At 45.3% G+C, this 57,671-nt stretch carries 47 protein-coding genes, 1 tRNA gene and 2 pseudogenes (1 of these 50 cut by a window edge); 35 read left to right on the top strand and 15 right to left on the bottom strand.

Annotated features, from left to right (window positions below; genetic code table 11):
- Together fadI and fadJ are read left to right on the top strand one after the other, a co-directional pair.
- Positions 1 to 295, top strand: partial view of an acetyl-CoA C-acyltransferase FadI gene (gene fadI / locus AB4274_RS09445; protein ID WP_017060645.1) — the end only. It extends 1,013 nt beyond the left edge of the window; only the last 295 of its 1,308 coding nucleotides appear in the window; its start codon lies beyond the left edge, outside the window; the stop codon is at positions 293 to 295.
- A complete protein-coding gene (fadJ, locus tag AB4274_RS09440; RefSeq protein ID WP_102332825.1) occupies positions 295 to 2,511 on the top strand; it encodes a fatty acid oxidation complex subunit alpha FadJ in 2,217 nt (738 codons plus the stop codon). Before fadI ends, fadJ begins: the two co-directional genes overlap by 1 nt.
- Before the next feature lie 303 nt (positions 2,512 to 2,814).
- Here fadJ and AB4274_RS09435 read toward each other — a convergent pair whose 3' ends face one another.
- Positions 2,815 to 5,592, bottom strand: a complete 2,778-nt coding sequence (locus AB4274_RS09435; protein ID WP_017060643.1) for an insulinase family protein — start codon at positions 5,590 to 5,592, stop codon at positions 2,815 to 2,817.
- Between the two features lie 305 nt (positions 5,593 to 5,897).
- Here AB4274_RS09435 and sixA point away from each other — a divergent pair, with 305 nt between their 5' ends.
- A complete protein-coding gene (gene sixA / locus AB4274_RS09430; RefSeq protein ID WP_017064097.1) occupies positions 5,898 to 6,362 on the top strand; it encodes a phosphohistidine phosphatase SixA in 465 nt (154 codons plus the stop codon).
- Between the two features lie 111 nt (positions 6,363 to 6,473).
- On the opposite strand, the gene smrB is transcribed toward sixA, so the two are convergent.
- Positions 6,474 to 7,004 carry an endonuclease SmrB gene (smrB, locus tag AB4274_RS09425; protein WP_017060641.1) on the bottom strand — a complete coding sequence of 177 codons (531 nt, stop codon included), beginning with the start codon at positions 7,002 to 7,004 and terminating at the stop codon, positions 6,474 to 6,476.
- Positions 7,005 to 7,066: 62 nt separating this feature from the next.
- Here smrB and prmB point away from each other — a divergent pair, with 62 nt between their 5' ends.
- The 11 genes and pseudogenes from prmB to AB4274_RS09370 form a co-directional block, all read left to right on the top strand.
- Positions 7,067 to 7,999, top strand: a complete 933-nt coding sequence (gene prmB, locus AB4274_RS09420; protein WP_017060640.1) for a 50S ribosomal protein L3 N(5)-glutamine methyltransferase — start codon at positions 7,067 to 7,069, stop codon at positions 7,997 to 7,999.
- A gap of 253 nt (positions 8,000 to 8,252) precedes the next feature.
- On the top strand, positions 8,253 to 8,894 hold the full coding sequence (locus tag AB4274_RS09415) for a LysE family translocator (protein WP_017060639.1): 642 nt from the start codon (positions 8,253 to 8,255) through the stop codon (positions 8,892 to 8,894).
- Between the two features lie 535 nt (positions 8,895 to 9,429).
- Entirely contained in the window at positions 9,430 to 10,887 is a 1,458-nt protein-coding gene (locus tag AB4274_RS09410) for a protein adenylyltransferase SelO (protein WP_372111883.1), read from the top strand.
- 159 nt (positions 10,888 to 11,046) lie between these two features.
- Positions 11,047 to 11,775, top strand: a complete 729-nt coding sequence (locus tag AB4274_RS09405; RefSeq protein ID WP_372111880.1) for a response regulator — start codon at positions 11,047 to 11,049, stop codon at positions 11,773 to 11,775.
- Between the two features lie 45 nt (positions 11,776 to 11,820).
- A complete protein-coding gene (locus tag AB4274_RS09400) occupies positions 11,821 to 13,266 on the top strand; it encodes an ATP-binding protein (RefSeq protein WP_102429097.1) in 1,446 nt (481 codons plus the stop codon).
- A 111-nt stretch (positions 13,267 to 13,377) separates the two neighbouring features.
- Positions 13,378 to 14,625: an ABC transporter substrate-binding protein gene (locus AB4274_RS09395; RefSeq protein ID WP_019824814.1), complete on the top strand. Its 1,248-nt coding sequence runs from the start codon at positions 13,378 to 13,380 to the stop codon at positions 14,623 to 14,625.
- 181 nt (positions 14,626 to 14,806) lie between these two features.
- Positions 14,807 to 15,745 carry a carbohydrate ABC transporter permease gene (locus tag AB4274_RS09390; RefSeq protein ID WP_017060634.1) on the top strand — a complete coding sequence of 313 codons (939 nt, stop codon included), beginning with the start codon at positions 14,807 to 14,809 and terminating at the stop codon, positions 15,743 to 15,745.
- Complete coding sequence (locus AB4274_RS09385; RefSeq protein ID WP_009848502.1) at positions 15,742 to 16,599, top strand: carbohydrate ABC transporter permease; 858 nt, start codon at positions 15,742 to 15,744, stop codon at positions 16,597 to 16,599. Before AB4274_RS09390 ends, AB4274_RS09385 begins: the two co-directional genes overlap by 4 nt.
- A gap of 6 nt (positions 16,600 to 16,605) precedes the next feature.
- Positions 16,606 to 17,718: an ABC transporter ATP-binding protein gene (locus AB4274_RS09380; RefSeq protein ID WP_372111876.1), complete on the top strand. Its 1,113-nt coding sequence runs from the start codon at positions 16,606 to 16,608 to the stop codon at positions 17,716 to 17,718.
- Positions 17,719 to 17,988: 270 nt separating this feature from the next.
- Positions 17,989 to 19,356 carry a GTPase HflX gene (gene hflX, locus AB4274_RS09375; RefSeq protein ID WP_136974229.1) on the top strand — a complete coding sequence of 456 codons (1,368 nt, stop codon included), beginning with the start codon at positions 17,989 to 17,991 and terminating at the stop codon, positions 19,354 to 19,356.
- A 42-nt stretch (positions 19,357 to 19,398) separates the two neighbouring features.
- Positions 19,399 to 19,749: pseudogene (locus AB4274_RS09370) on the top strand (4'-phosphopantetheinyl transferase superfamily protein); the annotation flags it as partial.
- A gap of 75 nt (positions 19,750 to 19,824) precedes the next feature.
- Here AB4274_RS09370 and AB4274_RS09365 read toward each other — a convergent pair.
- Positions 19,825 to 20,232 carry a thioesterase family protein gene (locus AB4274_RS09365; RefSeq protein WP_004736070.1) on the bottom strand — a complete coding sequence of 136 codons (408 nt, stop codon included), beginning with the start codon at positions 20,230 to 20,232 and terminating at the stop codon, positions 19,825 to 19,827.
- 346 nt (positions 20,233 to 20,578) lie between these two features.
- On the opposite strand from AB4274_RS09365, the gene AB4274_RS09360 reads away from it, so the two are divergent.
- The 3 genes from AB4274_RS09360 (at position 20,579) to AB4274_RS09350 (ending at position 23,758) form a co-directional block, all read left to right on the top strand.
- Positions 20,579 to 21,574, top strand: coding sequence for a TRAP transporter substrate-binding protein (locus AB4274_RS09360; RefSeq protein ID WP_372111874.1), 996 nt, complete (start codon positions 20,579 to 20,581; stop codon positions 21,572 to 21,574).
- A 64-nt stretch (positions 21,575 to 21,638) separates the two neighbouring features.
- A complete protein-coding gene (locus AB4274_RS09355; protein ID WP_372111871.1) occupies positions 21,639 to 22,394 on the top strand; it encodes a TRAP transporter small permease in 756 nt (251 codons plus the stop codon).
- A 2-nt stretch (positions 22,395 to 22,396) separates the two neighbouring features.
- Positions 22,397 to 23,758, top strand: coding sequence for a TRAP transporter large permease (locus AB4274_RS09350; RefSeq protein WP_017060625.1), 1,362 nt, complete (start codon positions 22,397 to 22,399; stop codon positions 23,756 to 23,758).
- Between the two features lie 54 nt (positions 23,759 to 23,812).
- On the opposite strand, the gene AB4274_RS09345 is transcribed toward AB4274_RS09350, so the two are convergent.
- From AB4274_RS09345 to AB4274_RS09335, 3 genes are all read right to left on the bottom strand, one after another.
- The gene (locus tag AB4274_RS09345; RefSeq protein WP_017060624.1) at positions 23,813 to 23,986 is read right to left on the bottom strand and encodes a hypothetical protein; all 174 of its coding nucleotides are present in this window, start codon (positions 23,984 to 23,986) and stop codon (positions 23,813 to 23,815) included.
- Positions 23,987 to 24,064: 78 nt separating this feature from the next.
- Positions 24,065 to 25,414 carry a sigma-54-dependent transcriptional regulator gene (locus AB4274_RS09340; protein WP_372111869.1) on the bottom strand — a complete coding sequence of 450 codons (1,350 nt, stop codon included), beginning with the start codon at positions 25,412 to 25,414 and terminating at the stop codon, positions 24,065 to 24,067.
- 29 nt (positions 25,415 to 25,443) lie between these two features.
- Entirely contained in the window at positions 25,444 to 27,264 is a 1,821-nt protein-coding gene (locus AB4274_RS09335; RefSeq protein ID WP_372111867.1) for an ATP-binding protein, read from the bottom strand.
- Positions 27,265 to 27,427: 163 nt separating this feature from the next.
- On the opposite strand from AB4274_RS09335, the pseudogene AB4274_RS09330 reads away from it, so the two are divergent.
- The 8 genes and pseudogenes from AB4274_RS09330 to AB4274_RS09295 form a co-directional block, all read left to right on the top strand.
- Positions 27,428 to 27,610 (top strand): annotated as a pseudogene (locus tag AB4274_RS09330) (hypothetical protein); the annotation flags it as partial.
- A gap of 294 nt (positions 27,611 to 27,904) precedes the next feature.
- On the top strand, positions 27,905 to 29,203 hold the full coding sequence (gene tig, locus AB4274_RS09325) for a trigger factor (RefSeq protein ID WP_017065881.1): 1,299 nt from the start codon (positions 27,905 to 27,907) through the stop codon (positions 29,201 to 29,203).
- A gap of 105 nt (positions 29,204 to 29,308) precedes the next feature.
- Positions 29,309 to 29,935 carry an ATP-dependent Clp endopeptidase proteolytic subunit ClpP gene (gene clpP / locus AB4274_RS09320; RefSeq protein ID WP_372111865.1) on the top strand — a complete coding sequence of 209 codons (627 nt, stop codon included), beginning with the start codon at positions 29,309 to 29,311 and terminating at the stop codon, positions 29,933 to 29,935.
- An 81-nt stretch (positions 29,936 to 30,016) separates the two neighbouring features.
- The gene (clpX, locus tag AB4274_RS09315; protein ID WP_009847283.1) at positions 30,017 to 31,297 is read left to right on the top strand and encodes an ATP-dependent protease ATP-binding subunit ClpX; all 1,281 of its coding nucleotides are present in this window, start codon (positions 30,017 to 30,019) and stop codon (positions 31,295 to 31,297) included.
- A gap of 132 nt (positions 31,298 to 31,429) precedes the next feature.
- Positions 31,430 to 33,781, top strand: a complete 2,352-nt coding sequence (gene lon, locus AB4274_RS09310; protein WP_017060619.1) for an endopeptidase La — start codon at positions 31,430 to 31,432, stop codon at positions 33,779 to 33,781.
- A 168-nt stretch (positions 33,782 to 33,949) separates the two neighbouring features.
- A complete protein-coding gene (locus AB4274_RS09305) occupies positions 33,950 to 34,243 on the top strand; it encodes an HU family DNA-binding protein (protein WP_012604504.1) in 294 nt (97 codons plus the stop codon).
- A 218-nt stretch (positions 34,244 to 34,461) separates the two neighbouring features.
- Positions 34,462 to 36,327 carry a peptidylprolyl isomerase gene (gene ppiD, locus AB4274_RS09300; RefSeq protein WP_017060618.1) on the top strand — a complete coding sequence of 622 codons (1,866 nt, stop codon included), beginning with the start codon at positions 34,462 to 34,464 and terminating at the stop codon, positions 36,325 to 36,327.
- A gap of 224 nt (positions 36,328 to 36,551) precedes the next feature.
- Positions 36,552 to 36,851 carry a helix-hairpin-helix domain-containing protein gene (locus tag AB4274_RS09295; protein WP_017060617.1) on the top strand — a complete coding sequence of 100 codons (300 nt, stop codon included), beginning with the start codon at positions 36,552 to 36,554 and terminating at the stop codon, positions 36,849 to 36,851.
- Here AB4274_RS09295 and rrtA read toward each other — a convergent pair.
- Positions 36,842 to 37,390, bottom strand: a complete 549-nt coding sequence (gene rrtA, locus AB4274_RS09290; protein WP_017060616.1) for a rhombosortase — start codon at positions 37,388 to 37,390, stop codon at positions 36,842 to 36,844. The two genes, AB4274_RS09295 and rrtA, sit on opposite strands and share 10 nt — an antisense overlap.
- A gap of 9 nt (positions 37,391 to 37,399) precedes the next feature.
- On the opposite strand from rrtA, the gene AB4274_RS09285 reads away from it, so the two are divergent.
- Positions 37,400 to 37,999 (top strand): tRNA-uridine aminocarboxypropyltransferase, encoded by a 600-nt coding sequence (locus AB4274_RS09285; protein ID WP_017060615.1) that lies wholly within the window; start codon positions 37,400 to 37,402, stop codon positions 37,997 to 37,999.
- Between the two features lie 26 nt (positions 38,000 to 38,025).
- On the opposite strand, the gene AB4274_RS09280 is transcribed toward AB4274_RS09285, so the two are convergent.
- The 3 genes from AB4274_RS09280 to AB4274_RS09270 all read right to left on the bottom strand — a co-directional run bounded on the left by AB4274_RS09280 (position 38,026) and on the right by AB4274_RS09270 (position 41,587).
- Entirely contained in the window at positions 38,026 to 39,369 is a 1,344-nt protein-coding gene (locus AB4274_RS09280) for an anti-phage deoxyguanosine triphosphatase (RefSeq protein WP_017060614.1), read from the bottom strand.
- Positions 39,370 to 39,424: 55 nt separating this feature from the next.
- Positions 39,425 to 40,009, bottom strand: coding sequence for a 5'-deoxynucleotidase (gene yfbR, locus AB4274_RS09275; RefSeq protein WP_017060613.1), 585 nt, complete (start codon positions 40,007 to 40,009; stop codon positions 39,425 to 39,427).
- A gap of 345 nt (positions 40,010 to 40,354) precedes the next feature.
- On the bottom strand, positions 40,355 to 41,587 hold the full coding sequence (locus tag AB4274_RS09270) for a pyridoxal phosphate-dependent aminotransferase (RefSeq protein WP_017060166.1): 1,233 nt from the start codon (positions 41,585 to 41,587) through the stop codon (positions 40,355 to 40,357).
- A gap of 296 nt (positions 41,588 to 41,883) precedes the next feature.
- Between AB4274_RS09270 and AB4274_RS09265 the strand changes: the two genes are divergently transcribed.
- The 6 genes from AB4274_RS09265 to menE all read left to right on the top strand — a co-directional run bounded on the left by AB4274_RS09265 (position 41,884) and on the right by menE (position 49,275).
- Positions 41,884 to 43,191 carry an isochorismate synthase MenF gene (locus AB4274_RS09265; protein WP_017060167.1) on the top strand — a complete coding sequence of 436 codons (1,308 nt, stop codon included), beginning with the start codon at positions 41,884 to 41,886 and terminating at the stop codon, positions 43,189 to 43,191.
- Positions 43,188 to 44,912: a 2-succinyl-5-enolpyruvyl-6-hydroxy-3-cyclohexene-1-carboxylic-acid synthase gene (gene menD / locus AB4274_RS09260; RefSeq protein ID WP_372111862.1), complete on the top strand. Its 1,725-nt coding sequence runs from the start codon at positions 43,188 to 43,190 to the stop codon at positions 44,910 to 44,912. The genes AB4274_RS09265 and menD overlap by 4 nt, the downstream gene beginning before the upstream one ends.
- Before the next feature lie 9 nt (positions 44,913 to 44,921).
- Entirely contained in the window at positions 44,922 to 45,719 is a 798-nt protein-coding gene (gene menH, locus AB4274_RS09255) for a 2-succinyl-6-hydroxy-2,4-cyclohexadiene-1-carboxylate synthase (RefSeq protein WP_372111861.1), read from the top strand.
- Positions 45,720 to 45,824: 105 nt separating this feature from the next.
- The gene (menB, locus tag AB4274_RS09250; protein ID WP_017064079.1) at positions 45,825 to 46,691 is read left to right on the top strand and encodes a 1,4-dihydroxy-2-naphthoyl-CoA synthase; all 867 of its coding nucleotides are present in this window, start codon (positions 45,825 to 45,827) and stop codon (positions 46,689 to 46,691) included.
- 75 nt (positions 46,692 to 46,766) lie between these two features.
- Positions 46,767 to 47,774, top strand: a complete 1,008-nt coding sequence (gene menC, locus AB4274_RS09245; protein WP_017060171.1) for an o-succinylbenzoate synthase — start codon at positions 46,767 to 46,769, stop codon at positions 47,772 to 47,774.
- A 64-nt stretch (positions 47,775 to 47,838) separates the two neighbouring features.
- Positions 47,839 to 49,275, top strand: coding sequence for an o-succinylbenzoate--CoA ligase (gene menE / locus AB4274_RS09240; protein WP_017060172.1), 1,437 nt, complete (start codon positions 47,839 to 47,841; stop codon positions 49,273 to 49,275).
- A 124-nt stretch (positions 49,276 to 49,399) separates the two neighbouring features.
- On the opposite strand, the gene nagE is transcribed toward menE, so the two are convergent.
- A complete protein-coding gene (nagE, locus tag AB4274_RS09235) occupies positions 49,400 to 50,845 on the bottom strand; it encodes an N-acetylglucosamine-specific PTS transporter subunit IIBC (RefSeq protein WP_017064077.1) in 1,446 nt (481 codons plus the stop codon).
- Positions 50,846 to 51,038: 193 nt separating this feature from the next.
- Between nagE and AB4274_RS09230 the strand changes: the two genes are divergently transcribed.
- Both AB4274_RS09230 and AB4274_RS09225 read left to right on the top strand, forming a co-directional pair.
- Entirely contained in the window at positions 51,039 to 51,917 is an 879-nt protein-coding gene (locus AB4274_RS09230) for a LysR substrate-binding domain-containing protein (RefSeq protein WP_017064076.1), read from the top strand.
- A gap of 106 nt (positions 51,918 to 52,023) precedes the next feature.
- On the top strand, positions 52,024 to 52,191 hold the full coding sequence (locus AB4274_RS09225) for a hypothetical protein (protein ID WP_017060175.1): 168 nt from the start codon (positions 52,024 to 52,026) through the stop codon (positions 52,189 to 52,191).
- A 133-nt stretch (positions 52,192 to 52,324) separates the two neighbouring features.
- Here the strand turns inward: AB4274_RS09225 and AB4274_RS09220 are convergent, their stop codons facing one another.
- The 3 genes from AB4274_RS09220 to AB4274_RS09210 form a co-directional block, all read right to left on the bottom strand.
- A complete protein-coding gene (locus AB4274_RS09220; protein ID WP_017060176.1) occupies positions 52,325 to 53,245 on the bottom strand; it encodes a YeiH family protein in 921 nt (306 codons plus the stop codon).
- Positions 53,246 to 53,391: 146 nt separating this feature from the next.
- Positions 53,392 to 55,266 (bottom strand): MFS transporter, encoded by a 1,875-nt coding sequence (locus AB4274_RS09215; RefSeq protein ID WP_372111860.1) that lies wholly within the window; start codon positions 55,264 to 55,266, stop codon positions 53,392 to 53,394.
- Positions 55,267 to 55,283: 17 nt separating this feature from the next.
- The gene (locus AB4274_RS09210; RefSeq protein ID WP_004736110.1) at positions 55,284 to 55,874 is read right to left on the bottom strand and encodes a TetR/AcrR family transcriptional regulator; all 591 of its coding nucleotides are present in this window, start codon (positions 55,872 to 55,874) and stop codon (positions 55,284 to 55,286) included.
- 196 nt (positions 55,875 to 56,070) lie between these two features.
- Here AB4274_RS09210 and AB4274_RS09205 point away from each other — a divergent pair, with 196 nt between their 5' ends.
- Positions 56,071 to 56,979, top strand: coding sequence for a Tim44 domain-containing protein (locus tag AB4274_RS09205; protein WP_372111857.1), 909 nt, complete (start codon positions 56,071 to 56,073; stop codon positions 56,977 to 56,979).
- A 491-nt stretch (positions 56,980 to 57,470) separates the two neighbouring features.
- On the opposite strand, the gene AB4274_RS09200 is transcribed toward AB4274_RS09205, so the two are convergent.
- Positions 57,471 to 57,555: transfer RNA gene (locus tag AB4274_RS09200), tRNA-Tyr, on the bottom strand.
- Positions 57,556 to 57,671: the final 116 nt, after the last annotated feature.

Raw genomic sequence — 57,671 nt, 5'->3', positions numbered from 1 at the left:
GATCGAAATGCACGAAGCATTCGCTGCCCAAGTTTTGGCTAACGTGAAAATGTTCGCAAGCGATGAGTTTGCACAGAAGAATCTTGGCCGCGATAAAGCGATCGGTGAGATTGATATGGAGAAGTTCAACGTGCTGGGTAGCTCGATTGCTTACGGACATCCGTTTGCAGCGACTGGCGCACGCATGATGACTCAAACATTACGTGAACTGAAACGTCGCGGTGGCGGCTTGGCACTGAACACAGCGTGTGCGGCTGGTGGTTTAGGTGCAGCAATGATCTTGGAGGTAGAATAATGTCTACGACTCTTGATGCAACAACAGAAAAAGAAACAGTCGCTCAACCAGATTCAACCTCTGCGACTGAATCAACCAAAAAGAAAGCGACAGCATTTACTCTCAATATCGATGAGCAAGATATTGCTTGGTTAGCGATTGATGTACCAAACGAGAAAATGAACACGCTGCAAGCGGCTTTTGCTGAAGAAATGAAAGCCATCTTCGAGCAACTCAAAGAAAAGCAAAGCCGAGTTAAGGGCCTAATCGTTCATTCTCTTAAGCCAGATAACTTTATCGCTGGTGCTGATGTAAGAATGCTTGATGCGTGTAAAACGGCTGACGAAGCACAGTCTCTGGCTCGCCAAGGGCAGGAGATGTTCCAAACGCTTTCTGAACTACCGTACCCAGTAGTCGCAGCGATTCACGGCCCATGTTTAGGTGGTGGTTTAGAGCTTGCACTGGCGTGTGATTACCGTGTATGTACCGATTCAGATAAGACTCGCGTTGGTCTGCCAGAAGTACAGTTAGGTCTGTTACCAGGCTCTGGCGGTACACAGCGTCTACCTCGCCTTATTGGTTTGCTGCCATCTCTTGACCTAATCCTTACGGGTAAGCAACTGCGCGCTAAGAAAGCGAAATCGCTCGGTGTTGTCGATGCTTGTGTGCCTGAAACTATCCTGCTTGAAGTCGCTAAAAGCTTTGTTGAAAAGAATACGGGCAGTAAAAAAGGTAAGCGCCTTGCGTCGAAAAGCCAAGCGTCGACCAAAGAAAAGCTGATTTCACGTAACGGCCTTGGTCGTAAAGTGATTTTTGAACAAGCTTCTAAGAAGACCAATCAGAAAACACGCGGCAATTACCCAGCAGCGGATGCGATTTTAGACGTGATTCGTTATGGCCTTGAGAACGGCTTTGATAAAGGTCTTCAGTATGAAGCGAAGCGTTTCTCAGAACTGGTTATGACTTCAGAGTCTAAAGCCCTTCGTTCGATTTTCTTTGCAACCACGGAAATGAAAAAAGAACACGGCGCAGACGCAGAACCCAAAGCGGTTAAGCGTGTTGGTGTGCTAGGCGGTGGTCTTATGGGCGCAGGCATCAGCCATGTCAGTGTTGCTAAGGCGAAAGTGCCTGTACGCATTAAAGACGTATCAAATGAAGGTGTACTGAACGCGCTTAACTACAACTTCAAGTTGTTCGATAAGCAGCGTAAGCGTCGCATTCTGAGCCGAGCGGGCCTTGAAAGTAAGATGCTTCAACTGTCTGGTGGTATCGACTTTACGAGCTTTAATCACACCGATGTGGTGATTGAAGCGGTATTTGAAGACCTCGACCTTAAGCAGTCAATGGTTGCGGACATCGAAGCCAATGCCAAGCCAGAGACTATTTTCGCGACGAATACGTCTTCATTGCCGATCCATAAGATTGCGGAGAAGGCGCAGCGACCAGAAAACGTGGTCGGTCTTCACTACTTCAGCCCAGCCGAAAAAATGCCGCTAGTAGAAGTTATCCCTCATGAAACTACGTCAGAAGAGACGATTTCTACGGTTGTTGCATTAGCGAAGAAGCAAGGTAAAACGCCGATTGTTGTGAAAGACACGGCTGGTTTTTATGTGAACCGTATTCTTGCTCCGTACATGAACGAAGCAGCGCATTTACTGCTAGCGAACGAGCCGATTGAAAAGCTCGACAGCACGTTATTGGACTTCGGTTTCCCGGTTGGTCCTATCACTTTATTAGATGAGGTGGGTGTTGATATCGGTGCGAAGATCATTCCGATTTTAGTGAATGAGCTTGGCGATCGTTTCCAAGGTCCTGATGTGTTCGATATTCTTTTGAATGACAATCGTAAAGGCCGCAAGAGTGGTAAAGGTTTCTACACTTACAAAGGCAAGAAGAAGGAAGTGGATAAGTCAGTTTACAAGCTGCTTAAGCTGCAACCAGATCCTAAGTTGAGCGATAACGATATCGCGATGCGCTGTGTGTTACCTATGCTAAACGAAGCGGTTCGTTGTCTAGACGACGGCATTATCCGCAGCCCTCGTGATGGTGATATCGGTGCGATTTTCGGTATCGGTTTCCCGCCATTCCTAGGTGGTCCGTTCCGTTATATGGATCAAATCGGCATTAAGTCACTGGTTGAGATGATGAACGATTTCGCTAAGAAGTACGGTGATCGTTTCGCGCCATGTGATGGCCTACTGACACGTGCTGGATTGGGTGAGTCTTTTTACAAGTAACTCTCTAACTCATTGATTAAGAAGCCCGTATCAAGCAATTGATGCGGGCTTTTCTGTTTTATGAACGAGTGTGAAAGGAATGAGATTCCCGACTCAGTCGTTCCTCCTTCTCGGGAATGATGATTGAGAGATAAAAAGTAAGTTATTGCGTTGATTAGAAAGGTGGTCAAACACACGTCAATCAAAACTACCGTCATCTCCTAAAGCGACGAAGGAGCGTAATAGGAGATCTGCTTTTGGGCTGCATCCAATAAAAAAGGTTGATGCTTTCACATCAACCTTATGATTTTCATTCCAGCTTTATCAGCCTAGCTCAGTATCTTTCGGGCGTAACTGAAACTCATCAATAGAGCCAATTTCAACACCTGCTGACAGCTTCTCTTCCTCATTATGAGCATTACCGTGAGCATGCATAATCAGGCGATTTGCCGTGCGTGGTTTTAGCTGGCTAACCACAAAACGCATCATGTCTGAGCGAGTTAACCCCTTAAGGTCTTCCAATACGCGCTCTCTCTGGTTGAACTCAACATCCTTATTGCCTATCGCAACCCATAAGCGCTGAGCTCGCCCTCGCAAAGTCGTATCTGGTGTCGAAATCTGATTCCAGAGACCGCGCTTACTGCTGTGCCATTGATAGTCGTTAAGCTCCAACAGCACCATGTAAAAGGCATTGAGGAACTCATCTATTGAAGCTAACAAGTCAGCAGGGGCGGCATTCGGTGATTGCACATACAACACAATACCAGGGTGTCGGTTGAGCGGCATATTGCCAGTACCGACCATGTAACCTAGCTGCTGCTTGGTTCGTATCTCATGGAAGAAAGTGGCCGACATCAAATGGTTTGCCAATGAATACAGCGCGATATTTTTAGGTGAAATATCAGGGCATTGGTAATAAACCACAATTGCTGAATCATCTTGGTTACACACCACTTCACGTTGGAAGCTGCCGTTTTCACCGAGCATGATGAGCGGACGCAGTGATTCTTCGTAAGCCTGATCTTGAACACGCAGTGCATCTTTTAGCGTTTCAGCCATCTTGTGTGCATCGGCTTTTTTCCAGTCGCCATACACAAACATCTCAACATGAAGTTCCGCCAAGATTGCTTGAACAAAAGAGGAGAGCTCATCGACCTCTATCGTTTCTAGGGCTTCAATTAACACGGAATAAGGCGGGTTATTTGGTTGAAGTATCCCAGTCATTGCATTAAACAACTGCGAAATAGGGCGATCTTGCGACGCGTTGTTCCAGTTTCTGAGCAATTGATGCTTGATGGTTTCGAAGCGTGTTGGACTAAAGTCGCGTGCTTGGAAACGTTCAAGAATCATATTGAGCAGTTGTGGCTGTTTCTCGCTAAACCCGGACAGAGTGAGCGTTACACCGCCCTGATGGGTGTACATGTTGTAGCCCATTCCGGCGATTTCAGCCTGATACGTATCTTTTTCGAGTGAGTCTAAGAACATCTCTACGCACAAGCGTGTTTTAACGATATTTCTTGGGCTAGCAACTGAGTGCGGGCTATCGATAGCAACATACACCACACCTTTTGGCACCCGGAATTGATGGTCTTGCAGATGCCATAGCTTAAAGCCATCGAGCTCTTCTAACAGTTGTGGGAACTTAGCGTCACCTTCGAGTTCAGTCGGGTCTAGATCGTAGCAAATAAACGGGTTTTTGCTTGGGAGTTCAAACTGCCAACCGGGGTTAATGCACGTAAAGCATTGAACTTGTTCAGCGCTAAAAGGTGTGACCGAGTAGGGCGTAAAGTACCACTTCGCTTCCCTGTCATACTCGAATCCCTGAGCAACAATGGTTGCCCGCATGTTGTCGACGGTTAAGTAAGGCAGCAAAGCACGCTGTAATTCGTCATCGAAATGCGACATTTTGTAATCGCCATACACCACATCTTGCTCTTGGTAGTGCTGCATGTTGATGACGAGGTGGCTGACGACATCAAGCGGTCTTGCTGGCTCTTGAAAGCGGAAAGCAGACTCTAAAACGGCGCGTTTTTCTAGGTAGCGCCACTCTTCTATGCCTTGTTGTTCGACTAACTTGATGTACTGAAATATCGCTTGGATGATGTTATCGGTTTTGGTTAAACCTTCTATGGTCAATGAGCAACTGACTGTGAAATCACGGTAGTTACTGCCACTCGCGCCACCACCTGCAGAGAGAGATGTTATCCAGCCTTTCTCTTTGAGTTGCATCATCAAACTGCCTTCACCTTCGTAACCTAAAAGGTGGGCAAAGAACGACAAAGGCTTAACGCCGTAGTGTTCGTCCATGCTTGGCATCGGGAAGGTTAAGATCAGTTTGCGCACTTCTTTAATCGGCTCAACGCGGACTTGTACACCCGTACTTAACTCGCCGACAATCGGAACTTCAACCTTTTTGCCTTGTAGGTTGTGATTGGTGATTGAGCTAAAGCGATCCTCAACCCAGCTTTGCATCTCATCTAACGACTGATTGCCAGACAGTGTCAGTGTCATCAAGTCAGCAGAGTATTGTTGCTGGTGGAAAGCCAAGATCTCTTGTCGAATCGTCTCGCCGTTTCTGTCACCCAACGTATCGATATTACCGACAGAAAACTTCGAGAATGGGTGATTGTGATTCACTAGTTCTTTGGTAACTTGGTACAAGCGTCGTGAGTCGTCGTTGAGTTTCATCTTGTATTCGGAGTCAACGGCTTGGCGTTCTTTGTCTAACGCTTCTTCGTTGAAAAGGGGAGCGGTAAAAAATTGGCTGAAGCGATCGAGTGCGGTTTCAAAGGCATTCAATTCAACATCAAAAAAGAAGCAGGTGTGCTCGGTTCCTGTCCAAGCGTTGTTGCTACCGCCATGCTGGCTGATAAAACTTTGGAACTCTCCGACCTTTGGATACTTTTCAGTTCCCAAAAATAGCATATGCTCTAAGTAGTGAGCTAAACCCTCTCGGTCTGTAGGGTCATCAAAATGCCCCACATTGACGGCTAATGCGGCTGCTGCTTTTTGAGCATTTTGATCCTGAACTAACAGTACACGTAACCCGTTATTTAAGGTTATGTAGCGGTATTGATGTTCATCATTTGGGCTTAAGTGCACAGGAGCATCTCCAGAGAAGGTGGTTTTTAAATTATGTACCCGATGATTCGGCGTGCAAACCTTGTGATCATATTTTGGGATATGAAGTGCTTTTTGGCGATTTCTAAATCACTTTTATCGATTTTTATCAGTAATTTATTTTCTTTTAACAAGATTGTTAAGAAAGTCGAACTCTTTGGCAAGTGACTTGATATAATTATTTATATTGACTGCGGTTTCTCTGGATTGAGAGCCAAACCTAAGTAGCGTTTCGCTGATATATGGGATATATCGACTTTCGACATGTTACGAAGACAGGATTGAACATGAAAATATTCATTATGCGCCACGGTGAAGCAGAACATTTTGCCAACTCGGATGCAGAAAGAGCGTTGACCAAGCGCGGGAAAATGGCTTCTCTTGCCGTGGCACAAGCTGCAAATGAGCAGGGGATTAGTCAATTCGATAAAGTGCTGGTGAGCCCATATTTAAGGGCACAAGAAACGTGGTTAGAGATCTCTCAGGCGTTTTCTGGAAAGAAAGTAGAAACCTGTGATGATATTACGCCTTATGGAATGTCCGACGATGTGTTTGATTTGACCTTAGCAATGGCTGAAGTAGAAAAACTAGAGACCATTTTATTTGTTTCTCATTTACCTCTAGTTGGCTACCTAACTGCAGAGTTTGCAACAGGCATGGCGCCGCCTATGTTTCCCACTTCGGGCCTAGCGTGTATCGACTTCAACCTTGAGACACAAAAAGGTGAGTTGCTTTGGAACATCAATCCATAAGCTCGTTGAGCTCTGTTTGATGACAAAGTTGCAGACAATTAGAAAGGGCATCTCAATATGATTGGGATGCCCTTTGTTGTTTTTTGGTGAGAGAGAGTTTGTTAACCAGAATTACTTCTCAGGAACCGAAAGCAAGACTAACAGCGCGCCATTGCCGCCAAACTCTAACGGCGCTTGGTGGAAAGCCATCACGTCTGGGTGCTGTGCTAACCACAAAGGCACCTTCTGTTTAAGGATGTGTTTACCGATACCGTGTTGAACACAGGCACACGCCACGCTCTCTTTCACGCAGTGCACAATCATCGCGCCAAGCTCACGTTTGGCTTCTTGTTGAGTCATACCATGCATATCGAGATACACGTCAGGCACGTAGACACCACGACGGAGGCGCTTGACCTCATATTTAGAGACATCATCACGCGCATAACGCGTCGGACCGTCTTCGCTAAGATGCGGAATGAACTCATCCGAGAAATAAAACTCGCTATCACTGGCTTGTCTTGCCGTTCGAGTAATTTCTTTTTGCTTGGCATTTCTTTTTGGCTGCTGGACTATGGTATCCTGTTGCAACTTTTTAACGCCCTTTACTGCATCGTTGAACAGGGCGAAATCGTCATCGAAGTCGGTGTCTTTTTTGCTCATCAGGTTATGAATTCTAATTAGAAACGTAATTAGCAGTATTGTAGCGCTTTTCGGAGACAATTTTGGATAAGATTTTTGTAGAAGAAGCGGTATCAGAACTACACACGCTTCAAGATGTGATTCGTTGGACTGTTAGCCGCTTTAACGCAGCGGGCCTATTTTATGGTCACGGCACTGATAACGCGTGGGATGAGGCAGTACAACTTATCTTACCTACTCTTTATCTGCCGATTGATGTTCCTTCGCATGTGATGAACTCTCGTCTAACGAGCAGCGAACGTCTACGTATTGTTGAGCGCGTAATCAAGCGTATTAATGATCGTACACCAACGGCTTACCTAACCAACAAAGCTTGGTTCTGTGGTCTTGAGTTCTTCGTTGATGAGCGCGTTCTTGTGCCTCGTTCTCCAATTGGTGAGCTGATCGAAGCTCAATTCCAACCTTGGTTAACTGAAGAGCCAACTCGCATCATGGATATGTGTACGGGTAGTGGTTGTATCGCTATTGCTTGTGCTCACGCATTCCCAGACGCTGAAGTAGATGCGATTGATATCTCTACTGACGCATTGCAAGTTGCAGAGCAGAACGTTCAAGATCACGGCATGGAGCAGCAAGTGTTCCCAATCCGTTCAGATCTTTTCCGTGATTTGCCAAAAGAGAAATACAACCTGATCGTATCTAACCCACCTTACGTGGACGAAGAAGATATGAACAGCCTGCCAGATGAGTTTACTCACGAGCCAGAACTTGGCCTAGCAGCGGGTACAGACGGTCTGAAATTGGTTCGTCGCATCTTAGCTAATGCACCAGACTACCTAACTGACGACGGTATTCTTATCTGTGAAGTTGGTAACTCAATGGTTCATATGATGGATCAGTACCCAGAGATTCCATTCACTTGGATTGAATTCTCTAACGGTGGTCATGGCGTATTCATGATCACTCGTGAGCAGCTTGTTGCTTGCGCTGATGAGTTCTCTATCTACAAAGACTAGGTTTCAATTATTAGGTTAGTGCCCCTATCTTAGGGCTGTAAGCTTAGAACCTGACATCTAGTAAGACGTTCGATTTGAAACGTTTTTATTTAAACGCCATGCAGCAATGCATGGCGTTTTTTATTGCCTAGATTAAAGATGTTTGCATTTATATCGAAGACGTTAAGCGCAATATTTAGTTGATTAATATGAGGGCTTATTACATATTGGTGTTTAATATTTAGTCGTTTTAGTGAGTTAAGGAGGATTCACGATGAGCTTTGATACATGGATTTATTATTTATTAGCGGTGCTAATTTTAACGGCATCACCAGGCCCAAGTTCTTTATTGTGCATGACCAAAGGTGTGCAATCTGGCTTTAAATTATCGATATTTACTGCCTTGGGGAGCTTAACTGCGATTACTGGTATTTTAACTTTATCGTTTACCGGGCTAGGGGTAATTATTGCTTCGTCTGAAGTGGTATTTAATGTCATAAAATGGACTGGTGCAGCTTATCTGATCTTCCTCGGTTGGAAGTCTCTGCGCTCTAGCCAACAAGATTATGACAAGTTATCGGATCAACAAGGCGGTGCTCAATCTGTCAAAGAAAGCGCTGCGCAGCATTACTTAAGTGGCTTTATTGTTGGCGCGAGTAACCCCAAAGCTATCTTGTTTTTTACTGCACTTTTCCCACAGTTTATTGATCCCTCAATTGCGCTATTACCACAGTTTACCGTGTTTGCTTTTACCTTCGCAGTGATGGAATTGTCTTGGTTATTGGTGTATGCCTACTTGGGGGCGAAGTCGTCAAATTGGTTGTTTGCGAAAGGTCGAGCCAAGGTCTTTAATCGTGTCACTGGAGGTGTCTTTATTGGGGCTGGCGCACTGCTTTCGACGACCAGTCGAGCATAACTTTCTGTTTTATCAGAGAGGTGAATGGTTACAGAATATTCTTGATGCTGTCATAAAAGGTTAATATTAATGTGCTTGCTGCTTTTGGCGAAAAGCCGATATATTGTAGTTACACCATCACGTTCTCAAGGAGAGACATATGCAGCATCAAGAAATGATTCAACACAGTAACTTTGGCGTAATCAGTCGTACTTGGATTTTCTCTACCCTTTCTCTAGTGGGTATTCTTGCTCTAATGTAGTCAGCTTCATGGCTCTATAGTTTTAGTTTTTATTATGAAATCACTTGTTAAAAAGTCTTCAAAGTCAGAACTCTTTCTCTTATAAATGTGGCTTTTCTCATCAGGCTAGCCACTTAACTTTTTCTTAGTCATCTTCTTCTAGCAAGCATCCCCCAGTAATTTACTCCTAGTCACCACTTTCTTCTTGTGGAATGGTTTATCACCTTACCTCTATAAACAAGCGCCATCGCACTTCTGAAGTTGTTACGAAACTGTGATAATCTTAAGTTATCTTTTATCTACAGTGTATCTCTCATGTCTGTCTGGGATTCTATTTCATTTAACAATCGATTTACTGCATTACCTCGACTGTTCTATACCCCAATTCAACCTACACCGCTCAGCAATGTCCAATGGCTCGCATGGAATCATAAGCTTGCGGATGAACTCGGTTTTTTGTCATTTGATGATGCTTCCGAGGAATTGCTTGAAACGTTATCTGGCAATGTTGAACCTGAGCAGTTTTCGCCTGTAGCAATGAAATACGCAGGCCACCAGTTTGGTTCTTATAACCCGGATTTAGGTGATGGAAGAGGGCTGTTATTAGCTCAAATTGTCGCGAAAAGTGGCGAAACGTTCGATTTACACCTTAAAGGTGCCGGTAAAACGCCCTATTCACGTATGGGCGATGGACGCGCTGTTATTCGATCAACCGTTCGTGAGTACTTATGTAGCGAAGCGATGGCAGGGCTCAATATCCCAACCACTCGCGCGTTGGCTATGATGACCAGCGACACACCGGTATATCGAGAGAAGCAAGAGTGGGGCGCATTGTTGGTGCGTGCTGCCGAATCACACATCCGTTTCGGTCACTTTGAACATCTGTTTTATACCAATCAGTTGGCTGAGCATAAGTTGCTGGCCGATAAAGTCATTGAATGGCACTTCCCTGAGTGTCTCGATGAAGAGAAACCCTACGCTGCTATGTTTAATCAGATTGTTGACCGTACCGCGGAGATGATTGCGTTGTGGCAAGCGAATGGTTTTGCTCATGGCGTGATGAACACCGATAACATGTCGATCATCGGGCAAACTTTCGATTATGGTCCGTTCGCGTTTCTTGATGAATATGACCCAAGATTGATCTGTAATCACTCGGATTACCAAGGTCGTTATGCTTTTAACCAGCAGCCAAGAATAGGGCTTTGGAACCTGTCGGCACTGGCTCACTCACTTTCTCCGCTGGTGGATAAGGCCGACTTAGAGGCGGCTTTAGAGCAGTACGAACCGCAAATGAACGGTTACTTTAGTCAGATGATGCGTCGTAAGTTGGGGCTACTTTCGAAACAAGAAGGCGACAGTCGTTTGTTTGAATCTATGTTCGAGCTGATGTCGCAAAACAAAGTCGACTACCCAAGGTTCTTTAGAACGCTATCGAACCTAGACACCTTGTCGCCACAAGAAGTGATTGATCTGATAATTGATCGAGAGGCAGCAAAACTGTGGGTATATAACTACTTACAACGCTGCGAATTGGAAGATAGCTCAGTGGTCGAGCGCTGCGAAAATATGAGACAGGTAAACCCGAAATACATCCTCAGAAACTACCTAGCTCAGCTAGCGATAGACAAAGCAGAGCGCGGTGATAGCAGCGATATTGACGCTTTGATGGTGGTACTGGCAGACCCTTATGCGGAACACCCGGATTATGAATACCTTGCGGCTCTACCTCCTGAGTGGGGTAAAGCCATGGAGATCAGCTGCTCTTCATAACCAACCAATAGCGGATTAAGCCCTAAAGATTCAGATAGAGGTCACTAAGTTGTGATCTTTATCTGTTTGTTCTTCTAACTTTACAAACATGTCAATAATCAAACAATCGGCCAGCCTATACACTATGTGAATAAGTTGTAAATTTAATAGGTTTGGGCGATGCCAACAAATACTCGAATTCTCGTGGTGGATGATGATCAAGAAATCCGCGAGCTGCTGGAAGAGTACCTCACAAAATCTGGTTTCGATGTTTCTTCTGTGGGAGATGGTGTTGAACTAGAAGCTCATCTGCAAAACCAAGGTTATCCAGATCTGATTCTGCTTGATGTGATGCTACCCGGTGACGATGGTTTTACCTTGTGTCAACGCGTCCGTAAGCAATCGAATGTGCCTATCATCATGCTGACTGCCGTATCGGATGAAACCGACCAAATTATCGGCTTAGAAATTGGTGCTGATGATTACATTGCCAAGCCGTTTAGCCCTCGTCAGTTAATGGCGCGTATCAAAGCGTTGTTGCGCCGCGTTCAAGTGGTGGATGACAAGACAAGTGATGCATTGCCTAAACAGATCATCTTTGGTGATTGGACTCTCGATACACTTGCGCACCGAATCTCACACAATGAAAGCGCCGAAGAGATGGATTTGTCGGGCAGTGATTTCTCACTGTTAATGCTGTTCCTTACTCGCCCCAATGAGGTGTTAGACCGAGACACCATCTCTTTTGCGACCAGAGGCCGTGAAGCGTTGCCTTTTGAGCGAGGCATTGATGTGCAGCTTAGTCGTCTGAGAAGCCGATTGGGCGACAGTGGCAAGTATCCTCACTACATCAAAACCATGCGCGGTAATGGCTATATCCTCGCTGTGCCTGTTCAGTATGAACACTGATAATCAAGTGATGTTAATGAGCACCTCGGCAATGAAGTATTTCCTATGAACGGGTTGAGTCGGTTAAAGCCAAACTCTTTGGTTGCCAGAACATTGTTACTGACCTTGTTAGCTGTGGTGATAGCTCAAGGTATCGCAACGTCTATTTGGTATAGCGAATCCAAACACAAAGAACTGGAGGGGATTCGTTCTGCCTCTTCAAGCATGGCCAATATGTTTGCCTCGACGGTGACTTTCTTCCAGTCTCTGCCCGTTAAATATCGCCATATCGTGTTGGATCAAATCCGCAATATGGGCGGTACGCGCTTCTTCGTTTCTTTCAATAAAGAGGCGTTGATTGTCGAACCGATCCCTGATACCCGTTTAAAAACCGCCTCGATTGAAGCGATAGAAAGTGTTTTGAGTAGCAAGCTCAATAAAGTCGAATCAGTGCGGGTTGATTTCTCTCGCCCTGAACATCTTCGTTTGCTTAAAAATGACATCTACTTGAGCGATCTCCCACGATCGTGGGCACATCATACTTTAACCTTAGAACCTCTTAACCCTCCTATTCTGGTTGTTCAGATAGAATTAGCCAGTCATGAATGGGTGTATATCGCCGCGTTGTTGCCTGCGCCTTACGTCAAACTCGACGATACGATTCTCGGCAGAGAACAGGTGATCTTCTTAGTTTCCTCAACACTTATTCTTTTGGTTTTGACTTACTTGATGATTCGTCGCCAAGTACGCCCTCTTAAAAAGTTAGCAAGAGCCGCTAATGAGATGAGCATGGACATTCAGCAACCCCAACTGAAAGAAGAAGGGGCGACTGAACTGGTCACCGCAACCCGAGCCTTTAATCGCATGCAGCAACGGATTCGTCGCTATGTTGCCGACCGAGAGCACCTTTTTTCTGCGATCTCCCACGACTTAAAGACACCAATAACACGTCTAAGATTGCGTGCAGAGTTGTTGGAGAGTGAAGTAAAGAAAGACAAATTCAATAAAGATCTCGATGAGCTCGAGATGATGGTCAAAGGTGCTTTGCAAGCGGTAAGAGACACCGATCTACACGAGAATAATGCCATTATTGACCTCAATGAAATGGTGCTCTCTGTGATTGAATCTCATAACCAGTATCAGACAAAAGTTGAGTTCGAACCGGTTGTCATTGAGCCATTGGTCGCGAAACCACTGGCGATTAAGCGTGTACTGACCAACTTAATCGACAACGCAGTTAAGTATGGTTCATCTGCCGTAGTGGAAGTTAGTGGTGATGAGCTTTGGGTGGTCGTGACTATTCAAGACCGTGGCAATGGTATTCCAGAAGACAAGCTAGAGATGGTCTTTGAACCCTACTTTAGGCTTGCAACCGACGACCAAGGACACGGACTTGGCCTCGGGATCTGCCGAAATATCCTGCACGGACACGGCGGAGATCTCATTATTCGCAACTCCTCTCAAGGCGGCTTAGAAGCCAAAGTCTATATCCCCACAGGCTTAGAAGTGTAATGTAACAATTGTGTTACATGGGGCTTACCTTTTGTTTCAATCTTATCAATCAGAATAAGTAGACTCTTTATTGAACCGGACGTCGAGTCCGCTAAAACATGGAAGATAATAATGAAAATCAATAAAACCCTACTTACTCTATCTCTTCTTGCTGCCTCAACATTTTCTCAAGCTGGTGAAGTGGAAGTGCTTCACTGGTGGACTGCCGGTGGCGAAGCGAAATCCGCAGCTGTACTGAAAGAGATGATTGAAGAACAAGGCCATACTTGGAAAGATTTCGCTGTTGCTGGTGGCGGCGGTGAAAGTGCGATGACTGTTTTGAAAACTCGAGCAGTGTCGGGCAATCCTCCATCTGCGGCGCAGATTAAAGGTCATGATATTCAAGAGTGGGGTGGTTTAGGTTTTCTAACGTCTCTCGATGCAACTGCGAAACAAGAAAAATGGGATGAGCTACTGCCAGAAGTGGTCACTAAAGTGATGAAGTGGGATGGCGAATATGTCGCAGTTCCTGTCAACGTTCACCGTGTTAACTGGCTTTGGGCGAACCCTGTTGTTTTAGAAAAATCAGGCGTGACGGTTCCAACTACGTTAGATGAGTTCTTTGTTGCCGCAGACAAGATTAAAGCGGCTGGCTTCATTCCACTGGCTCACGGTGGTCAACCTTGGCAAGACGCGACGGTATTCGAAGCGGTGGCACTTGATGTGCTAGGCAGTGAAGACTACAACAAAGCGTTCGTTGACCTGGATATGGACGTGTTGTCTGGTGACAAAATGGTGGAAGTATTCACCAAGTTCAAAAAGATGCGTGATTACATCGACAGCAACTCTCCGGGTCGTGATTGGAACGTCGCAACTTCAATGGTTATCAATGGTGAAGCAGCGATGCAGATCATGGGTGACTGGGCGAAAGGTGAGTTTACTGCAGCAGGTAAAGTACCGGGTAAAGACTACATCTGTGCACCAGCTCCGGGTACTGACGGCCAATTTACCTTCAACATCGATAGCTTTGCATTCTTTGAACTAAGTGACAAAGAGAACCAAAAAGCGCAACAAGACCTAGCAAAAACCATTCTTACCAAAGATTTCCAAGAAGTCTTTAACCTAAACAAAGGTTCTATCCCTGTACGTCTCGATATGGATATGTCTAAGTTCGACCAATGTGCGTTGGACTCTATGGCAACCTTCAAAGCGAGTGCGGAATCTGGCGACCTTGTTCCGAGTATGGCTCACGGCCTAGCGACGACAAGTTACGCGCAAGGCGCGATTTACGACGTGGTAACCAACTTCTTCAATGAGAAAGATGCCGATCCAAAACAAGCGGCGGCTAAGTTAGCGAAAGCTGTGAAAGCGGCTATCTAATATAACTTGATAAGCGACACACAACGCACGTGAGTGACGGGTTGTGTTGCTTTACCAAACCCCCAGGGTGGGTAGGCTCGTAGGGAGCCTATCTACTCTTCACTCCCAATTCTGATATGCGTGATGCTGATGTGGTGCCGAAAGGTAAGCCATTGGCTCGATTGTGCAACAAGGATAAGTTATGGAGCATGTTTTGACTGAGTCGACTCCAAAACCCACAAGGAGCCAGCCTGCGCCCAAGCCTAGCTTTGCTGACAGGTTGCAACATTGGTTACCCAAGATTGTACTGGCGCCGACCGCGTTAGTGACCGTGGTGTGTATCTACGGCTATATATTCTGGACGGCGGCGCTGTCGTTTACGAATTCTCGATTTTTACCGAGCTTCAACTTTGTTGGTTTAGCTCAATATGAAAAGCTGATGGACAACGATCGCTGGATCACCTCAATCACCAACCTCGGTGTGTTTGGTTTTCTGTTCATGGCGATTGCTATCTTGTTGGGTGTGGGTTTGGCGGTATTGCTTGACCAGAACATCCGTCAAGAAGGCGCGATTCGTACCATTTATTTATACCCAATGGCCTTGTCATTCATCGTGACGGGTACCGCTTGGAAATGGATTCTCAATCCGGGTCTTGGCATTGAAAAACTGATGCAAGATTGGGGCTTTACCGACTTCAAATTCGATTGGTTAGTCGACTCTGAAATGTCGGTCTATACCTTGGTTATCGCAGCACTTTGGCAGTCGTCAGGCTTCGTGATGGCGATGTTCTTAGCCGGCCTTCGTGGCATTGATTCTTCAATCATCAAAGCCGCTCAAATTGATGGGGCAAGCTTACCCACTATTTATCTGAAAATCATTCTACCTTGCTTGCGCCCTGTGGTTTTCAGCGCGGTGATCATCACCTCACACATTGCGATTAAGAGTTTCGACCTTGTGACCGCGATGACAGCGGGTGGCCCAGGTTATTCATCGGATCTTCCTGCGCTATTCATGTACGCACACTCATTTACGCGTGGACAAATCGGCCTTGGTGCTGCCAGTGCCATGATGATGCTTGCTGGTATCTTAGCGATTCTCGTGCCTTATCTTTACTCTGAACTTAGGGAGAAAAAGTCATGATGAATAACATCAATTTTGCTCGAATCTTTATTTATTCAGCACTGCTTTTCTTCTGCTTGGTGTATCTAATGCCATTGTTTGTCATGGCGCTGACCTCATTCAAAACTCTGCCAGACATCAAGGCAGGTAACTTGATGAGCTTACCGAAAGAGTGGGTGTTTGATGCTTGGTATAAAGCGTGGGACACCGCCTGTACGGGCGTGAAATGTGAAGGCATCAAAGGCTACTTCTGGAACTCGTTCCAAATGGTGATTCCTGCGGTTGCGATTTCAACATTGCTCGGTGCATTCAATGGTTATGTAGTGACGAAATGGCAATTCCGAGGCTCGAATCTGTTCTTCAGCTTACTGTTGTTTGGTTGCTTCATTCCGTTCCAAGTGGTGCTACTACCAATGGCAACCATGCTCGGCAAGATGGGGCTAGCGAACACAACCATCGGCTTGGTGATTGTGCACGTTATCTACGGCATGGCGTTTACAACTCTGTTTTTCCGTAACTTCTACATCTCGATTCCGGATGAATTGATCAAAGCAGCAAAACTGGATGGTGCAGGCTTCTTTACGATTTTCTTCAAGATCTTATTACCGATCTCGACACCAATCATTATGGTGACGGTGATCTGGCAGTTCACCGCAATCTGGAACGATTTCTTGTTCGGGGTGGTGTATTCTGGCTCAGAGACTCAGCCAATCACCGTAGCATTAAACAACCTAGTCAACACCAGCACTGGCGTTAAAGAATACAACGTTGATATGGCTGCCGCGATCATCGCCGCGCTGCCAACGCTGTTGGTGTATGTCTTCGCAGGAAAATATTTTGTTCGTGGCCTAACGGCAGGATCAGTAAAAGGATAATTACCCATGGCAACATTAGATTTAAAACAGATCCGTAAAACCTATCGCAACGCGGACAACGAAACGTTAAAGGGCATCGACATCAGTATCGATTCGGGGGAGTTCTTGATACTTGTCGGCCCTTCGGGGTGTGGAAAATCCACCCTAATGAACACCATTGCTGGGCTAGAAAATATTAGCTCGGGTGAAATCGTGATTGATGGTGTTGACGTGGCCCAGGTTGAACCTAAAGACCGCGACATCGCGATGGTATTCCAGTCGTACGCACTTTACCCAAACATGACGGTACGCGGCAATATCGCCTTCGGCTTGAAGATCCGCAAGATGCCACAAGACGAAATCGACGCAGAAGTGAATCGCGTCGCTGAAATGCTGCAAATTGAGCAACTGCTTGATCGTAAACCATCACAGCTATCTGGTGGTCAGCGCCAGCGTGTCGCGATGGGACGTGCACTAGCGCGTCGTCCTAAGTTGTACCTGTTCGATGAACCGCTTTCTAACTTGGATGCCAAGCTGCGTGTTGAAATGCGTCATCAGATTAAACGTCTGCACCAAAAGCTGAACACCACCATTGTTTACGTCACCCATGACCAAATAGAGGCGATGACCTTGGCGGATCGTATTGCGGTGATGAAAGATGGTGAACTGCAGCAACTCGGTACGCCGCAAGAGATCTACACCAAGCCAAACAATATGTTTGTCGCGGGCTTTATGGGTTCACCATCAATGAACTTCATTAAGACCATGGTGGATTTGGATGATGATCAGAATCCGATCATCAAAGTAACGGGTACGTCTGAGCAAGAGCACCACATTCGTTTGCCAAAGAGTATGCGCGACCAAGATGGCAAAGAGTTGGTGATAGGGCTACGTCCTGAGCACATTACTGAGCAGCAGGGTGATGATGTTTCTGCCTCTACAAAGCTAGACTTACAACTAGAGGTATTGGAACCGACAGGGCCAGATACTATTGCGATGGTTAAAGTGAACGACCAAGAAGTCGCGTGTCGTTTATCGCCAGAATTTGAAGTGTCAGTTGGGCAAATGGCGCCGCTGCATTTTGACTTATCAAAGGCGGTATTCTTTGATGCTCAGACTGAAGCGAGAATTGATTTTTAGTTTTTGAGACAGTAGCTCAATGAGAGTCTAAGCTTAAGCAAAGGCAGTATCACTAATTACTAATAAGTAACGTGATGCTGTCTTTTTTGTTGTTTTAGCCTGTTTTATTTCCTCACGAAAACAGAGGGATAAACGAGATAAATGGATTAACTGCAATAATATCGCCAAATAGCCTCCGTTAGCTCTATAAAGCTGACCGAGAACAGCGTAGGATCGCGCTACTTTAGACCAAATACTAGGTTGCACATTAGTGCATAAACAGAAGAATACATGAAACTAACAGCAAAACCCTCAGCTAGTAACGCTTTACTTATTTCTATTACGACACCGGACTTCAAAGGTGACGAAGCAAAAGAGTCTCTTGCCGAACTTGCTCGCTTAGTAACAACCCTAGGGTTTAAAGTGGTCGGTACACAATCACAGCACCACAGTTCAACACAACGACAAAACGTGTTGGGCGCAGGTAAGCTTGCAGAAATTGCACACCTCACCGGTTACCAAGGTTCGATTGAAGAAGCAGAAGATGAAGATTTTATCGATGAATCTTTTGATTTTCGCGCTAGTATCGATGAATTAGATTTTGATGATCTTCCATCTGAAGATGTGGAGTTTGGTACTGCTGACGTAGTGGTATTCGACTGTGATTTGAGCCCATCTCAACTGCGTAATGTAGAAGCGCACTTGGGTGTCGAGGTATTTGACCGTACTGGTATCATCATCGAGATCTTTAGCCGCCATGCTCGTACTCGTACCGCACGTCTGCAAGTTGAAATCGCTCGCCTAAACTACTTAGTGCCTCGACTGCGTGAAACAGCCGACGGTGATAAAGAGCGTCAAATGGGTCAGGGTGCTGGTGAAACTTCATTAGAGCTAGACCGCCGTAAAGTACGTGACCAAATTGCTGCGCTTAAACGTGAGCTGGTTAGCGTACAGGACGAAATGAAGAACCGACGCACTCAGCGTTCGGAGCTTTTCACTGTTGCTCTGGTTGGCTACACCAACGCGGGTAAATCTTCGATGATGCGCGCTATGACCGCAACCGAAGTGAGCGGTGAAGATAAGCTATTCGCGACCTTAGATACCACGGTTCGTGCACTTCAGCCGATCACTCAGCCGCGTATCTTAGTGTCAGATACGGTGGGTTTCATCAAGAAACTGCCACACGATCTGGTTGCTTCATTCCACTCAACACTAGCAGAAGCGCATGATGCTTCATTACTGCTTTATGTGGTTGATGCTTCTGATGTTTCATTCCGCGCACAGCTTGATGTGGTACACGAAGTATTAGCGCAAGTGGGCGTTGAAGGCAGCGAAAAACTATTGGTACTGAACAAGTGCGATAGATTGAGCGAAGAAGAACAGTTAGAGCTGATTGAAGAATTCCCAGATGCAATGCTGACCTCGACTCGTGACCCGCTCGATATCACCAAACTGCACAAGTACATTGTGGGTGTGGCTGAACAAGGCATGATCGAAGAAGAGATCACGATTCCTTATTCTGGACAAGGCATTATCGGTGAGATTCGCTCAAACATGAGTGTGGTGAAGGAAGAATACGACTACGAATGCATCAAGCTTACTGTACGCTCAAGTGCAATTGATTTAGCGCGCTTGAAAAAGCGTATGCAGAAGTCTTGATCGTCTATCTAGTTTAGATAAGAACGTCAAAAGAAAAGTCGACTGCAGAGAGAGCGTTTTTTCGATCTTTGGGCGCTGAAGGAGTCGTATATCAAAGCGACAGGTAAGGGGTTGGCCACATCATTGAAAAGTTTTTCGTTCGATTTTTCCAATCTAACTCAACAAACGCTGCCAGTTCATTCGTCGGGTTTACGACCAGAGTTACATGGAGGAATCATTGTCCATAACGGTGTAGGGTTGGATGCTGCTGAAAATGACAATACTTCAACAGATTGGCAATGCAGTTTAGGAAGGCTGGATAACCAGTTTCGATTTGCCGTGACGCTTGGTGGTGCAACGCTTCCTATGCAATTAGAGATTAAGTGCTTCCCCAAATCGAAGCTACTTGGCTGAGTTTACGTTCGTTACACTAGAACCTTTAGCTTCTAATCTTGAACACGGCTCGCTCTCAGCCATTCGTAATATTGGTTAACTCGTTTCGCCAAGCATCGCTTTTAATACTTCTGCGGGTACAGGCTGAAGTTGTTTGTCTTTATCTAGGCAAACCATCTCGATATCACCAATCACGGCAGGTTTGGTTGCATCTTTACGCCATACCTCTTGTCGCCATAAGGTTTTGTATTTGCCATCGAGCTCAAAAGAGGTTCGGATATCGCAGATCTCTGCGAACTCAACGCCGTCTTGAAAGGTCATATTGGCTTTATACACCGCAAACCCCAGTCCATGTTCATTCCACAACTCTGCCAGTTTATCGCTGCCCAACACATGCTCGCGCGCACGCTCAAAGTATTTAAGAAAGTTAGGGTGATAAACCACACCTGAGTGATCGGTATCTTCGTAGTAAATCTGTACTGGGTGATGGTAGATCTGACTCATGGGTAGCAACTCTTGGTAAGTAGTGGATCAGTAAATCTGACTAAGTTGTGCAGCACTCTACAGGATAGGTTGAAATTACTTCAAGGCATCATCGTGAAAGGGGCTTTTGGTCAGACCTCATTTATCTCTGATGCTTTGGTCAACTCCCACCCATTTACAAATATTCTATGTGTCATTTTCCACCCATTAATTTTTGTAGCGAGTTAGCGACAACTGCAGGCAGATCTTATGAAGCCTTGCGGTTAAAGGCTTGTTAATGAATTGTGTCAATATGGCGCGCTAATTGCATTAGTGAAAGCACGCAGTTCCCATTGAAGGGCTGCTTTGTTTACTAAGGAGAATAATAATGTTTAAGCCTCTTACCCTGCTGTCTGTATCAGCTCTGGCGCTCACAAGTTTTAATGCTGCTGCAAACTGTGACCCTGGTGAAATCGTGATTAAATTCAGTCATGTAACCAATACCGATAAGCACCCGAAAGGCATCGCCGCTTCTTTACTGGAAGAGCGAGTAAACACAGAAATGAATGGAAAAGCTTGTATGCAAGTTTTCCCTAACTCAACACTTTACGATGATAATAAGGTACTGGAAGCCCTGTTAAATGGTGATGTTCAAATGGCGGCGCCATCGCTGTCAAAATTTGAGAAGTTCACTAAGAAATACCGCATTTTTGACCTTCCTTTCCTATTTGAAGACGTAGAAGCCGTTGACCGTTTCCAAAACTCAGAATCTGGTGAAAAGCTGAAGAACGCGATGAAGCGTCGTGGCCTGCAAGGTCTTGCGTTTTGGCACAATGGCATGAAACAGATGTCGGCGAACAAACCTCTTATCAGCCCTGAAGATGCAAAAGGTTTGAAATTCCGTGTTCAAGCATCGGATGTATTGGTGGCTCAGTTTGAACAACTAGGCGCTAACCCACAGAAGATGTCTTTCAAAGAAGTGTACGGTGGCTTGCAAACTAAAGTTATCGATGGTCAAGAGAACACATGGTCAAACATCTACGGTAAGAAGTTCTTTGAAGTACAAGACGGCGTGACCGAAACTAATCACGGTATCTTGGATTACCTAGTTGTAACGTCAAACGACTTCTGGAAAGACCTACCTGAAGATGTACGCACACAGCTTGGCACTATCGTTCAAGAAGTGTCTGAGACGCGTAACGCAGAATCTTCAAAAGTTAACCTAGCGAACAAAAACAACATCATCGAAGCGGGTGGTGAGGTTCGTATACTTACGCCTGAACAGCGTGAAGCATGGGTAGCTGCACTTCAACCAGTATGGAAGAAGTTTGAAAAAGACATCGGTTCAGACCTTATCGATGCAGCGTTAGCTTCAAACCAATAACACCGCTAAGGGAGTGGCGAGTATTCGTCACTCCTTATTAAAACAATTATAAGCGGAGTCAATTATGGAAAAGCCTCAAATGGAACAACCAAATTCTAGCGAATCAGCACTGGAAACCTCTCTTTTTTCCAAAGTCGGAAGAGTTACGGATGTGATTGAAGAGTCACTAATCGCATTTTTCCTTGGCGCAATGACGCTACTTACTTTTGCCAACGTGGTATTTCGATACGCATTCAATGACAACATCTTATGGGCACTGGAACTGACCGTGTTCATGTTTGCTTGGATGGTGTTAGTGGGCGCATCTTATGGCGTTAAAAAACACTTCCACATTGGTGTTGATGTGATCATCAACCTTGCCCCAGAAAAGCTACGCAAAGTGTATGCGCTCATCGCCGTGACAAGCTGCCTAGCATTTTCAATCTTACTTCTTATCGGTTCTTGGAATTATTGGTACCCATTCGCGACCGATCGCGCATGGTACGAGACCGACGATATTCCAATGCCAGAGATGCTTCAGTTTCTTGCTGACTGGCTGAATGAAGGCGAGCGATACGAGAAACTGCCACGTTTTATTCCTTATATGGCGCTGCCGATTGGTATGGCAATGCTGACGTTCCGATTTATCCAAATCGCTTATCAAGTGGCGACGGGAAAGCTTGACCGCATGATTGCAGGCCATGAAGCCGAAGAAGAGCTGGATGCGTTGAAAGCAGACGTGCTAGCGGGCTCTGACGAAGATGCGACAGCGGTATTGAATTCGACTCCGCAGAACAAAGCGAATGAGTCGAGTACAAAATCTAACGGTAAGGAAGACTAATCATGGCAATGTTATTTCTATTTTTAATGGTAATTGCTTTCATGTTGGTCGGTGTACCAATTGCAATTTCCCTCGGTTTATCGAGCGTAATATTCTTATTGATGCACTCAGATGCGTCATTAGCTTCAGTCGCACAAACGCTGTTTAATGCATTTGCAGGCCACTACACACTCTTAGCGATTCCTTTCTTTATTTTGGCCTCTAGCTTCATGTCTACTGGTGGCGTGGCGAAACGTATTATCCGTTTTGCTATCGCGATGGTAGGTTGGTTCCGCGGCGGCTTGGCGATGGCGTCGGTTGTGGCATGTATGATGTTCGCAGCCCTTTCTGGTTCATCTCCTGCAACGGTAGTGGCGATCGGTAGTATCGTTATCGCAGGTATGATCAAAAACGGTTACTCAAAAGAGTTCGCGGCAGGGGTTATCTGTAACGCGGGTACTTTGGGTATCTTGATTCCGCCGTCCATCGTGATGGTGGTTTACGCGGCTGCGACCGATGTATCGGTAGGTCGTATGTTCTTAGGTGGCGTTATTCCTGGTTTGCTGGCGGGTGTGATGTTGATGATTGCTATCTACATCGCAGCACGTATTAAGAAGATTCCGGCACAGCCATTTGTGGGCTGGGGCGAGATGTTCGCAGCTGCGAAAGATGCGAGCTGGGGCTTGCTGCTGATTGTCATCATTCTAGGTGGTATCTACGGCGGCATCTTTACTCCGACAGAAGCGGCGGCAGTGGCTGCGGTGTATGCCTTCTTCATTGCCAACTTTATCTATAAAGATATGGGGCCTTTCGCTGACAAGAACAATACAAAGCCTGCTTTGGTTAAGGTGTTCCAAACGTTTTTCCATAAAGACACCAAAGACACACTTTACGATGCAGGCAAGCTGACGATCATGCTGCTGTTTATCATTGCCAATGCTCTGATTCTTAAGCATGTACTGACCGAAGAACGCATTCCTCAAATGATCACTGAGTCTATGCTATCTGCGGGCTTGGGTCCGATCACCTTTTTGATTGTAGTAAACGTTTTACTCTTGATTGGTGGGCAGTTCATGGAGCCATCAGGCTTGCTGATCATCGTTGCTCCTTTGGTATTCCCAATTGCAATTGCGCTCGGTATCGACCCAATTCACCTAGGTATCATGATGGTGGTGAACATGGAGATAGGGATGATAACGCCGCCTGTCGGGCTCAATTTGTTTGTGACCGCAGGTGTCGCGAAGATGTCGATGATGAACGTGGTAAAAGCCGCATTGCCGTGGGTTGGGGTGATGTTCTTATTCCTGATTATCGTCACTTACGTACCTTGGGTATCAACATGGTTACCAACCACCTTGATGGGACCAGAGATCATAACCAAGTAGCTATTTGAGTCATTCACTGACATGGAATTTAATCCATAAAAAATGAGGAGGTCGCTAGACCTCCTCATCTATATTTCTGCCACGATTTGAATGAGGCTTTATCTGCTCATACAAAGCGCGTTTTGCCTCTAATTCTGGCGTGTGTAGATCGACATGATTGTCAGCATAAAAAATACCATCTATCTCGAAAGTATCGGTAATCGATGGCACTTTTGTTTTCTCACCCATAACCACTTCCTTATTATATTTATTGCATAACATCCTGTTGTCGAAATAAGTATAGGTGATCTTGCTCCCAAATCTAATTTAGTTTGGTTCTACCTTATAAGATTCTTTCGTTAGTTGGTGCTTTTGCATCTTATCGTAGAGGGTTTTCCTCGGTAATTGCAGCCTCTCCATGGTCTCTTTTATACTGCCATTGCATTCAATAAGTGCCTGCTTCAACGTGTTTTTTTCAAAGTCAGATACCAATTCTGCCAAAGACAGTTCTTGAGTAGTTTCAGTGGCGCTGTCTGATAAGTGAGAAAGCTTACCTAAAAGTACAAAACGCTCTGCAGTATTACGTAATTCTCGAACATTTCCCGGCCAATCATGAGCCAAAAGTGCGTGCAGCTCCTTTTGTGGAAGGGCAGGGGCAGTCTTGCCATAACGCGCCGCAGCGACCAGTAAGAAGTGGTGGAAGAGTGCTGGGATATCTTCTTGTCGGCTTCTTAACGGCGGTAAATCTAAGGTCACAACATTGAGTCGATAATAGAGATCTTGGCGGAAAGAGCCTTCTTCAGCGGCTTTCTTTAGGTCGACTTTAGTTGCCGCAATCACTCGAATGTCTAGAGGGACTAAACCATTAGACCCAACCCTTTCGATGACGCGTTCTTGCAAGACGCGCAACAGGCGAATTTGTGCCTGCATTGGCATGGACTCAATTTCATCTAAGAATAGAGTTCCGCCCTGAGCAAATTCAAATTTACCGACACGTTTGCTTTCTGCGCCAGTGAATGCCCCTTTCTCATGGCCATACAGTTCACTCTCAATCAGATTTTCAGGTACTGCGCCGCAGTTGACTGCGACGAAGTTTTGTTCTCGCCTGCTGCTTTGTTCATGCAGAGAGCGTGCAACTAATTCTTTGCCAGTGCCTGTTTCGCCAAATAGCAATATGTCGGCATTGGTATCGGCAACGTGAGTGATGATAGACCGCAGCTCCGTCATTGATTGCGTGTCACCAATGATCCTTGGACCAAGTGCTTGGCTGGCTTTAAGTGAACGTTTTAACTCAAGGTTCTCTAGTGTGAGCTGACGTTTTTCTATCGCTCGCTTAGTGGTTTCGATTAGGCGTTCATTAGCGAAAGGTTTTTCAATGAAGTCATAGGCGCCGTATTGGATGGCTTGAACGGCCATTGAAATATCGCCGTGACCAGTAATCATGATCACGGGGATCTCTTTGTCTTTGTGCATCACGGTGTTGAGCAGATCATGCCCGGATAGACCTGGTAGACAGATATCAGTGATGATCACGTGAGGTAAGCCGTTTTCTTGAATCGCGAGCAGAGCAGACTCCGCATCGGGAAAGAATTCGGCATCAATGTCGGCGAGCTCGAAGCTCTGTTCAATCGCCATTCTTAGATCGGATTCATCATCAATGAAATAGACGTGACACATAGTGATTCCTTTACTTCTTTGTATTCTGGTTATTGCTGATTTTTTGTTTGCTGTTCATGTCCAACAAGGGGCAACTCTATGCTGATTCGAGCACCGCCTTGAGGGCTACTACCGGTAACGAGCTTGCCATTTATTCCGTTGATTATTTGTTGAGAAATCGATAGCCCAAGTCCAAGTCCGTTTTTCTTGGTGGTATGGAAGGGTTCAAAAAAGTTTCCGCTAGAAGGGGAGGTGAAGCCGGGGCCGTTATCATCGACATGAATTAGCAAGGTATTGGCTTGTTGATGGTCGGACTCTCTAATCTCTAACAGAATAGCTAATTGTTTGTCATCTTGTTGTTCCACCGCCTGAATCGCGTTGGTCAGCAGGTTAATGATCACCTGTTCCAGTTGAATGGCGTTGGCGAGCACGCAAGCATCAAAGGTCTCAGGGAGTTCGTTGACCTTAACTCGCTCGCTCTTGAGTTGTGGCTTCATCAGCTCTTTCGATGAATGTAAAACTGGGAGTATTTGTAAGGTGTGTAGCTCTTCCGCAGTAGATTTTTTGGCGAACGAGCGAAGCTGGTGGCTGATTTTCGCCATACGATCAGTGAGTGCCGAGATTCGCGATAGATTGTCATCGACACGATCGGTTTTTTCTTTGGCAAGAAACAATCGGCCGTTGTCGGCATAACTGCGAATCGCGGCAAGCGGGTTATTCAGTTCGTGACTGATGCTCGCTGACATCTGCCCTAGCACTGCTAGTTTGGCGGCTTGGATGAGCTCGTCTTGGGTTTGCCTCAGAACATGCTCGGTTTCGATACGGTGTTTGATCTCAACATGTAACTCCGATGTACGTTCAAGCACTTGAAATTCGAGTTTTTGCTTGGCTTCGGATTGCAGCCTGTCTATCTGTGCTCGTCTTTGTTGTCTATGGTGGTTGAGCTGCATTGTTAGATAAATAATCGCAAAGATTAGGCTCAAAACCACAAGGTAAGCAACCAAGTCCCACCAAACTAAGTGGGTTGGAGAAAATACCCGTATGGTGAGTCTTGGTTCGGCTAGGAAACGCGAAGAACTAAAGAACTGCTCTTGGACGAGTTTGTGTGGCGACTCAATACGACTGGTGGCACTGTCTAAATCGCCGGAGAAGTGCAGGCTTTCTATTTTTGTATCGAGATACTGCCTGCTTTCTTGAATTCGAGTGTGTTGTACTTCGCTTAGCGGCTGAAGGCTTTTGAACAGCCACTCAGGGTTACTCGACATAAATACAATTTGATCTTTATCGTCAGCAACAAAAAAACTCTGTTTGCCTTTCCAACTTGCTTCAATCAGCGATAAATCCATCTTTACGACAATGACGCCAATAATCTCGGCGGCATAGGAGACGGGGTAAGAATAATAATAGCCTCGCTTTCCAGAGGTTGAACCTAGCGCAAAATATTGATTTTCATTGCCAATAATCGCTTCTTGAAAGTAGGGGCGGAAAGCAAAGTTACGACGAATAAAAGAACGCGGTTGATTCCAGTTACTGGCTGCAATGGTGGTGCCGATACTGTCTAGTAGGTAGGTGTCGGATGCTTGAATCACCGAGTTTACGTGCTCTAGATAACGATTAGTGAGTTCGATTTGCGCAGAGTTACTTGGAGAGTGCAGGGCATCGACCAGCTCTTTGTCTTTTGAAAGCAGCTCGGGAATGTGCGCGAACTTATCCAATTGGCTTGAAATATGAACAGAAAAGCGGTCCAGCTTAGATTGATGATCATTTAACAAACTTTCATGGCTCGTGCTCCACACCCAATGACCGCCAAACACCATCAGTAAACTGTATGTGACCATTAACAGTATTGGGATTTTAAAAGCTTGAAACATGAAGGCTCTCCGCTGATTTCTTTGGTAAACAATCAAGCCTGTCTTCTCTCGTTTATGGTAGCAAATAGCGGTAGTTTTTGCTGAAAGCAGAGAGTGAACAGATGGATGTAGGTTAAGGGTTTGTAACGGGGATTGTTGAAAAAGTTATCGACTCTGAGGGGTAAAACAAGAGCAAGATCTCTTTTTAAGGTTTTTAACAAAAAAAGCCCTCGATTCCCTTGAAAAAGTCGCTATTGTCCCCATTTCTGTTGTGCTAAGTGATGATTTGATCGTTTTTGTATCACTTAGTTGGACGAATTTAGAGCATTCATCATCATGCAGAGGTGAACGGCTCGACAGAGATTAAACAGATCGCTAGAATGTCGCGTCTAAAATTTCTGTCCTGAGGCTAATCGGAGATACCTTTCTTGTTTCTGAAAACAAGCTTTATTGCGTTTTAATCGACGTGTGAAGAACGAAGATATCGCTGATTAGTCTGGTGTTTGGTTGAATAATCAATTCAGACATCAATGCTCGATTTTAAATTAGGTGTTCGGATAGAGCACTACACAAGGATGCAGCCAACAACGTCTGCTTTTGAATTAAAGCTAAGTTACGGCTCATATGCTCAGATTACTGAGCCAGTTTTGAGGTTTATATAATGCAAGTTACTGTTGAAACGCTAGAAGGCCTAGAGCGCCGTCTTAATATTACTGTTCCTGCTGCTAACATCGAAGATGCAGTTACAGCTGAACTACGCAACATCGCGAAAAACCGTCGTTTCGATGGTTTCCGTAAAGGCAAAGTGCCAATGAAGATGGTTGCTAAAATGTACGGCAAAGCAGTACGTCAAGACGTGATGGGCGAAGTAATGCAACGTCACTTCATCGAAGCGATCGTTAAAGAGAAAATCAACCCAGCTGGCGCACCTACTTTCGCACCAGTTGAAAACAACGAAGGCGCTGACCTAGTATTCAACGCAACTTTTGAAGTTTACCCAGAAGTTGAGCTGAAAGGTCTAGAAAACATCACTGTTGAGAAACCAGCAGTAGAAGTTAAAGAAGCTGACGTTGAAGAGATGATCGAAACTCTACGTAAGCAACAAGCAACTTGGACTGAAGTTGAAGCTGCTGCTGACGCTGGTTCTCGTGCAACTATCGACTTCGTTGGTTCTATCGACGGTGAAGAGTTCGAAGGCGGTAAAGCTGAGAACTTCCCACTAGAGATGGGCGCTGGTCGCATGATCCCTGGTTTTGAAGACGGTATCGTTGGTAAAACAGCAGGTATGGAATTCGAAATCGACGTAAATTTCCCAGAAGATTACCACGCTGAAAACCTAAAAGGTAAAGCAGCTAAGTTCTCTATCAAGCTGAACAAAGTTGAAGCTCGTGAACTTCCAGAACTAAACGAAGAATTCGTTGCTAAGTTCGGCGCAACTGACGGCGTTGAAGGTCTTAAAGCTGAAGTTCGTAAGAACATGGAGCGTGAGCTTAAGCAAGCTGTTAAGAACCGCATCAAAGAGCAAGCTATCGACGGTCTAGTTAACGAAAACAACATCGACGTACCTTCTGCTCTAATCGATCAAGAGATCGGTGTTCTACGTCAACAAGCTGCTCAACGTTTCGGTGGCAACACTGAAGCTGCTGACCAACTTCCACGTGAGCTGTTCGAAGAGCAAGCTAAACGTCGCGTAGTTGTAGGTCTTCTTCTTGGTGAAGTAATCAAGACTGAAGAGCTAAAAGCTGACGACGAGAAAGTTAAAGCTATCATCGAAGAGATGGCTACAGCATACGAAGATCCAACAGAAGTTATTGCTTACTACGAGCAAAACGAGCAAATGATGAACAACATGCGCAATGTTGCTCTAGAAGAGCAAGCTATTGATGCAATCATCGCTAAAGCTCAAGTTTCTGATAAAGAAGTTAGCTTCAACGAGCTAATGAATCAGCAACCTGCTTAATATAGTAATATCTGACGTAGAAGGTTGACGTACGGTCAACAATTCTGCTAACAATGGTCCGTATGATTTAATCATTCGGGCCATTTATTTTAGGGACATAAGAATATGAGCTACCAAGAAAAAAATACAATCCCATCGATTATGGACGCACTAGTTCCTATGGTGGTTGAACAGACTTCCCGTGGTGAACGTTCTTACGATATTTATTCTCGTCTATTAAAAGAACGTATCATTTTCTTAACAGGTCAAGTGGAAGACCACATGGCAAATCTTGTCGTGGCTCAACTGCTTTTCTTGGAATCAGAAAACCCAGACAAAGATATCTATCTTTACATCAACTCACCTGGCGGTAGCGTAACAGCAGGCATGTCTATCTACGACACAATGCAGTTCATCAAGCCAAACGTGAGCACAGTATGTATGGGTCAAGCTTGCTCTATGGGTGCATTCTTACTAGCGGGTGGTACTCCTGGTAAGCGTCACGTGCTTCCAAACTCACGTGTAATGATTCACCAGCCACTTGGCGGCTTCCAAGGCCAAGCGTCTGATATTCAAATTCACGCGCAAGAGATCCTAACGATCAAACAAAAGCTAAACAAACTATTGGCAGAGCACACTGGTCAGCCTCTAGAAGTTGTTGAGCGCGATACAGATCGTGATAACTTCATGTCTGCTGATCAAGCAGTAGAATACGGCTTGGTGGATTCAGTTCTTAATCACCGCGGTCAATAATTGCAGGGCAATTGTTTAACGCAAAGTGATTCAAATTGATATACACTCAAGCATAGAGAGTTAAGGCTAAGAGGTTAGCGAATGACAGATAAAAGCAAAGAGGGTGGTAGCGGTAAACTGCTTTACTGCTCTTTCTGTGGCAAAAGCCAACACGAAGTTCGCAAGTTAATCGCAGGTCCTTCTGTTTACATTTGTGATGAATGTGTCGATCTTTGTAACGACATTATTCGTGAAGAAATTAAAGATGTTCTTCCTAAGAAAGAATCGGAATCGCTGCCAACGCCGCGTGAGATTCGTGAGCATCTTGACGACTATGTAATCGGTCAAGAATACGCGAAGAAAGTGCTAGCAGTTGCAGTTTATAACCACTACAAGCGTTTACGTAATGGTGATACGACAGCTGAAGGCGTAGAGCTAGGTAAGAGTAACATTCTTCTTATCGGTCCTACTGGTAGTGGTAAAACACTACTGGCTGAAACATTGGCTCGTTTCCTAGACGTTCCTTTCACAATGGCAGACGCAACAACACTAACCGAAGCGGGTTACGTGGGCGAAGATGTTGAAAACATCATCCAGAAGTTGCTTCAGAAATGTGATTACGACGTAGCGAAAGCGGAACGCGGCATTGTTTACATCGATGAAATCGACAAGATTTCTCGTAAAGCTGAAAACCCATCAATCACGCGTGACGTGTCTGGTGAAGGTGTACAGCAAGCTCTACTAAAACTTGTTGAAGGTACAGTAGCTTCAGTTCCACCTCAAGGTGGTCGTAAGCATCCACAACAAGAGTTCTTGCAAGTGGACACGTCTAAGATCTTATTTATCTGTGGTGGTGCGTTTGCAGGCCTAGATAAAGTGATTGAACAGCGTGTAGAAACAGGTTCAGGTATCGGCTTTGGCGCAGAAGTGCGTTCAAAAGATGAAACCAAAACTATCGGTGAATTGTTCACTCAAGTAGAACCTGAAGATCTAGTGAAATATGGTCTGATTCCAGAATTCATTGGTCGTCTACCTGTGACAACAACACTGACAGAGCTTGATGAAGAAGCGCTAATCCAAATCCTATGTGAGCCAAAGAATGCACTTACAAAACAGTACGCAGCATTATTTGAGCTTGAGGATACAGAGTTAGAATTCCGTGAAGATGCTTTACGTGCCATTGCTAAGAAAGCAATGAACCGTAAAACAGGTGCTCGTGGTCTACGTTCTATCTTGGAGGGTGTTCTACTAGAAACTATGTACGAACTGCCATCTTCAACTGATGTAAGCAAGGTTGTGATTGATGAGTCGGTAATTAATGGTGAGTCAGAACCACTATTAATTTACAGCAACTCAGATAACCAAGCAGCTGTTGCAGAGTAGGTCTTTTTTAGACAAGTCACTCAAATTGAAAAAGGAGGTAAGCAATTACCTCCTTTTTTTTATTCTTCCATTGAATCCAGTCGTTTAAGCCCCATATACTGCTTTATAAGTTAAAGCGGAAGAGAGAAATATATGAACTTGGAACGTTCCGAGCGTATCGAAATCCCCGTGCTACCTCTACGTGATGTAGTGGTTTACCCACACATGGTTATTCCATTGTTTGTTGGTCGTGAAAAATCGATTACTTGCCTTGAATCGGCAATGGAAGCTAACAAACAAGTACTACTTGTAGCGCAGAAAGAAGCGGACACTGATGAGCCTTCAATTGACGACCTATTTAAAGTAGGAACTGTCGCTACCATTCTTCAGTTACTAAAGCTCCCTGATGGTACTGTTAAAGTGCTTGTCGAAGGTCAGCAGCGTGCAAAAATTCACCAATTCAAAGAAAGTGAGTTTTTCTTAGCGGACGCAGAATACGTTGTAACCTCAGAACTTGACGAAAAAGAACAAGAAGTGGTTGTTCGCAGCGCGATCAATCAATTCGAAGGCTTTATTAAGCTGAACAAAAAGATTCCACCAGAAGTTCTAACATCTCTGAACGGTATTGATGAGGCAGCTCGCCTTGCTGATACGATTGCTGCACACATGCCACTTAAACTGGTAGACAAGCAGCACGTTCTAGAAATCTTAGATGTGACTGAACGTCTGGAATTCTTGATGGGCCAAATGGAGTCAGAAATTGACATCTTGCAAGTTGAAAAACGCATTCGTGGCCGCGTTAAGAAGCAAATGGAAAAATCTCAGCGTGAGTACTACCTGAATGAGCAAATGAAAGCGATTCAGAAAGAACTTGGCGAGATGGACGACGCTCCTGATGAATTCGAGACTCTGAAGAAGAAGATCGAAGACTCTAAGATGCCTCAAGAAGCTCGTGAAAAAACCGAGCAAGAACTGCAAAAACTGAAAATGATGTCGCCAATGTCTGCTGAAGCAACAGTAGTACGTAGCTACATTGATTGGATGGTTGGCGTTCCTTGGGCTAAGCGTTCAAAAGTGAAAAAGAATCTAGCGAAAGCGGAAGAGATCTTAAACGAAGACCACTACGGCTTAGAGCGTGTTAAAGAACGTATTCTTGAATACTTGGCAGTACAAAACCGTATCAACAAGCTAAAAGGCCCAATCCTTTGTCTTGTTGGTCCTCCTGGTGTAGGTAAAACCTCGCTAGGTCGTTCGATTGCTGCGGCAACGGGTCGTAAGTACACGCGTATGGCACTTGGTGGCGTTCGTGATGAAGCTGAGATTCGTGGTCACCGTCGTACGTACATCGGTTCACTTCCGGGTAAACTGATCCAGAAGATGTCTAAAGTTGGTGTTAAGAACCCACTGTTCCTATTAGATGAGATCGATAAGATGTCTTCTGATATGCGTGGCGACCCATCTTCAGCACTTCTAGAAGTTCTAGATCCAGAACAAAACAACGCATTTAACGATCACTACCTAGAAGTAGATTACGATCTGTCAGATGTTATGTTCGTGGCAACATCGAACTCGATGGACATTCCTGGGCCTCTACTGGACCGTATGGAAGTGATTCGTCTATCTGGTTACACAGAAGATGAGAAGCTGAACATTGCTAAGAGCCATTTACTGGACAAGCAAGTTCAACGCAACGGTCTTAAGCCTCATGAAATTGAGATTGAAGACTCTGCAATCATCGGCATCATTCGTTACTACACGCGTGAAGCGGGTGTACGTAGCCTAGAGCGTGAAATCTCAAAGATCTGTCGTAAAGCAGTGAAGAACATCTTGCTAGACAGCGATCTTAAGTCTGTAACGGTTAACATTGATAACCTGAAAGAGTACTTAGGTGTTCAACGCCACGACTTCGGTAAAGCGGATGAAAGCAACCGTATCGGTCAAGTAACAGGCCTAGCGTGGACTCAAGTGGGTGGTGATCTACTGACTATCGAGACCGAAGCAATGCCGGGCAAAGGTAAGCTAACGCAAACTGGCTCACTTGGCGACGTGATGAAAGAGTCGATTCAAGCGGCAATGACAGTGGTTCGTTCTCGTGCTGAAAAACTGGGTATCAACTCAGATTTCTACGAAAAACGTGACATTCACGTTCACGTACCAGAAGGTGCTACACCGAAAGATGGCCCGAGTGCGGGTATCGCAATGTGTACTGCACTTGTCTCTAGCTTGACGGGTAACCCGGTTAAAGCAGAGGTCGGTATGACAGGTGAAATTACCCTTCGTGGTGAAGTTTTACCTATCGGTGGCTTGAAAGAAAAACTGCTTGCTGCACACCGTGGCGGCATCAAAACTGTACTGATCCCTAAAGACAATGAGCGTGATTTGGAAGAGATTCCAGACAACGTAATCGCTGACTTGAAGGTGATCCCGGTTCAGTGGATTGATGAAGTACTCAAAGTCGCGCTAGAACGAGATCCGTCAGGGGTCGAGTTTGACGTGAAAAAATAGTGATGCATAGCAAAAATAAGTAAAGAATTACGCTGATAGGCCCGAAAAGGCTTGTCAGCGTTTTTTTTGGACGCTAAGTTATTGATCAAAGCGGCAGCCCTTTTGCAATAAGGCTTGCGGCTAAATTAAAACCAAAATGGAACGTACAGTCATCAGAAGTAGTCACAGATGACACATAGGGGAAAAACAGTGAATAAAACACAACTAGTAGAATCAATCGCAGAAAACGCAGACATCTCTAAAGCTTCAGCTGGCCGCGCTCTAGACGCATTCATCGAAGCAGTTGGCACAACGCTACAATCTGGTGACCAAGTTGCACTTGTTGGCTTTGGTACTTTCAGTGTTCGTACTCGTGCTGCTCGTACAGGTCGTAACCCAAAAACTGGTGAAGAGATCCAAATCGCAGAAGCTAAAGTACCTGGCTTCAAAGCGGGTAAAGCACTTAAAGACGCATGTAACTAATTTTCACTGCTGAAACCTCCATTTAAGAGGGGAAGGCAGTAAAATGCGTTTACTGTTTGAAAAATGATGTTTCATTCTTAAACAGTATGTGTACAAAGCACATTGAACTTATTTAAATTATGCGCATCCTACTGATGCGCATTTCTTTTTCTGATAATATCGCGTGAATAGATTTTTATTTTGAAGCCAATGCTTCATATCCGGAGAGCACTTAAATTATGATGGATCGATTACGCGAAGGCGTGAATAGCATCGCGGTAAAAATTATCCTTGGGTTGATTATCCTGTCATTCGTATTCGCAGGTGTAGGCAGCTACATCACCGGTGGCGGTAACAACGCAGCAGCTAAAGTTGGCAACACAGAAATTGCTCGTGGTGAGTTCGAACAGGCTTACCAAAACGAACGTAATCGTATGCAGTCTCAACTTGGCGATTACTTCGCGCAAATGCTTGCAGACCCTGCTTACGTAGAGTCTTTCCGTAAATCAGTACTTGATCGCATGATCAATGACGTACTGCTTGAGCAGCAAGCTGAGTCTCTAGGCCTACGAATCAGTGATTCTCAAATCCGCACCATGATTCTAGAAATGCCTCAGTTCCAAACGGCGGGTCAATTCGACCAAGAAGTTTACCAATCGGCACTACGTCGTGCAGGTTTCAGCGCAGAGAGCTTCGCTGAATACATGCGTCGTGACCTTATGCGCAACCAGCTTGTGACTGCACTTCAAGGCAGTGAATTCGTTCTTCAGGGCGAAATCGATACTCAGAGCAAGCTTATCGCACAAACTCGTGACATTCGCACAGTGACACTGTCTGTTGCTGACCTTGCAAAAGACATCGAGTTAACTGACGAGCAAATCGAACAGTACTACCAAGAGAACCCAGCAGCTTACACTCGTCCAGAGCAAGCTAAGGTATCTTACATTGAGCTTTCTGCTGAAGCGCTTAAGTCTCAGCTTGAAGTAAGCGATGAAGAAGCACAGAAATACTACCAAGAGCACCTAGACAAGTACTCAACGGAAGAGCAACGTAAAGTTAGCCACATCCTAGTTCAAGGCGATGACGAAGCGAAAGCTCAGGCAATCCTAGACGAGCTAAATGCAGGCGCTGATTTTGCTACGCTAGCGGAAGAGAAATCTGACGACTTCGGTAGTGCAGACGTTGGCGGTGACCTAGGTTGGATTGAGCGCGATGTTATGGACCCTGCATTCGAAGACGCGGCTTTCGCTCTTGAGAATATTGGCGATACTACTGGCCTAGTTAAATCTGATTTCGGCTACCACATCATCAAGCTAGACGAACTAAAAGCGTCTCAAGCTCAGCCTTACACTGAAGTAGCGGCAGAGATTAAGACAGAGCTTCTAGACCAACACGCAGTTGATCAGTTCTACGAGCAACAAACTGAGCTAGAAAAAGTAGCGTTTGAATTCCCAGATTCTCTAGATGATTCTGCAGAAGCTATCAACGCGAAGATCACAACGACAGATTTCATCTCTCAAGTTGACGCTCCAGAAGTTCTGATGACGCCTGCAGTTATGCAAGCTATCTTGAGCCCTGAAGTGAAAGAAGACGGTCTAAACTCGGAAGTTATCGAAGTTGCACCTGAGCACGTAATTGTTGTTCGTGTAGAAGAGACTCGTGATGAGACAGTTCTTCCTCTAGCTGAAGTGAAAGATCAAGTTGTCGCTGCACTGTCTGCTGTACAAGCAGAGCAGCAAGCGGTTGAGCTAGGTGTTTCTCTAGTGAACGAACTTGAGCAAGGCAATGAAGCAGTACTAGCGGACAACAACCTTGAGTTCACTGAACTTGAAACGATTGACCGTAACTCGCCATTAGCGGCATCTGTATTCGCTCTAGCGAAACCAGAAGCAGGTCAAGCTGTGTTCGGTCAATCTAAAGACCAAGACGGTAATATCGTTGTTGTTGAGCTTTCTAAAGTAACGGCTGAGATCAACCCAGCCTACAGCACTCAAATTGGTGCACAGTTGGAGCGAGTTGGTAACCAGCAAGACCTGACTAACGTATTAAACGTACTTCGTAAAAACGCAGACGTTGAATACTACGTAGTGGGTCAAGGTCAGTAAGCGTTTGATTACCTCAGTAGCAAGCTCAAGTTAGAGCTTACTACTGAAATCAACACGTGATTGTTAGGCTTTAATTCAGATTTGTGAGCCAACAAACAAGCTGATGAAAATAAGATGTATAACGAAGCGGGTCACTTAGGTGATCCGCTTTATTTTTATCTGGTGATTGTGTTATCTAGCGCGGCAAATGCATAAGTTACGTTTTTTGAACAAAGGAACTATTTATGCGCACGATATATTCAACACTAATTCTTTCATTTCTGATGCTCTTAAGCCCTGCCGTGTTTGCAGACAGCCCAACCAAGGCTGAGCTTTACGAAGGCATTGAGATTACGGTCAACATCAATACCGCGACGGCAGAAGAACTTTCAGCACTATTGGTTGGCGTGGGTGACAAGAAAGCCAAAGAAATCGTCGATTACAGAGATCAGAACGGGGCATTTACTACTGCTGATGATTTGGTGAGTGTCAAAGGGATAGGTGAAGCGACGGTTGAAAAGAACCGCGAAAGAATTCAACTTTGACCCGTTTTTCTACTTGTTAGAAATGAAGCGATAGATATGAAGCCTCCGGCCAATGCACCTGCTAGGTGGGCTTCAATCGCGATACGAGCATTAATCAGTTCACCAGTCGTGCTAGAAGGGCCAATAAGCTGCTCCCAAGCGATTTTAGCGACTAATCCGAATACTAACAGCCAACTAGACTTCCTGCCGTTTAAAGCCTCTCTGAGCGCGAATAAGCCAAACAACCCATGCAAAGTGCCCGATAGGCCAACGTAGATCTGAATACTTGAAAACAACAGAGCGACGCCAGTCACTAAACTGATCACAAGCAAAGCAACAACAAGCTGTTTTTTACTCGGTTGAAACAGGTAGCTGATGATCCACAAGCCTGCTAGATTCATCAGAAGATGCGAGTAGTTGGTATGTGAAAAGTTTCCTGTTAGGATTCGCCACCATTGCCCATCGGCAATCGCATTGCTATCCCAAACGACCCAAGCTTGTATTGGCTCAAATTGGAATAAGACGCATAAAAGTGAAATGAAAATTAAAACAGGGTACACATTAAATCCATGTCTCGTTATTGCCCCCAATGCAGCAAGGCTTTGAAAGCTTGTATTTGTCAGTGGGTTACACCACTCGAATCGAATGTTGAGCTTATCATTCTTCAGCACCCATCAGAAGAGCATCGTCCGATGGGAACAGCGCGTATTCTCTCGTTATCTCTTAATAACAGCGTGACGTTTGTTGGCGAAGACTTTTCAGACAACGAACAACTCAACGCATTGTTGTGCGATGAACAGTATCAACATGTGATTTTATACCCAAGCGAAAACTCTGTTTCAGTTGAGTCGGCGACATCTCCCAATAAGAAGCTGCGTGTGATTTTATTGGATGGCACGTGGAAGAAAGCATTCAAGATGTGGCAAGTATCGAGTAACTTGCATGCGTTGAACACGGTTCATTTACCGAAAGATCTCAAGGGTAATTACCGAATTCGCAAAGCACCCAGTGAAAATAGCCTTTCAACCGTTGAAGCTGGCTATCATTTACTTAGCTTGTTAGAGCGTGATGGCGACTTTAGCCCTTTGCTAACGGCATTTGACCAAATGATTCAGTTTCAAATCAATCAAATGCCGCCGGGCGTGTTTGAGAAAAACTACTTAGATTAAGCCGTTTTAGTAAAGTGAGTCAGGAATTAAAACTCGGTATGAGCTGAGAACAGTTGCTGATGCATTTTCTGCGCAAGATCATCAGTCATCGATGAAATGTAATCGGCTATCACGCGCATTTTTCGAGACTCATCTTGATGTTGTAGCCATTGCTTCTTGATGGGCAGTGGCAGCAAGCGTTCAGGATCTGCGCTGAATGCTTCAAACATATCCATGATGATCTGTTGACCTTTGTATTCGATGACCTGAACCTGTGGCACTTGAATAACGAACTCGCTGACAAAGTGTTTCAGCTTATCGAGTGTGCCGTCCATGCTCGGCTCGAGCACCGCATTGTAAGCCAACAGTACATTCTCAAAGTTAGCCTCCACTCGCTTAATCGAGATACTGGTCAACAGTGCGTTGACTATCCCACCAATCGCATCCTTTCGACGATACTGTTCACCAGAGAAAAGCATCTCTGTAATTGAATCTAGGTGTTCACAAATCCATGGGTCGGCCATCTCTTTCAGTTGAGGGTAAGCCGATTCGACCCACTGAGCTTTGGTCACAGAGCCAAGCACAATCGCATCTTCTAAATCGTGCACGCCATACGCGATGTCGTCAGCAAGTTCCATGATCGAACAATCCAGTGACTTATATTTGGTCTTGTTGTGCTCAAGTGGCTCGGTATGCGTTTTTCTTTTCTGTTTTAGGAGCTGTTGGTCGCTGCTTGAAAGCGGTTCAAGCACCCAGTTAAACAACTCTTCATCATGATCGTAGATGCCTTTTGCTGGCATCCAATCTTTAGCTCGGAGTTGTCGTTGATGCTTAACGGGTTCAGACTGCAATTTAGCTTGAACCTCACTCAGCAGAGAAGGGTACTTAATTAGACCTAACAAAGTGCGTCGAGATAGGTTCATCCCGTGATGTTCAGTGTAAGGTTCTAGCTGTGTGACTATGCGAAACGTTTGAGCGTTGCCCTCAAAGCCGCCGTGGTCGCGCATCATGTAGTTGAGTGCGACTTCGCCGCCATGTCCATAGGGTGGATGACCGATGTCGTGAGCCAAACACAGTGAATCAATCAAACTGTCTGAGGGTAATAGGTCTCGAAATTCGGGCTGCTTTTTCTTCAGTTGAGCGACGATACCGGTGCCAAGCTGAGCGGCCTCAAGAGAGTGGGTAAGGCGCGTTCGGTGAAAGTCGTTGACCGTGGTGCCATGGATCTGGGTTTTCGCTTGTAAGCGACGGAAAGCAGCAGAGTGAAGCACGCGCGCACGATCACGCTGATACGGGCTGCGGTGGTCATCCCGTCTTATTTTATGTTCATCGTCATTTCGATGCTGCCATTCTTGTTCGAGTACAAAGGGTGGTTCGAGTTGAGAATTCAAAATAGCACCTATCAAATTGATTTTATTTAGCTAATTAAAAACAACTTATACCCAGCTAGCTTATCTCGTCTAGTGATAATTCAAAGCTCGGTGCGAATGTGGTGAGAAAGTAGTCCATTTCTGGGCTTTTGCGTTGTTCGAGTGTCTCTTCCAATCGGCGCTTGGCTTGCTCGTATTCATGATTGCCCGCACTGAGCTCTTCCAAGCATTTCAGGTACGCACAGATAGTATCTGCCTGCTTGACGATGCTTTGCTCTTCTTTACTCGCAGTACCAGATATTAAGAAGGGGGCGAAGTCGTCTCTGAACTCTTCTGGCAACATCGAAAGCAGTCTTTGTTCTGCCGCGGCTTCTATTTTCTTATACTCTTGTGCAATATCCGGGTTGTAGTATTTAACTGGCGTTGGCAAATCACCCGTCAGTACCTCACTGGTGTCGTGGTACATGCCAAGCAGAGCAATGTGCTCGGGGTTAAGCTGACCATCAAACTTCTTGTTTTTGATCAGTGCCAAGGCGTGTGCCACGAAAGCAACCTGTAGGCTATGTTCTGAAATGTTCTCGCTTGATACCGAACGCATCAGGGGCCAGCGTTGAATTAGCTTCATGCGTGCGAGATGGGCAAAGAAATGGCTCTGTTTCATAAATGTCCTTATAGTACCAATCGTAGTAAATAACTGGTCATCCTAGCTTGTTAAAAAACTCGATAACTATGTTAGAATTTTTGATTGTAGAATAACTACTTATCGAAGCTGCTTGTCGAAAATAGCTGCCTTGTTCTCAAGCTTTTTCCCTACGCTATTTCTGAACACTTACTTACTGTGATTGGTATAAACAATGCTCCACTCGTATCTTATGTTAACTCAAACCGTACGAGACAGCGGATACAAAAAAGGCTCCTAAACAGGAGCCTTTTAAGCATAGAAGTGAATGAATACAAGTTAAAGTCTTTTAAAACAGCAAATTGTAGCCATCTTTCTTTGTGCTCATTAACCTTCGATGAGGTCGTCTTGGCTGTAAGTCTGTAAGAAGCGCTCTAAACGACCAATTGCGATTTCTAGATCTTCGATGTGCGGCAGAGTCACGATACGGAAGTGATCCGGTTTCGGCCAATTGAAGCCCGTACCTTGAACCAATAGCACCTTCTCTTGCTTAAGGAAGTCGAGTACAAACTTCTGATCGTCTTTGATGTTGTACATGTTGGTGTCGATTTTAGGGAACAGGTACATTGCACCTTTCGGTTTCACACAAGAAACGCCAGGGATCTTGTTGATCAGTTCCCATGCACGGTCACGCTGTTCAAGCAGTCGACCGCCTGGAAGAATCAGCTCATTGATACTCTGATAGCCACCGAGTGCGGTTTGGATAGCGTGTTGCATCGGAACGTTGGCACACAAACGCATTGAGGCCAGCATTTCTAGCCCTTCTACATAGCCTTTCGCTAGGTGTTTAGGGCCTGTTAAGAACATCCAACCACCACGGAAACCACATACACGGTAAGCTTTAGATAGGCCGTTGAACGTGACCATTAATACGTCTTCAGCAAGCGTTGCCACTGAAGTGTGTACCGCACCGTCGTAAAGTACTTTGTCGTAGATTTCATCGGCGAAGATGATCAAACCGTGCTCACGAGCAATCTCAACCACTTGTAATAGGAAATCACGGCTGTATACCGCGCCTGTTGGGTTGTTCGGGTTGATAAGAACGATGCCGCGCGTCTTTGGTGAGATCTTCGCGCGCATGTCGTCTAAATCTGGATACCAATCAGCATCTTCATCACACATGTAGTGAACCGGTGTACCACCAGAAAGCGCAACAGACGCTGTCCATAGTGGGTAATCCGGAGCGGGAACTAAGATTTCATCACCATTATCCAGTAGCGCTTGCATAGACATAACGATAAGCTCTGATGCGCCGTTACCAATGTAAACGTCTTCTACATCAAGGTTACGTAGGCCTTTTTTCTGGTAGTGCTGAACAACCGCTTTGCGGGCTGAATAGATGCCTTTTGAGTCGCAGTAACCTTGAGATGTCGGTAGGTTACGGATTACGTCAACAAGGATTTCATCAGGGGCGTCAAAACCAAATGGGGCGGGGTTACCAATATTAAGCTTCAGTATTTTATGCCCTTCTTCTTCCATGCGCTTAGCATGTTTGAGTACAGGCCCCCTGATTTCGTAGCATACGCTGTTGAGTTTTGACGACATCCCGATATTTTGCATTGCCGATTTCCTGAAATTAATTTAAATACTTTATTAAAGTACCGCAAAATGGCGTTTGATAGAATAAAAATCTGATGAATGTCGCATTTCAGTATCACGTTTAGCCTTTTTGTTGTCACTCTTTTCTAAATTTTAATTAATCGCTTTCTTGGTTATTGGCTAAGATGAATAAAGGGGCGGGATCGCTTAAAATCACAGGAATGTTGAAAAGATATAGTACATTCTTGATCTAAGTGGGTACTGCCCATAAAGTATCAAACTAATATAATAATAATTTAGATGTGAACGAGGTCGATTTGTCACATTTCCAGCAAACTATCTCCGCTTTGATTGAGCGAGTACAAAATGCCCAAGCAAGCGAAGTTCGTTGTGTTGAAGTTCTAACGCAAAAACCATCGTTTGCATTTATAGAATGGCTTCATGCTCAACCGCTCTTTCCTAAGTTCTACTGGCAGTCACGCGACACTCGTGAAGAGGTTGTTGCGCTCGGACAGTTACATACGTTTTCAGATCCTGCACCCGCGTACGCTATTCTTGGTGAAGACCAACGAATCTGGGGTGGACGCTCGTTTGATGGGCACACCGCAAAGAACCGTCGCTGCATGGAGTCGTTTTTCTTCCTTCCTCAGGTTGAATTGATCCGCTTTGACAATACTTGGTCGCTGGCGGTTAATTTGTCCCCTGATCGCGTTTCTTCTATTAATGCTTTGAATAAGCTTTCTGTAGAAGCCGCGATATTGGCGCCTTTGTCTGCCCATATTGAACAGATCAATCACGTTCCAGAAAGAGAGCAGTGGGGCAACCTTGTCGATAAAGTGCTGCAAGGCATTAGCGATGAAGAGTACAAAAAAGTCGTTTTAGCACGTAAAACCACACTGCAACTCGATGCGCCTATCTGCGCAGCTCAATTACTTAAAGCCAGCTATCTGCAAAATCACCACAGTTTCCACTTTATGTTGGTGCTGGATTCTAAACACAGTTTCATTGGCTCGACACCAGAGCGCTTATATAGCCGACATGGTATGGAGCTTGATACCGAGGCGCTTGCTGGAACCATTGGTCGCGGAGAGAACGCTACTGAGGATATGGAACTGGCCAACTGGCTTTCTCAAGACAGCAAAAACCTCAATGAGAACCAGTATGTGGTCGACGACATCATTGAGCGTCTCACTCCTCATTCTCAAACGGTCCATGTTGAAAAGGATGCGCGTCTAGTGCGCTTGCGTAAGGTGCAGCATTTGAAGCGCAATATCCATGCTCAGCTCAACAATGGCGTTAATGGTGTGCAGTTGCTTGCTGCCTTACAGCCAACTGCTGCGGTGGCGGGTTTACCTCGTAAAGAGGCGATGGATTTCATTCTTGAACACGAACCGTTTGCACGAGGTTGGTATGCAGGCTCTGTAGGCTATATCAGTCATCAGCGAGCGGAATTCTGCGTGGCGATTCGAAGCGCCTTGATTGTAAACGATCAAGTACAACTGTTTGCTGGCGCGGGGATCGTGCCGGGATCGGTTGCCGAACATGAATGGCAAGAGCTGAACAAGAAGATGTCTACTCTGCTTAGCTTAATTTCAGATCACCCTCCATTGGGTGTCGCGTCATGAATCACGACCAAGCCGTATTAAATAGAGTTTGGTGTCACACGTTACTTGAAGAGCTTGCACGCAATGGCGTTGAACATGTTTGTGTTGCTCCGGGCTCTCGCTCAACGCCGCTAACTCTCGAAGCTGAAGCCAACTCCAAGTTAACCTTACACACGCACTTTGATGAGCGTGGTCTTGGGTTTTTAGCTTTAGGCTTAGCAAAGGCTAGCAACAAACCGGTTGCGGTGATTGTGACATCAGGAACCGCTGTGGCGAATTTGCTTCCTGCGACGGCTGAATCTGGGCTGACCCGAGAGAAGCTGATCTTGCTAACCTCTGATAGGCCCATCGACTTGGTCGACTGTGGTGCCAATCAAGCGATTCAGCAGCAGGGTATCTTTTCGTCTCACGTTGAAACGGCACTAAACCTTCCAAGTCCAACGACACAAGTTTCTTTGAATTGGCTTTTGACGTCGGTTGATAACGCACTGGCGAAACAGCGCAGCGTCGGTGGGGCTATTCATATCAACTGTCCGTTCCCAGAACCGCTTTATTCCGCTAATAGCGCCGAGATGTATGCGGATTATACAAAGAGCGTGGCAGCTTGGAGAGCTTCAACCTGCCTTTACTCGAACACTTATTTGCCCAGTCATTTAATCGCTCAGCCTGTTTCAGCAAGTGATTATGTCGCTCGTAAAGGCGCAGTGATTATTGGTTCTATCGAGAATGAAGCCGCAATTAAAGCCAAGCAGTTTGCGACAGCTTTGGGCTGGCCAGTATTCTGTGACCCTCAATCGGGTGTCAGTAGTGACTGGAAACACTATGATTTATGGATGCAAAGTGACGCAGCCAAAGCACAGCTTAGTCAGTGTGATTTTATTATCCAGTTTGGTGAGCGCATCGTATCTAAGCGTCTTAACCAATGGGTAAAAGAACAAGCTGCCACATTTTGTTCATCGCAGTACATCGTTGTTTCACCAGATGCACATCGTATTAATCAAGATCATCTGCCTCAAACTCATATTGTCGCTGATATCGAACATTGGTTATCAGAGCAACATCTACCAACGCTGTTGGGAGAACATGCTGGCTGGGCGGCATCTTTGGCGGAAGTCGCGAATACGGTTCAGCAGTTAGCGTTGGCGCAAATCTCTAATAACGACCAACTGACAGAGTTGAGTGTTGCAGTTGACTTGTCGTCTAGACTTAAAGACAGAGAGTTGTTTGTGGGAAACAGCTTGATGGTAAGGCTGGTGGATATGCTGTCTTCAATATCTGCGAATCGGGTTTACAGCAATCGTGGTGCATCGGGCATTGATGGCTTGGTGGCGACGGCTGCGGGTGTAGTGAAAGCCAACCAGAACCCCTTATTGATGTTGATTGGCGATACTTCTTTGCTTTACGATCTCAACTCACTGGCTCTGCTGACTCATAATTTAACGCCGATGGTTATTGTTGTGACCAACAATGATGGTGGTGCAATCTTTGATTTGTTGCCGGTTCCTGAGCAACAAAAACAATCTCTATATCAGATGCCTCATGGTTTTAGTTTTGAACATGCTGCTGCGCAATTCCAGCTTGGTTATGCGGCACCAGAAACCTTGAATTGCTATCAAACGCTCATCGAACAACATTTTGAACAAGGTCAGGGTACCTTGCTCGTAGAAGTTAAGATGCCTCCCGAACAAGCGTCTACTTTGCTGAAGCAATTCAGCTCAATGCTCACTGAGGCATTAGCCTAAGGACTTTACATGCTTTACTCCAATTATTACCCAGCAGTACAAGAATCTTCTGAAAAACCTTTGCTTGTTTTTTTACATGGTTTACTCGGAAGCGGGGATGATTGGAGTGCATGTCACCCCTTCCTCGAGGATTTTCCTCGTCTTTGCATAGATTTGCCCGGACACGGACAAAGCCGCTTTATCGACCCTGTAGGCTTTGATCATTGCTGTAAGAAAATTGTTCAGTGCATCACATCTCAGCTGGCTCTCAACGATCTTCCTGTCGATTATCCTATCGTGGTGATTGGGTATTCTATGGGGGGAAGGCTTGCCATGTATGGGGTAACAAGCCCTTGCTTCGAAACTCTTAACTTAGAGAAAGTCATCATTGAAGGTGGCAACTTTGGCTTGGAATGTGATGAAGAAAGAGCACAAAGGTTAGTACACGATACGCAATGGGCTGTTCGCTTTGCACAGCAGTCGATTGAAGATGTTTTAGACGATTGGTATCAACAAAGCGTCTTTTCTTCACTAAATCATGAGCAAAGACAAACTTTGGTCATAAAGCGTAGTGGTAACCTTGGAGTATCCGTAGCAAATATGTTGTTATCTACTTCGTTAGCTAAGCAACCGGATTTACGTGCCACATTGAAATCTCATGAGCATTTATTGCATTATGTATGTGGAGAAAAAGATCGTAAATTCATGGAGCTAGCTGAGAATAGTGGCTTTGAATATAGTCAGGTGGATTACGCGGGTCATAATGTTCATTTTGAGCAACCAGAGATGTTTTCAAATCTGATCATCCAATGTATCGCCAGTCGTTGATGAACTGACTGAGCGAACCTCTCGTATCAAGCGCTATAGAAAGCAGAGCAACACCGTCGCGACTCTACGCTAGTCGCGCTCTCTAATAGAACAATGGGAATCATCATGGCTAAAACAGTAGGCATCACAGAAGAAGAACTTTACGCAGCCGTTAACTGGCGCGATGAAAGCAGTCAATATGAAGATATTCAATACCACAAGTCTGATGACGGTATTGCGAAAATCACGATTGCTCGCCCTCAAGTGCACAATGCGTTCCGTCCACAAACCGTAAAAGAGATGATCAATGCACTGGCTGATGCTCGTTATGACGAGAAAGTTGGCGTAATCATTTTGACTGGTCTTGGTGAGAAGGCGTTCTGTTCTGGTGGTGACCAAAGTATCCGTGGTGACTACGGCGGTTACCAAGATGACTCAGGTACGCACCACTTGAATGTACTTGATTTCCAACGTCAAATTCGTACTTGTCCAAAACCAGTTATCGCAGCGGTATCGGGTTGGGCAGTCGGTGGCGGTCATGTACTTCACATGATGGCAGACCTTACTATTGCAGCTGAAAACGCGCAGTTCGGTCAGACGGGTCCTAAAGTGGGTTCTTTCGATGGCGGTTGGGGTGCTTCTTACATGGCTCGTATCGTTGGTCAAAAGAAAGCACGTGAAATCTGGTTCTTGTGCCGCTTCTACGATGCACAAGAAGCACTGGACATGGGCCTTGTAAACACCGTTGTTCCTGTTGCTGACCTAGAAAAAGAGACAGTTCGTTGGTGTCGTGAAGTGCTTCAACACAGCCCAATGGCACTGCGTTGCTTGAAAGCGGCACTGAACGCTGACTGTGATGGTCAAGCAGGCTTACAAGAGTTGGCTGGTAACGCAACCATGATGTTCTACATGACAGAGGAAGGCCAAGAAGGCCGCAACGCATTCAACGAGAAACGTCGACCGGACTTCGACAAGTTCCCGCGTAATCCATAGTCTTTCTCCTCTTCAAAATGAGTCGCTAATAGCGGCTCGTTTTGTTTTGATGTTCCCCGTTTTTTAGGAAACTTTATGAACTCAGTGAATTCTCAGCGTCACGCTAAACTTTACCGTTATCAATTACCTATGGATAGTGGTGTGGTTCTTCGTGACAATAAGTTGAACGAACGTGTTGGCTATATTATCCAACTTGAGTGTGATGGTAAAACTGGTTTTGGCGAAGTTGCGCCTTTGCCCGGTTTTAGCCAAGAAGATGCCGAACAAGCTGGCATTCAGCTTCAACACGAATTAGAGCTTTGGAGCCACAATAAGCCTCAAACGCCTTTCGACGAGCTGTATCCTTCTGTCGCGTTTGGCTTTTCAATGGCGATGATGGAATTGCGAGGCGATCTTAACGCTCAAGGTAACTACCAAGCGGCGCCTTTGTGTACAGGCGATCCAGATGAACTGATTCCTGTATTGAATGAGATGGTAGGCGAGAAGGTCGCGAAAGTGAAAGTCGGCCTCTACGAAGCGATTCGCGATGGCATGTTGGTTAGCTTATTCCTTGAGTCGATCCCTGATTTGACTCTAAGACTTGATGCCAACCGTGCGTGGAAGCCAGAGAAAGCGAAGCAATTCATTAAATACATTTCGCCGTCAATGCGCCAGCGTATAAGCTTTATCGAAGAGCCTTGCCAAAAGCCAGAAGACAGTTTGGCCTTTGCCATTGACCATGGTGTGGCGATTGCGTGGGACGAGACACTGCAAGAAGCGGTGCGCAGCCCGGAATTTGATCTTAGCGACCTTACTGGTGTTAAAGCAGTCGTGATCAAGCCAACTCTTATTGGTTCTGTCGAGCGTTGCGTGGCAATCATTGAGCGAGCACAGAAGCTTGGAATGAAACCTGTATTGAGCTCAAGCATTGAGTCGAGCCTAGGTCTGACTCAGATTGCTCGTTTGGCGCAGCAATATTTGCCAAATGAAGTGCCGGGGTTGGATACGATTGGCTTGTTCAAGCAGCAGCTAGAGGTTTCTTGGCCGGGCTGTCAGTTGCCTGTCTCTACGCTTGAAAAGCAACAATTGATTTGGTCTTCTTAGACCGAGCTATTTGAATGGCTATTTAGTTAGCTTAACAAGTTCTTAATCTATTTTTGGTTATCATATGATGCGCCCACAATCTAATCATCCCCCGCTCTGGGTAAAGTGGGCGCAGCAAAACCCACTTCAACCAGCGTTAGTGACCACTCACCGCACTTATACTTGGCAGCAAGTGTTTGTGTTGGTTAGTGAGTACCAACAACAGCTATCTCATCAAGGCCTATCTGAAGGTGATGTACTGACGATTGTTGGTAAGAATCAAGCTGAAGTGATCCCTGTTTATCTTGCCGCACTCAATTTGGGTGTGGTTTGTGCGTTTACGATGCCTCAGCCTAGTTTACGCCTGAAGCAAAAGCTCGATTCCTTATATCAAGCAGATCAACAGAGCTACCTTTGGCTCTTGGGCAATAGCGGAATAGAGCAATCAGAGACTGCCGATTTGAATACTCAGTTGGTGACCTTGCCTTGCCTAAGTGAACTGAAGTTTGATGGTGATGATGAGCAGATAACGACACCTCAAGAATCCAATTTCAATCCGCAAAATCTAGCGAGCATCGTATTCACTTCAGGTTCTACCGGAAACCCAAAAGCGGTCGCTCATACACTTGAGCAGCACCTATGCTCTGCGTCAGGGCTGCTTGAGGTGTTTCGTTATCAACAAGGTGACACGTGGTTACTGAGTTTACCTATGTACCATGTGTCGGGGCTGGCGATAGTTCATCGTTGGTTGGCGGCTGGTGGTTGCATCAAAATAGGCACAGGTCAGCTTGAAACCGATATAGAAGAATGCAGTCATGCTTCATTGGTCGCTACTCAACTACATCGATTGTTAAAGAGTAAGCAAGCACTTACTTTAACGCATGTACTTTTGGGTGGTAGTCATATACCAGAAGCACTTGGGCTCGAAGCTCAACAAATGGGCATCGAAACATGGCTTGGATACGGCATGACTGAAGCGGCTTCAACCGTGACCGCGAAGCCCGTTGATGCCGGCAGCACCGCCGGTTTTGTCCTTAACCATCGCCAGCTAAAAATTGAAGAACAACGTATCTTTATTGGTGGCGAGACGCTCGCGTCCGGGTATTACTATCAAGGTAACTTAACGCCATTAGTTGATAAGAGCGGTTGGTTTGATAGCAAAGATCTTGGTGAGTGGCTTGGCGAACAAGTGTCGATTATTGGCCGTGCCGACAACCAGTTTATTTCTGGTGGTGAGAACATTCATTGCGAAGAAATTGAGCGAGTACTCAATCAATTGTCTGAGGTTAATCAGGCTTTTATTGTTCCCATTGAAGATGATGAGTTCGGATTTCGACCTGCAGCGATTGTCGATTGTGCTGAGTTGCCAACCAAAGAGTGGTTTATCGAGCAGTTAACTGGTCGTCTTGAACGGTTCAAATTTCCTATTGAGTATTATCGAATGCCTCAGCAGGAACAACATGGTATTAAGGTTTCGCGCGCTGGATTGGCGCAGTGGTTACAGCAGACCCGTTCTAAATAGAGCGAAGAGCAATAAAATGAAGCGCAATACACGGTGACTAGTCGTAATTGCGCTTCAGGGGGTTGTGACGGTGGTGAAGCCGTCACAAATTCTAATTATTTATCGTGTCATTCAAGATTTGGCGTTAAGCGAGTGCCTTCTTCATTTGTTCAGCGACTTTATCTACCTTACCTAGACCAATGATAACTTGTAGACCACCTTTCCCAACCGGTACCACACCTGCCGCACCGAGTTTCTTCAGTTTCTCGCTGTCTGCTGCACCTGAGTCTTTCACAGTTAAGCGTAGACGAGTAATACAGTTATCGACTTCTAGAATGTTGTCTGCACCGCCAACCGCTTCAATGTAGCTGTTGGTTAGGTTAGCCAATGCTTCTGGCGTTTCAGTTTCTTTTTCTGCTTCCATCTCTTCACCACGACCTGGAGTACGTAGGTTGAACTTGATGATAGCGAAGCGGAAAATACCGTAGTAAAGCGCGAAGAACACCACACCTTGAACCAGTAGCATGTACCAGTTAACCGCGAGTGGGTTTTGGCTTGATAGTACTAGGTCAACGAAACCAGCAGAGAAGCCGAAGCCTGCCATCCATTCCATGCTTGCTGCAATGTAAAGCGATAGGCCTGTTAATACTGCGTGCAGTAGGAACAACACGGGTGCTAGGAACATGAAGCTGAATTCTAGTGGCTCTGTGATACCCGTGAAGAATGAAGCCATAGCTGCCGCAAGCATGATTGCGAATACTTGGTTTTTGTTTTTCGCATCAGAACAGTGATACATCGCCAATGCTGCTGCTGGTAGGCCAAACATCATGATAGGGAAGAAGCCCGCTTGGTACATGCCAGTTTTACCTGGAATACCCGTACCGTTAGCGATAGATTGCGCGCCGCCTAAGAAGTTTGGAATGTCGTTAATACCAACAACGTCGAACCAGAACACAGGGTAAAGAGCATGGTGCATACCTACTGATAGGAACAAACGGTTGAAGAAACCAAACAGACCAGCACCCACCGCACCCATGCTTTCTAGTTTAATACCCAGAACGATCAGAGCGTCGTAAACAGCTGGCCAGATGTAAAGTAGAGCAAAAGAGAGAGCCATACCTGCGATTGAGGTCAGGATAGGAACCAAACGCTTACCGCTGAAGAACGCTAGAGCTTGAGGAAGTTCAACCGTTGAGTAGCGGTTGTAGATCTCAGCAGAGATGATACCCACAATGATACCTACGAATTGGTTGCTGATTTTGCCAAATGCCGCAGGCACTTCACTGAGTTCAACATCCATTAACTGAGCAACAGAGCCCGGAGCAAGTAGCGTGGTGACGACGAGGAACATCACAAAGCCAGACAGTGCCGCAGAACCATTCTTATCACGGCTCAAACCAAATGCGACACCCACCGCGAATAGAACCGCCATGTTGTCGATGATCGCGCCACCAGATTTGATCAAGAATGCGGCTAAGATACTTTCAGAACCCCAACCAACAGGATCCAACCAATAGCCGATCCCCATAAGGATTGCTGCAGCTGGCAGTGTGGCTACGGGAACCATCAATGCCTTACCTACTTTTTGCATATACCCGAGTATATTCATATGTGCCCCTAAGTTTGTAATTAATTTTTTTAATGTTTCTGCTCGTCAACGTATGGAGTCAAATATTGATCGAGGCAGGATTTTAAGTAACTGCGGTTATTAAAAACTTATTTCTTAATGCAAACAAACGAAACGGGTAGTAGTATGAATTAAAATTTTTAATGCATGAGTTCGTATGGCTAACCATCAATCTTTACTTAGAAATCTTCATACTTTTAATGTTGCTGCAGAGAAAATGAGCTTTACGCTAGCGGCTAGAAAGTTGCATTTGACTCAGGGAGCCGTTAGCCATCGAATCAAAGTGTTAGAAGGTGAACTCGGATTTAACTTGTTTGTGCGAGGGACTCGTAAACTGGAACTAACGGAAGAAGGCCAGCGCTTTCAACGAACGTTATCCAAGTCGTTAAGCTCTATTTTTGGTGAGATCGAAGACATTACCAACACAGACTTGTATGGACAGATCAATATCGGTACCAGTCCTGCATTTGCCAACAGTTGGTTACTGCCGAGGTTGGCTGATTTTAAACAGCGATACCCAAAGTTTAATCTCAATATTTTCTCGCAAGAAGAGCAGGATTTTCATCAAAATCATCTCGATGTCGCTATTTACTATGGTGCTGAAAATCTCAAAGACATGCATCGACAGCGCCTGTTTGGTGAAAAGTATATTCCGGTATGTACACCGAGTTACGCGGCTGAACACGACATCTTTGATGATGGCTTAGAATCGCTGCACCGGATTAATTTCATTCATGCACTAGGGTCAGATGTATGGCAGCGTTGGATTAAACACCACGGCTTAGATGTGAACTTGTTTGAGCAATTTTACTGTGTGAGCCACCGGGATATGGGCGTAAGAAGTGCCCTCAGCAATATCGGTGTCGCGATGGGGCGCTATCATTTTGTTAAGCAGTATGTTCAGACTGGTGAGCTCATAACACCTTATCCGAGCATGGATACAGACCAAGGGTATGACTTAATCTGCCCGCTAGGCACGGAAAAACGCCCTAAGGTAAGAACCTTTATTAAGTGGTTAGAAGGGCAGTTGCGCTAGGTTAGTTAATTTAGCAATTAGATAGTTCAAAACAGAATTTATTATCTTTATAACCATCCATCATAATAAGCCATATAAATAACGGATTATAGAATAAGGTCTTATTATGAAAATTGCCCTCACCATTGCGGTTTTACTGCAGATAGGCCAAGCAATCATCTCGTCAGGGTTGACTCGTTCGTTGGCTGAGCTCACCGCATTTGTGTTGGTTGTGGTACTTGTTTTAATGAAAAGAGAGAGCAAGAAGAGTGATAAGCCCCTGTTTGATTCGTGATTGTTACAACAAAGAATACCCTTACCACAAACGATAAAGGCAAAGCCCATTGGAGCTTTGCCTTTTTGTTTTGTTGCTCGCTAACTTGAGTGTCTAGTTCACCGAACAAACATCTAAAGCGTTTCTATGCGGGCTAAGCGAGAGTTAACCACGCCAATGAACCCGTTGAGATCATGACCCACATTGTAATACCAAACATCAGTGGTTTCGGCCCTGCCGCTTTTAACTTCTCAACTGAAATACCACAGCCAATTAAGAACAAACACACGACCAGTGCTCGCTTAGACACATCAAAGATTCCTTGATAGACCATCTCAAATTGTGGCAGTAAGTCACTCACCGCGATAGCGGCGCAATAGAAGAAAATGAAGTAGGGAACCGTAATCTTCTTTTGATCGTTCTTGAAGATCATCGCACTAATTAAAGCGATTGGGATGATCCAAAGTGCGCGAGCGAGCTTCAATGTTGTCGCTGTCGTCAGTGCTTCTTCGCCATACGCTGAAGCTGCACCTACTACAGAAGACGTATCGTGAATCGCTATCGCTGCCCAAGTACCAAATGTTTGTTGGCTGAGCTCAAGCGCGTGACCAATCATCGGGAATAAGAATAGAGCAACCGAGTTCAACACGAATACGGTGGCTAATGCCAAGCCAATCTGTTCATCGTCTGCTTTGATCGCGGGTGCCACTGCTGCTATCGCGCTACCACCACAAATCGCGGTACCAGAAGATATAAGATAGCCCGTAGTGCGGTCTAGCCCCATTTGTTTCGCCAAGAACCAACCAATGACTAATGTACCGATAATCGTCGTTACAATGAGCCCAATACCATCGCCTGTTACTGCTAATGCTTTTTCAAACTGAATACCAAAACCCAAGCCAACAATAGAGTAGGCCAGTAGCTTTTTGGTAAGTTTGCCGACTTCCAAGTGTTCAGGGACTAATCCTAAACTAGCAAGCAGGAAACCGATAACCAGGGCTGTCGGTGAGCTAACCCAAGGCGTTAAGCAAAACAGTGCAGCAAGATAAAATGGAACGGACTTTTTTAGGTTCATTGTATTTAGAGTCTTGTTTTGTTGTGGCGTTATTGTGATGAGACCACTATACGTTCAATAAAATGATAAGTAAGTCTAAATGAATTGAACAAACGTTAAGGAAAACTTAACGCTTGTTCAACTGATATGAATAAAGGGCTGGTTAACTAGCGTAATGATCCGCGAAGGTCAGAGACTGACTGTCGAAGCGTTTCACAAGAGGCTTGTTTAGGTGAAATCGGCTCGCCAGCTTCTATCTCTAGCTTAGTCCAGAAGCGAGTGGGTAACCCTTTGCAGGCACGGCCTTTGTAACGACTAAAGTAGCTACCCCATAATCCTTTAAGAGCCATAGGAATCACTGGGACAGGGGAACGTTTGATGATCAGCTCCATACCACGCATGAACTCAGCCATTTCGCCATCAGAGGTGAGCTTTCCTTCTGGGAAAATACACACGATGTGACCTTCATGCAGGGCACGCTCTACTTCTTTGAAAGCGTTTCGAATCGAGTTGCGGTTGGTCGCGGAGATTGGAATCACCCCAGCTCTTTTCAAGAAGCGTCGAATTGGCGGCAACTTGGTGTAATCCTCTTCCATCACAAAACGGATCAAGCGAGGGCAAACCGCACTCAGCAGCAGTGCATCCATATAACTCACATGGTTGCAGACAATCAACGCACCGCCCTTTTCTGGCAGGTGATGTAAGTTCTTATGTTTAACTCTGTACATGGTGTGAGTGACCACCCACGTAAAGAAGCGGAAAGCGTAGATAGGCACCTGATAAAACAGGTACAGCATCACCAAAGTGTTGCCCACTGCGAGCAAGATAAACAGCTGCGGAATTGAAAGATCTAGAACACTAAGGCAAACAATACCTAATACCGCACTTCCCACCATGAACAGTGAGTTGTAGATATTGAGCCCGGCAATCACTTGGGCACGCTCGTCGGGCTTGGCACGTAACTGCATCAGTGAATACAGAGGAACAATAAAGACACCGCCAGAGATACCCAGAAGCAGAAGGTAAGCAAACAGTGGCCACAGCTCTGAGTAGGTTACGAATTGATGGAAAGAACTAAAGTCAGGCAAAGACTCCGGGATAGATATCGCCATCAACAGGCCGAAGATCGAAATACCCAGGCTGCCCATTGGCACGATGCCGATTTCAATACGGTGATTAGATAACTTATCGCAAGCCAACGAGCCAATCGCAATGCCTACCGAGAACAGTGCCAACAAAAACGCGACAGCGCTTTCAGTACCGTTTAGGTAAACCTTGGTGAAGTTGGGAAACTGAGTGAGGTAAGCTGCACCGAGGAACCAGAACCAGCTGATTGACATCAGTGCTTGAAAGGTTGGGCGGTCTTTTTTGGCAATAGCGAGTGTTGCGCGGGTTAGCTTTACTGGCTGCCACCTTACTTTCAGATCTGGTGCGGTACTTGGCGCTTCTGGGATAAAGCAACTTGATACATAGCCAAGCACGGCGAAAGAAACAATACATATCGCAGCAATGAGCTTCGCGCTTTCTTCAGATGCAATAATACCAGCACCTAGAGTACCGATTAGTATGGCTAAGAATGTGCCTGTTTCAACCAAAGCATTTCCGGACACAAGCTCTTTGGTTTCTAACTGTTGCGGAAGTAGGGCGTACTTAACTGGGCCAAAGAAGGCACTTTGTGTCCCCATCAAAAACAAAAGCAGTAGTAATATTTCGTAGCTTTCGTAGATAAATCCGACCGCACCCAGTGACATTATCACCACTTCAAGAAGCTTAACTTTACGGATAAACCACGATTTTTCATATTTGTCAGCCAGCACACCAGCCAAAGCAGAAAACAGGAAGAAGGGCAGAATAAAAAGGCCAGCGGCCAAATTAATAAATAAATTGCTGGAAATAGGTAGCGTGTCTACGCTTGCGAAAGCAACAAACAGTAACAGAACATTTTTGAATATGTTGTCATTAAAGGCTCCCAGAAATTGGGTAATAAAGTAGGGTAGGAACCTTTTTTGCGTTAACAGCGAAGATTGGCTGCTGTTGTTCATTGTCTTTCCTTGGATGATTACCAGTTGGTTAAGTAGTTTGAGACTAGGTTATTGATCAACTCTTTACCATCGATAGGCTCAGAGGCGAAAAATTTATCATCAACGCTAAGTAGAGTAATTCCATGTACTCCAGACCATAATACACGGCTGGCTTTAACGACTTCGCTTTCAGTATGTTCAGGAGCAATCGCGATTAATAGTTGCTCTAGCATACCTGTCATTCTATCGATACGGTTCGATTGCCATTCAGGAAGGTTTTCACCGTTCATGTTGTGCTCAAAGATAAGCTGCCAACGGTGAGGGTGTTTTTGTGCAAAATCGTGGTAGCAGTAGGCAAGGTTGAATAGAGCTTGCTGAGGATTGCTCGATTGTTCAACTGCTACGGCAGATTCTGACGCCAGTTCATCTAATGTTTGAGCAACAACATGCAGTAGCAATAGGTTGTAGTTGCCGAATACATTCACCAAGGTACTTGGAACATAACCAATCATATTGGCGATTTTACGCAGACTTAGCTCGTGATAAGAGTGCTCTTCTAAGAAGTCGGTCACCGTTTTTAAGGTTAATTGCACTAATTGTTCGCGAGTATGATCGTTTCGTCTTGCCATGGGTACTTTCTATTAAATGAACATCGTTCAATATTTTAATGCTGCCCCAGAGTGCCGTCAATCCCTTCGCTAGTTTAGTAATCAATTAATAGCCGCAATATTATGATACATGTGTAAACGCCGTGAATATTTCATTGTTCTTTGTTAACGAGTATGATTAAGGTGTCGAAAGATAAAAAACCTATAAAGGATAATAATGAAACGATTTTTCTCACTAGTCGCGATCCTGTTGGTAACAGTCGCGGTGACGCCAATCGCGGAAGCGAAAAAGTTTGGTGGTGGTAAGTCATTTGGCAAAAGCTTTAAAACGGCTCCAGCACCAAAACAACAAAACACGAATTCGATCCGTCAAGATCAAACGGGTAAGAACACAGCAGCTAACTCTAGCAAGAAAGGCCTTATGGGCGGTCTGCTAGGTGGTTTACTTGCTGGTGGTCTTTTAGCTGCATTCTTTGGTGGCGCATTTGAAGGTATCCAGTTCATGGATATTCTGATTATGGGTCTGATTGCTTTCCTAGCGTTTAAATTCCTACGCGGAATGTTGGGCGCGAAGCAGGGCTCAATGAATCAGCAGAATGCACGTGGCCAACAGCCAGCATTCGGCGGCATGGGTCAGAACAAGTTTGAACAACCTAAGCAACAACCAAATGTTCATAACTTCGAGCAAACACAACCTCAATCACAAGGCGCTGCTGGTGGTTTCGGTTTTGGTGCACAAAGCGATGTTCCACATAACTACCCACCGGGCTTTGATCAAGCGGCATTCATCAATGGTTCTCGTGAGCACTACCGTACACTGCAAGGTGCATGGAATCACAACGAGCTAAACACGATTGAAGAATACGTATCTCCAAGCCTATTTGAAGACCTAAAAGCTGAGCGTAATAAGCTAGACGGTGCTCAGCACACAGACGTAATGTACGTTGATGCTGAAATAGTTCGCGCAGACCACGATGGTAGCAAAGCACAGCTAAGCATTCAGTTTAGCGGTCGTTACCGTGACACAGCGGATGGCGTTGAAGAAGATATCACTGATATCTGGCATCTAGAGCGTGACCTAACAACTAACAATGCACCTTGGTTAATTGTTGGTATTCAAGGTTAATTCCAGGATTTAACTCAACATCAATAGGATGTAGTTATTCGGAATGACACCAAATAATAGAAAGCCCCTGCTGAGAAATCAGCAGGGGCTTTTTTGCGTCTAATGATATGTATCTTAGTTAAAGATTGGATTAACCTGAGACTAACTAACTGATTTTATTTGGATGTAATGAGTAATGACAAAGTTCTTTGAACCCGTATTGGAGCCTGAGGTTACTTTGCAGCAGAAACAGATAATTGCGAACGAATGCGAAGAACATGTATCGAGCAATTGTTTAGGCTGCGCTGCTTATCTGGTTTGTGAGCGTCATGCTGAAGTATGGGATCACTGATGTTTGAATGATTTAGCTCGATTAGTTATTTGTAGTAGCGGGTTAGTGTTTAGGAAGTTGAGGGTTGTTTTAGAAGACACGTTTAGTAAGAGATAAAGCTCAGAAACGAAAAAAGCCAACTCAATGAGTTGGCTTTTCGATTTTCCAATTAAGAAGAATATGGTGGAGGGAGACGGATTCGAACCATCGAAGGCAGTGCCGGCAGATTTACAGTCTGCTCCCTTTGGCCACTCGGGAACCCCTCCAGGGTGTGTCTTACTTTTCACAAAGTAAGCCTAAATTGATGTTTTCCCATAAGCCCATCAATCAGGTTGTTCTCTTAACTCTTAAAAGAGGTAAGAAGAATATGGTGGAGGGAGAC

This window comes from Vibrio sp. 10N.261.55.A10 (assembly GCF_041470825.1).
GTDB lineage: Bacteria > Pseudomonadota > Gammaproteobacteria > Enterobacterales > Vibrionaceae > Vibrio > Vibrio crassostreae_C.
This window is presented reverse-complemented; position numbering and strand designations above follow the sequence as displayed.

Coding starts and splice junctions, on each gene's coding strand:
- fadJ (WP_102332825.1), top strand. CDS start 295: ATGTCTACGACTCTTGATGCAACAACAGAAAAAGAAACAGTCGCTCAA.
- sixA (WP_017064097.1), top strand. CDS start 5,898: ATGAAAATATTCATTATGCGCCACGGTGAAGCAGAACATTTTGCCAAC.
- smrB (WP_017060641.1), bottom strand. CDS start 7,004: ATGAGCAAAAAAGACACCGACTTCGATGACGATTTCGCCCTGTTCAAC.
- AB4274_RS09415 (WP_017060639.1), top strand. CDS start 8,253: ATGAGCTTTGATACATGGATTTATTATTTATTAGCGGTGCTAATTTTA.
- AB4274_RS09410 (WP_372111883.1), top strand. CDS start 9,430: ATGTCTGTCTGGGATTCTATTTCATTTAACAATCGATTTACTGCATTA.
- AB4274_RS09405 (WP_372111880.1), top strand. CDS start 11,047: ATGCCAACAAATACTCGAATTCTCGTGGTGGATGATGATCAAGAAATC.
- AB4274_RS09400 (WP_102429097.1), top strand. CDS start 11,821: ATGAACGGGTTGAGTCGGTTAAAGCCAAACTCTTTGGTTGCCAGAACA.
- AB4274_RS09395 (WP_019824814.1), top strand. CDS start 13,378: ATGAAAATCAATAAAACCCTACTTACTCTATCTCTTCTTGCTGCCTCA.
- AB4274_RS09390 (WP_017060634.1), top strand. CDS start 14,807: ATGGAGCATGTTTTGACTGAGTCGACTCCAAAACCCACAAGGAGCCAG.
- AB4274_RS09385 (WP_009848502.1), top strand. CDS start 15,742: ATGATGAATAACATCAATTTTGCTCGAATCTTTATTTATTCAGCACTG.
- AB4274_RS09380 (WP_372111876.1), top strand. CDS start 16,606: ATGGCAACATTAGATTTAAAACAGATCCGTAAAACCTATCGCAACGCG.
- hflX (WP_136974229.1), top strand. CDS start 17,989: ATGAAACTAACAGCAAAACCCTCAGCTAGTAACGCTTTACTTATTTCT.
- AB4274_RS09365 (WP_004736070.1), bottom strand. CDS start 20,232: ATGAGTCAGATCTACCATCACCCAGTACAGATTTACTACGAAGATACC.
- AB4274_RS09360 (WP_372111874.1), top strand. CDS start 20,579: ATGTTTAAGCCTCTTACCCTGCTGTCTGTATCAGCTCTGGCGCTCACA.
- AB4274_RS09355 (WP_372111871.1), top strand. CDS start 21,639: ATGGAAAAGCCTCAAATGGAACAACCAAATTCTAGCGAATCAGCACTG.
- AB4274_RS09350 (WP_017060625.1), top strand. CDS start 22,397: ATGGCAATGTTATTTCTATTTTTAATGGTAATTGCTTTCATGTTGGTC.
- AB4274_RS09345 (WP_017060624.1), bottom strand. CDS start 23,986: ATGGGTGAGAAAACAAAAGTGCCATCGATTACCGATACTTTCGAGATA.
- AB4274_RS09340 (WP_372111869.1), bottom strand. CDS start 25,414: ATGTGTCACGTCTATTTCATTGATGATGAATCCGATCTAAGAATGGCG.
- AB4274_RS09335 (WP_372111867.1), bottom strand. CDS start 27,264: ATGTTTCAAGCTTTTAAAATCCCAATACTGTTAATGGTCACATACAGT.
- tig (WP_017065881.1), top strand. CDS start 27,905: ATGCAAGTTACTGTTGAAACGCTAGAAGGCCTAGAGCGCCGTCTTAAT.
- clpP (WP_372111865.1), top strand. CDS start 29,309: ATGAGCTACCAAGAAAAAAATACAATCCCATCGATTATGGACGCACTA.
- clpX (WP_009847283.1), top strand. CDS start 30,017: ATGACAGATAAAAGCAAAGAGGGTGGTAGCGGTAAACTGCTTTACTGC.
- lon (WP_017060619.1), top strand. CDS start 31,430: ATGAACTTGGAACGTTCCGAGCGTATCGAAATCCCCGTGCTACCTCTA.
- AB4274_RS09305 (WP_012604504.1), top strand. CDS start 33,950: ATGACACATAGGGGAAAAACAGTGAATAAAACACAACTAGTAGAATCA.
- ppiD (WP_017060618.1), top strand. CDS start 34,462: ATGATGGATCGATTACGCGAAGGCGTGAATAGCATCGCGGTAAAAATT.
- AB4274_RS09295 (WP_017060617.1), top strand. CDS start 36,552: ATGCGCACGATATATTCAACACTAATTCTTTCATTTCTGATGCTCTTA.
- AB4274_RS09285 (WP_017060615.1), top strand. CDS start 37,400: ATGTCTCGTTATTGCCCCCAATGCAGCAAGGCTTTGAAAGCTTGTATT.
- yfbR (WP_017060613.1), bottom strand. CDS start 40,009: ATGAAACAGAGCCATTTCTTTGCCCATCTCGCACGCATGAAGCTAATT.
- AB4274_RS09270 (WP_017060166.1), bottom strand. CDS start 41,587: ATGCAAAATATCGGGATGTCGTCAAAACTCAACAGCGTATGCTACGAA.
- menD (WP_372111862.1), top strand. CDS start 43,188: ATGAATCACGACCAAGCCGTATTAAATAGAGTTTGGTGTCACACGTTA.
- menH (WP_372111861.1), top strand. CDS start 44,922: ATGCTTTACTCCAATTATTACCCAGCAGTACAAGAATCTTCTGAAAAA.
- menB (WP_017064079.1), top strand. CDS start 45,825: ATGGCTAAAACAGTAGGCATCACAGAAGAAGAACTTTACGCAGCCGTT.
- menC (WP_017060171.1), top strand. CDS start 46,767: ATGAACTCAGTGAATTCTCAGCGTCACGCTAAACTTTACCGTTATCAA.
- menE (WP_017060172.1), top strand. CDS start 47,839: ATGATGCGCCCACAATCTAATCATCCCCCGCTCTGGGTAAAGTGGGCG.
- nagE (WP_017064077.1), bottom strand. CDS start 50,845: ATGCAAAAAGTAGGTAAGGCATTGATGGTTCCCGTAGCCACACTGCCA.
- AB4274_RS09230 (WP_017064076.1), top strand. CDS start 51,039: ATGGCTAACCATCAATCTTTACTTAGAAATCTTCATACTTTTAATGTT.
- AB4274_RS09225 (WP_017060175.1), top strand. CDS start 52,024: ATGAAAATTGCCCTCACCATTGCGGTTTTACTGCAGATAGGCCAAGCA.
- AB4274_RS09220 (WP_017060176.1), bottom strand. CDS start 53,245: ATGAACCTAAAAAAGTCCGTTCCATTTTATCTTGCTGCACTGTTTTGC.
- AB4274_RS09215 (WP_372111860.1), bottom strand. CDS start 55,266: ATGAACAACAGCAGCCAATCTTCGCTGTTAACGCAAAAAAGGTTCCTA.
- AB4274_RS09210 (WP_004736110.1), bottom strand. CDS start 55,874: ATGGCAAGACGAAACGATCATACTCGCGAACAATTAGTGCAATTAACC.
- AB4274_RS09205 (WP_372111857.1), top strand. CDS start 56,071: ATGAAACGATTTTTCTCACTAGTCGCGATCCTGTTGGTAACAGTCGCG.